26 protein-coding genes and 2 pseudogenes (1 of these 28 running past the window's edge) are annotated in these 57,671 nt (G+C 74.3%); 7 read left to right on the top strand and 21 right to left on the bottom strand.

Annotation, left to right across the window (positions count from 1 at the left end; translation table 11 throughout):
- From EFE23_RS05180 to EFE23_RS05135, 12 genes and pseudogenes are all read right to left on the bottom strand, one after another.
- Positions 1-1,781, bottom strand: partial view of an amino acid adenylation domain-containing protein gene (locus tag EFE23_RS05180; protein WP_158675833.1) — the 5' portion only. Its footprint begins 1,114 nt before the window's first position; 1,781 of the gene's 2,895 nt are visible here — the first part of the coding sequence; it begins with the start codon at positions 1,779-1,781; its stop codon lies off the left edge, out of view.
- Positions 1,782-1,840: 59 nt separating this feature from the next.
- Complete coding sequence (locus EFE23_RS05175; RefSeq protein WP_123239729.1) at positions 1,841-2,662, bottom strand: thioesterase II family protein; 822 nt, start codon at positions 2,660-2,662, stop codon at positions 1,841-1,843.
- Complete coding sequence (locus EFE23_RS05170; RefSeq protein ID WP_158675832.1) at positions 2,616-4,298, bottom strand: cyclic peptide export ABC transporter; 1,683 nt, start codon at positions 4,296-4,298, stop codon at positions 2,616-2,618. Before EFE23_RS05170 ends, EFE23_RS05175 begins: the two co-directional genes overlap by 47 nt.
- Positions 4,295-8,995 carry a condensation domain-containing protein gene (locus EFE23_RS05165; RefSeq protein ID WP_123239727.1) on the bottom strand — a complete coding sequence of 1,567 codons (4,701 nt, stop codon included), beginning with the start codon at positions 8,993-8,995 and terminating at the stop codon, positions 4,295-4,297. The genes EFE23_RS05170 and EFE23_RS05165 overlap by 4 nt, the downstream gene beginning before the upstream one ends.
- Positions 8,988-13,559: a non-ribosomal peptide synthetase gene (locus EFE23_RS05160; protein ID WP_123239726.1), complete on the bottom strand. Its 4,572-nt coding sequence runs from the start codon at positions 13,557-13,559 to the stop codon at positions 8,988-8,990. Before EFE23_RS05160 ends, EFE23_RS05165 begins: the two co-directional genes overlap by 8 nt.
- Before the next feature lie 76 nt (positions 13,560-13,635).
- Positions 13,636-19,290: a type I polyketide synthase gene (locus tag EFE23_RS05155; protein WP_123239725.1), complete on the bottom strand. Its 5,655-nt coding sequence runs from the start codon at positions 19,288-19,290 to the stop codon at positions 13,636-13,638.
- 16 nt (positions 19,291-19,306) lie between these two features.
- Complete coding sequence (locus EFE23_RS29710; protein WP_439650830.1) at positions 19,307-19,639, bottom strand: phosphopantetheine-binding protein; 333 nt, start codon at positions 19,637-19,639, stop codon at positions 19,307-19,309.
- Positions 19,628-21,202, bottom strand: a pseudogene (locus EFE23_RS29705) (amino acid adenylation domain-containing protein); the annotation flags it as partial. The pseudogene EFE23_RS29705 and the gene EFE23_RS29710, both read right to left, overlap by 12 nt.
- 75 nt (positions 21,203-21,277) lie before the next feature.
- Positions 21,278-22,702 (bottom strand): annotated as a pseudogene (locus tag EFE23_RS29700) (condensation domain-containing protein); the annotation flags it as partial.
- Positions 22,699-27,525 (bottom strand): type I polyketide synthase, encoded by a 4,827-nt coding sequence (locus EFE23_RS05145; RefSeq protein ID WP_123239723.1) that lies wholly within the window; start codon positions 27,523-27,525, stop codon positions 22,699-22,701. The gene EFE23_RS05145 and the pseudogene EFE23_RS29700, both read right to left, overlap by 4 nt.
- Positions 27,522-36,530, bottom strand: coding sequence for a type I polyketide synthase (locus tag EFE23_RS05140; RefSeq protein ID WP_123239722.1), 9,009 nt, complete (start codon positions 36,528-36,530; stop codon positions 27,522-27,524). Before EFE23_RS05140 ends, EFE23_RS05145 begins: the two co-directional genes overlap by 4 nt.
- Before the next feature lie 438 nt (positions 36,531-36,968).
- On the bottom strand, positions 36,969-39,764 hold the full coding sequence (locus EFE23_RS05135; RefSeq protein ID WP_233600874.1) for an ATP-binding protein: 2,796 nt from the start codon (positions 39,762-39,764) through the stop codon (positions 36,969-36,971).
- A 130-nt stretch (positions 39,765-39,894) separates the two neighbouring features.
- Here EFE23_RS05135 and EFE23_RS05130 point away from each other — a divergent pair, with 130 nt between their 5' ends.
- Both EFE23_RS05130 and EFE23_RS05125 read left to right on the top strand, forming a co-directional pair.
- A complete protein-coding gene (locus EFE23_RS05130) occupies positions 39,895-41,187 on the top strand; it encodes an MFS transporter (RefSeq protein WP_123239761.1) in 1,293 nt (430 codons plus the stop codon).
- Between the two features lie 65 nt (positions 41,188-41,252).
- Positions 41,253-41,468: a hypothetical protein gene (locus EFE23_RS05125; RefSeq protein WP_123239721.1), complete on the top strand. Its 216-nt coding sequence runs from the start codon at positions 41,253-41,255 to the stop codon at positions 41,466-41,468.
- A gap of 259 nt (positions 41,469-41,727) precedes the next feature.
- Here EFE23_RS05125 and helR read toward each other — a convergent pair whose 3' ends face one another.
- Together helR and abc-f are read right to left on the bottom strand one after the other, a co-directional pair.
- Positions 41,728-43,872: an RNA polymerase recycling motor ATPase HelR gene (helR, locus tag EFE23_RS05120; protein ID WP_199736935.1), complete on the bottom strand. Its 2,145-nt coding sequence runs from the start codon at positions 43,870-43,872 to the stop codon at positions 41,728-41,730.
- A gap of 272 nt (positions 43,873-44,144) precedes the next feature.
- Complete coding sequence (abc-f, locus tag EFE23_RS05115) at positions 44,145-45,782, bottom strand: ribosomal protection-like ABC-F family protein (RefSeq protein WP_123239720.1); 1,638 nt, start codon at positions 45,780-45,782, stop codon at positions 44,145-44,147.
- Positions 45,783-46,034: 252 nt separating this feature from the next.
- Here abc-f and EFE23_RS05110 point away from each other — a divergent pair, with 252 nt between their 5' ends.
- Together EFE23_RS05110 and EFE23_RS05105 are read left to right on the top strand one after the other, a co-directional pair.
- Complete coding sequence (locus tag EFE23_RS05110; RefSeq protein WP_199736934.1) at positions 46,035-46,715, top strand: TMEM175 family protein; 681 nt, start codon at positions 46,035-46,037, stop codon at positions 46,713-46,715.
- 167 nt (positions 46,716-46,882) lie between these two features.
- Positions 46,883-47,617: an SDR family oxidoreductase gene (locus tag EFE23_RS05105; protein WP_123239719.1), complete on the top strand. Its 735-nt coding sequence runs from the start codon at positions 46,883-46,885 to the stop codon at positions 47,615-47,617.
- A 114-nt stretch (positions 47,618-47,731) separates the two neighbouring features.
- On the opposite strand, the gene EFE23_RS05100 is transcribed toward EFE23_RS05105, so the two are convergent.
- Positions 47,732-48,583, bottom strand: coding sequence for an RNA polymerase sigma-70 factor (locus EFE23_RS05100; RefSeq protein ID WP_233600873.1), 852 nt, complete (start codon positions 48,581-48,583; stop codon positions 47,732-47,734).
- A gap of 241 nt (positions 48,584-48,824) precedes the next feature.
- Here EFE23_RS05100 and EFE23_RS05095 point away from each other — a divergent pair, with 241 nt between their 5' ends.
- Together EFE23_RS05095 and EFE23_RS05090 are read left to right on the top strand one after the other, a co-directional pair.
- A complete protein-coding gene (locus tag EFE23_RS05095; RefSeq protein ID WP_123239758.1) occupies positions 48,825-49,439 on the top strand; it encodes a TMEM175 family protein in 615 nt (204 codons plus the stop codon).
- A 19-nt stretch (positions 49,440-49,458) separates the two neighbouring features.
- Positions 49,459-50,658, top strand: a complete 1,200-nt coding sequence (locus EFE23_RS05090) for an MFS transporter (RefSeq protein WP_199736933.1) — start codon at positions 49,459-49,461, stop codon at positions 50,656-50,658.
- Positions 50,659-50,838: 180 nt separating this feature from the next.
- Here EFE23_RS05090 and EFE23_RS05085 read toward each other — a convergent pair whose 3' ends face one another.
- The 3 genes from EFE23_RS05085 to EFE23_RS05075 form a co-directional block, all read right to left on the bottom strand.
- Positions 50,839-52,452 (bottom strand): cellulose-binding domain-containing protein, encoded by a 1,614-nt coding sequence (locus EFE23_RS05085; RefSeq protein ID WP_123239717.1) that lies wholly within the window; start codon positions 52,450-52,452, stop codon positions 50,839-50,841.
- A 257-nt stretch (positions 52,453-52,709) separates the two neighbouring features.
- Positions 52,710-52,952 carry a hypothetical protein gene (locus EFE23_RS05080; protein WP_233600872.1) on the bottom strand — a complete coding sequence of 81 codons (243 nt, stop codon included), beginning with the start codon at positions 52,950-52,952 and terminating at the stop codon, positions 52,710-52,712.
- 3 nt (positions 52,953-52,955) lie between these two features.
- Positions 52,956-53,969, bottom strand: a complete 1,014-nt coding sequence (locus EFE23_RS05075; protein WP_123239716.1) for an SDR family oxidoreductase — start codon at positions 53,967-53,969, stop codon at positions 52,956-52,958.
- 257 nt (positions 53,970-54,226) lie between these two features.
- Here EFE23_RS05075 and EFE23_RS05070 point away from each other — a divergent pair, with 257 nt between their 5' ends.
- Positions 54,227-55,996 (top strand): glycoside hydrolase family 15 protein, encoded by a 1,770-nt coding sequence (locus EFE23_RS05070; protein ID WP_123239715.1) that lies wholly within the window; start codon positions 54,227-54,229, stop codon positions 55,994-55,996.
- A gap of 42 nt (positions 55,997-56,038) precedes the next feature.
- On the opposite strand, the gene EFE23_RS05065 is transcribed toward EFE23_RS05070, so the two are convergent.
- The 3 genes from EFE23_RS05065 to EFE23_RS05055 form a co-directional block, all read right to left on the bottom strand.
- Positions 56,039-56,401 (bottom strand): hypothetical protein, encoded by a 363-nt coding sequence (locus EFE23_RS05065; protein ID WP_123239714.1) that lies wholly within the window; start codon positions 56,399-56,401, stop codon positions 56,039-56,041.
- Position 56,402: 1 nt separating this feature from the next.
- Positions 56,403-57,491: an enolase C-terminal domain-like protein gene (locus EFE23_RS05060; RefSeq protein WP_123239755.1), complete on the bottom strand. Its 1,089-nt coding sequence runs from the start codon at positions 57,489-57,491 to the stop codon at positions 56,403-56,405.
- Positions 57,488-57,671, bottom strand: a 184-nt coding sequence (locus EFE23_RS05055) for a hypothetical protein (protein ID WP_148058412.1), incomplete at its 5' end; no start/stop codon positions are given. The genes EFE23_RS05055 and EFE23_RS05060, both read right to left, overlap by 4 nt.

Here is a 57,671-nt window from a genome sequence, read left to right as displayed (position 1 = left end):
GCGATGGCCGCCGCGTCGGTGTCCACCAGGACCAGCGTGCCGTCGTACAGGCCGGTGAGGGTGGGCTGCTGCGCGGTGGAGGTGACCACCACGGGGGTGTCCGCCGCGTCGAGCATGTGCCGCAGCCGTTCCGGGGGCAGTTCGGGATCCAACGGCAGGTAGCCGGCGCCGGTCTGCCAGGCGGCGAGCAGCGCGGGCACGAGATCCGGGGTCCGGCCGAGGCAAACGCCGACCAGGGTGCCCGGCCCGGCGCCATGGTCGAGCAGGTGGTGGGTGAGCCGGTCGGCCCGCCGGATCAAGTCCCGGTAGGTGAGCCGGACGTCGCCGACGCGCACCGCGACCCGGTCCGGTGTGGACCGCGCCTGGGCCCGGATCAGGTCGACGGCGGTCACCTCGCCCCGGTCCACGGTCCCGGCGACCGCCCAGTCGACCAGCACCGCGCGGCGCTCGCCGGCCGGCAGGTGGGTGCCCTCGGCGTCACCGTCCGGGTCGGCGGCCATCGCCGCCAGCACCTCCCGGTAGTGGGCGGCCAGTCGCCGGGCATGGCTGGCGTTGACGGTCGCCCCGGCGGCGCGCAGCCGCAACCGGTCAGGGCCGGCGGTCACCCGCAGGCCGTACGCCGCCTCGTCGGTGGGCAGGCCGGGGACGGCCGCCACGGGCAAGTCGGCGGCGGTGTCCCAGGCGAAGTGGGCGTGCTGACTCCGGTCGACCGGGCCGGCCGGCGGCCGGTACGCGTGCCGGTGCGTCCAGGCGACCCGCTCCGCCTCCGCGACCCGGGCGACCAGCCCGCGCCAGGTCGCCGCGCCGGTGACCAGGGGCAGCGGCAGGGTGACCCGGTGCAGCAGCCGCTCGCAGCCGGTGCCGGCCAGGTCCGGGCGTCCGTCCGGGGTCAGGGTCGCCTCGGTGTACCCGCCCGGTTCGGCGCCGAGCACGCGGAGCACGGTCTGGTGGGCGGCGAGCAGCACGGTCGCCGGCGACGCCCCCGCCGCGGCGGCGAGCGCGCGCAGCCCGGCGGACAGGTCGGTGAGGTCCACGGTCAGCTCGGTGCTGCCCGGCGCGCCGCCCCAGCCGCCCGGCAGGGCGCAGGAGGTGCCGGTGAGCAGGCCAGTCCAGTGGTCGGCGCCGTCGAAGTCGGCGGCTGCGTCGAGCGCGGCGGCCACGCACGGCGCGTGCCGGGTGCCGGTGGCCACCGCGGCGGATCCGCCGGCCCGGTAGGCGCGGAGCAGTTCGGCGAGGATGCCGGCCGGGTCCGCCACGGACGTCAGGGCCCGGGGCGCGGCGACGAGCAGCGTCCAGGTCTGCTCGGTCTCCAGGATCACGGTCAGCCGCAGCGGCCCCGGGGCGGCCGGGTCGAACGGGGTGACCCGCTCCGCGTCCAGCAGCGCGGCCGACATCGCCTCCCGTTTGGCCTCGTCCACGCTGCGGTGGTCGTGCACGGCCAGCGGGATCGCGGCGTCCGGGTGCACCAGGTGGCACGGCTCGGTGCCGCCGGACGGGTCGACGGAGGTGCGGAGCAGTTCGTGCGTGCGCACCACCGCCCGGACCGCCTCGGCGAACCGTTCCGGCGAGAACGGGGCCGGGTCGGTGACCCGCCGCCCGTCCAGGTCGACCCTCGTGAAGGCGCCGTCCTCCTCGACCAGGTCCGCCTGGACCTCCGGCAGCGGGTAGCCGTCCAGCGCCCCGGCCGGCACGATCCTCCGGTCCCGAGGGCTGAGCAGTGCGAACGGCTCGATGTCGGCCTCGTCCGGCGGCTGGCTGGGCACCGAATCGAGCGTGGTCATGGCTGGCCTCCTGGGAATCCGGTGCGGTCCGTGCTGGGCCGGACCGGGGCGGGCGGTGCTCATCGGGTTCGGTCGGTGGTATGGCGCAGGTAGAGACCGGTGGCGGTGCGGTGGGTCGCTGCGCCGGGCCCGGTGGCGGCCGTGCCGCCCAGGTCCCGTGCCACGGTGGCCAGCACGTCGGCCGCGGTGGGGCCGTGCAGGAAGAAGTGGCCGCCGGGGAAGAGGCACAGCCGGGATCCGGCCGACGTGTGCTGGCGCCAGCCGTCCAGCGCCCGCGGCGGCACGACCCGGTCGGACCGGCCGCCGAGCACGGTCAACGGCGTCGACAGCGGCGGCTCGCTGCGGTGCTCGTACGTCTCCAGCACTGCGAAGTCGGCGCGCAGCACGGGCAGCATCAGTCGCATCAGCTCGACGTCGTCCAGCAGGTCCGGCGGCGTGCCACCCAGCTCCGCCAGGCGCTGCCGGATCTCGTCGTCCGTGCCGCAGTGCAGCAGCGGCGGGGTCGGCGGGGTGCTGGGCGCGGCGGCGGCGGAGAGGAAGACGTGCGCGGGCTGCCGGACCGGGCGGCGGCGCAGCGTCCGGGCCAGTTCGAAGGCGAGCAGCCCGCCCATGCTGTGCCCGAAGAGGGCGTACGGCCGGTCGAAGGCGTCGCACAGCGCGTCGGCCAGCGAGCGGATCAGCGGGGCGAGCCGCCACACCGGCGCCTCGCGCAGCCGGGTGCCCCGGCCGGGCAGTTCCAGCGGCAGCACCTGCATGCCACGCGGCGCCAGCTCCGGCCAGCCCCGGTAGACCGCCGCGCCGCCGCCGGCGTAGGGCAGGCAGAAGAGCCGGAGGTCAGCGCGCGGGTCCAACTCCCGGCCGGCCAGCCATCGCCGGTCCATCGGGGGTCCCCCCTTCGCTGAGCTGGCCGTATTCGAGCCGGACGAGCCGGTCGGCGGCGTGGAAGTACTGGTCGTCGTGGCTGATCACCACCACCGCCTTGTCCCGGTCCCGCAGTTCCGGCAGCAGCTCCCGGTAGAAGAAGTCCTTGAAGACCGGGTCCTGGTCGGCCGCCCACTCGTCGAACAGGTAGCAGTCGCGGTCCTCCAGGTACGCCACGAGCAGGGCCAGCCGCTTGCGCTGCCCGAGCGAGAGCGCGGTGGTGGAGAACCGGTCCCCGGTGATCCGTACCTTGTGGTTCAGTTGCAGGCGGCGCAGGTAGTGCTCGGCCTTCGCGGTCCGGTCGGGCGCCGGCAGCCCGAGCAGGCTGTCGAAGAGGTGGAAGTCGGAGAACACCGCGGAGAAGAGGTTGCGGTAGTCCTCCCGGTTGGCCGCGGTGACCGCCACGCCGTCCACCCGGAGCACGCCCTGCTCGGGCGGGTAGAGGCTGGTCAGCACCTTGGCCAGGGTGGTCTTGCCGCTGCCGTTGGAGCCGACGACGAAGAGGATCTCGCCCCGGCGGACATCGAGGTCCAGCGGCCCGAGCACAAACTCCTCGCCCTTCGGGCCGGGGTAGACGTGGCTAACCCCCCGGAACTCGATGCGGCGCCAGCCGGCGAAGCCGCCGCCGGTGGCCGCCCGGGCGGTGGCGCCCGGGGCCGGTTCGCCGTCCCCGGGCGCCAGCGACGCCAGCCGCTCCTCGATGGTGGTCAGGGCCACCGCGGCCCGGCCCAGGGCGGGGAACCAGACGAGCACGCCCTGGAGGCTGGAGACGGCGAAGAGCAGGATCAGCACGCAGGCCGCGAGGGTGCGGTCGGTGAGCGCGAACCAGGCGGGGAAGGCGAAGAGCAGCAGGCCGATGAAGGTGAAGAAGACCGCCTGCCCGCCGCCGGTGGCGCCCTCGTAGACGGAGAGGCCGACGATGCTGTGCCGGCGGTAGGCGGTGGCGGTGGTCGCCAGGTCCCGCTCGATCAGGGCGTACCGCCGATCCCGGTGCAGTTTGAGTTCCTTGATGCCCTCGGTCACCGAGCGGAAGTGACCGAACAGGACGTCCTGCTCCTCGCGGGCGGCCTTGAGCGCGCCCAGCCCGGCGGCCGACATGAGCAGGTAGAGCAGCACGCCGACGACGACCGTGCCGCCGGTGGCCAGCGCCACCACCGGGGAGACGATCACCAGGTACGCGATGGCCACCAGCACGAACGCGGCACCCGAGCAGATGCCCGGCAGGCCGGGCAGCGCGTCGGCGATGACCACCACGTCATCGGAGAGCGCCGAGTTGAGCCGGGCCGTGCCGACCTTCTCGACGGCCCGCAGCGGGGCGCCGAGGATGCCGTCGACCAGGCGGCGGCGCAGCTGCTGGATGGCCCCCTGGGAAAGCCGGTAGAGCAGGGCCTGGGAGATGAACCGGGTGAACAGGGTGGCCAGGCAGAGCGCCAGGTAGCCCCAGATCAGCCGGGACGCGGGCCGGCCGTCGGCGGCCAGGGCCTGGTTGACCATGGCGATGAAAGCCGCGCCGGTGCCGCCGCTGATGATGCCGGCGGCGATGGCCAGCAGGAACGCGCCCCGGCGGTAGCGCAGCAGGTAGGCGAAGAGGCTCACGGGTTCACCTGCCCCAACCGGGCGCGGAGGGTGTCCAGCGCGGTGGCCGGATCGGCGGCGAGCTGGCCCAGCAGCCACTCCCAGCGCCGCATCATCAGGTCCAGGGACCGGCCGGGGAAGACGTCGGCGGCGTGCAGCCAGGTGCCCAGCAGTCCCGTCCCCTGCTCCCGCATGATGAGGGCGAGGTCGGCCTCCGCCGGCTGGAGGTTGCTGCCCAGCACCTCGGAGAAGACGTAGTCGTCGCCGATCTCCAGGGAGCGCACCCGCAGCCCGGGCAGCGCCAGCTCGGGCACCTCGGCGTTGAGCAGGTTGAACAGCACCCGGGTCGGGTCGGCGGCGGCCCCGCTCCCCGTGGCCAGCCACAGCGGCGCCGCCCGGTGCGCGTACGCGGACAGGGTCCGGTCGCGGACCTGGCCGAGCAGCTCGCGGAACGTCGGGGCGGCGGTCAGGTCCGCCCGGACCACCAGCGGGTTGACGAACCAGCCGATCAGGTCGGCCGTCTCCGGCCGCTCCCGTCCCGCCTCCGGGAAGCCGACCGGGATGTCGTCCCGCCCAGAGAAGGCGGCGAGCAGGAGCTGGTAGGCGGCCAGCAGCACCATGAAGAGGCTGGCCCCCTCCGCCTGCGCGAGCCGGCGCAGCTGCCCGGTGACCGCCGGGTCCACCCGGAAGGCGCGGGTGGGACCGGTGGCGCCCGGGCCGTCGCCGGTCCCGGTGTCCCCGGGCGGCGGCGTCAGGGTCAGCGCCGGGGGCAGGTCGCGCAGGGTGTGCCGCCAGTGCTCCAGGTGGGCGTCCAGCGCCCCGGCGACGAGTTGCCGCCGCTGCCAGGCCGCCACGTCGGGGTACTGCACGTCCAGCACCGGCAGCGCCGGGGCGCGGCCGGTGGTGTGGGCGGTGTAGTACTCGGTCAGGTCGCGGACCAGCACCCCGTACGACCAGTTGTCGGTGACCAGGTGGTGGATGGTGAGCACGAGGGCGTGCTCGTCGTGCGCCAGCCGGGCCAGCAGGCCGCGCACCATCGGCTCGGCGTCGATCCGGAACGGGCGCCGCCCCTGCTCCTCGACCAGGGCACGCAGCCGGTCGGCCGGGTCGCCGCCGCCCAGGTCGACCGTCTCCAGCGGCCAGCCGTCGGGTGCCTCGACGCGCTGTGCCGGCCCGTCAGGGCCGGCAACGATGCGGGTACGCAGCGCCTCGTGCCGGGCCACGATGTCGTCCAGGCTCCGGCGCAGCGCCGGCCCGTCCAACGGCCCGGTCAGCCGCACGGCGGTCACCACGTTGTGGATCGGGTCCAGCGGTCCGCGCGGGTGATGCCGGATCAGGTGTTCCTGGGCGAACGAGAGCGGCAGGAACGGGCCCCGGTCGACCGGGGTGATCGGGGCGGCCGCGGCGGCCGGGCCGGTTCCCGCCTGCCGGACCAGTTCGGCCAGCGCGCCGACGGTCGGGTTGTCGAAGAGGTGGCGCAACGGCACCCGGACGCCGAACCGGTCCTCGATCCGCGCCGCGAGCCGGGTGGCGAGCAGGGAGTGCCCGCCCAGGGCGAAGAAGTTGTCGGCCAGCCCGACGGTGGCGACCCCGAGCAGTTCCGCCCAGAGGTCGGCGATCGCCCGCTCAATCTCGTCCCGGGGGGCCAGCTCCCCGGTCGGCCGCGCACCGCCGTCCGGCTCGGGCTCCGGCTCGGGCAGGGCGGTCCGGTCGATCGCGCCGGCCGACGTCCGGGGCAGCCGCGGCAGCTCGACCCAGGCCGCCGGGACCAGGTAGTCCGGCAGCCGCTCCTTCAGGAACGTGGTCAGCTCCGTGGCGGCCGGGACCGGGTCCCCGGCGAGGTACGCCACGAGCCGGTCGGCACCGGCCTCGCCCCGGATCGCCACGGCGGCCCCGGTGATGCCGGGGTGCCCGGCCAGAGTGGCCTCGACCATGTCCAGGTCGACCGGGAAGCCGCGCAGCCGTACCCACCGGTCCCGGTGCCCGAGATGCTCGATCACCCCGTCGGGCCGCACCCGGCCCCGCTCCCCGGTACGCAGCAGCCGGGCGTCCGGCCGGTCGTCGAACGGGTCGGGCACCAGGTCCGTCACGGGCACGCCGGCCGGCACCGGCGCCACGTACAGCTCCCCGGCCACGCCGACCGGGACGGGCTGGCCGGCCCGGTCCAGCACGTGCACCCGGGTCCCGGCGACCGGCCGGCCCACCGGCACCGGCGGCTGGTACCTCATGCCGCCGCCGACCGCGGCGCCCGTCTGCTCGGCGGACGCGGCCGACTCGGCGTTCTCCGCGGCGGTGGGATCGGCGGCGGCGCAGCGGTGGGCGGTGACCGGCGCGGCGACGTCCGCCGGCACGAGCAGGTGGTGCAGGGTGGCCGGCGAGCGCCCGGCGAACCGGGCCACCAGCTCCGGCCGCAGCGGCGCCCCGGCGCAGAACACGTGCCGCAGCGCAGTGCAGCGCTCGACCCCGCGCTGGTCGAGCAGCTCGGCCAGCTGGTCGGGCCGGAAGCAGGCCACGCTCACCCGCTCCGCCCGGATCAGGCTCACCAGGTGCCGGGCGTCGGGGTGCCCGCCGGGTCGAGCCAGCACCACGGCCGCGCCGGCCAGCAGCGGGGCGCACAGCTCCCAGACGGCCGCGGGCGCCGCGGCGGGGGCGTGCTGGAGCACCCGGTCCTCGGCGGTGAGCCCGGCTTTGTCCCGCAGCCAGTGCAGCCGGTCGCGCAGCGCCGCGTGGCTGTGCACGCTGGCTCGGGGCCGGTCGGTCGGCTCCGGCGGGCAGCTGACATAGGCCGGGTCGGCACCGGCCGGGGCCACGGGTGGGGCGTCGGTGGCGGCGGGCACGCCCTCGGGGTCGGCGGCCGGGTCGTCCACCAGGCAGGTCGGCCCGGCCCAGGGCAGGCCGCCGATCTCCGGGCGCCGGGTGAGCAGGATCGCCACGTCGGTCGCGGTCAACAGCGCGGTGGCCTGGTCGGCCGGCAGGGCCGGGTCGACGGGGACGAGCACTCCGCCGGCCCGCCAGACCGCCAGCGGCGCGGCCACCAGCTCGACGCTGCGCTCCAGGTGGACGGCGACCCGGGCGCCCGGGCGCACGCCGGCCGCCCGGAGCCGCCCGGCCAGGGCGTCGACCAGGGCGTTCAGCTCGCCGTAGCTGACCGTACGCGAGCCGAACCGGACCGCCGGGGCGGTCGGGTCGCGGCGAACGGCCGCGGCGAAGGCGTCGACGACGAGGGGCCGCTCCGCTGCGGCCGGGCCGGTGGCCAGGGCCAGCAGTTCGTCCCGTTCCACCGGGCCGACCAGCGGCAGCGCGCTGATCGGGGTGTCCGGACGGGCGAGCAGTCCGCGCAGCAGCCGGTGGAGCATCCGCACGTTGCGCTCGGCGGTCGCCTGGTCGTAGAGGTCGGTGCTGTACTCCAGCCGCCCCCAGATCGTGTCGCCGTCCTCGAAGAGGTCCAGCAGCAGGTCGAACTCGGCCTTCCGGGCGTCCAGCGAGACCGGCTCGACCCGGACCGGCCCGTCGCGCCAGGCCGGGAAGGGCACGTTCTGGTACGAGAAGAGCACCTGGAACACCGGGGTGCTGGCCACCGACCGTTCCGGCTGCAACTGCTCGACCAGCCGCTCGAACGGGATGCCCTGGTGGTCATAGGCGGCCAGGCAGACCGCGCCGACCCGGCGCAGCAGCTCCCGGAAAGACGGGTCGCCGCGCAGGTCGGTGCGGAGCGCCACGGTGTTCATGAACAGCCCGATCAGCGGTTCCAGCTCGACCAGCCGCCGGTTGGCCACCGGCGAGCCGACCACGATCTCCTCGTCGCCGGTGAGCCGGTGCAGCAGCGTCGCGAACGCTGCCTCCAGCAGCATGAACAGGGTGACGTTCTCCTGCCGGCACAGCTCGCGCAGCGGGGCCACCAAGGCGGGCGGGATCTCCACCGGCACCGAGTCGCCCCGGTAGCTCTTCTCCCGCGGCCGGGGCCGGTCGCCGACCAGGGCGAGTTCGGCCGGGGCCCCGCCGAGTTGCTCGGTCCAGTACGCCAGGTCCGCCGCCCACGCCTGCCGGGCGGCCGGCTGCTGCTGCCAGTAGGCGAAGTCGGCGTACTGCACGGGCAGCTCGGGCAGGTCGCCGGGCAGCCCGGTGAGCAGGGACCGGTAACCGGCGATCAGCTCGCGCAGCAGCACCCCCATCGACCAGCGGTCGGAGACGATGTGGTGCAGGTTGAGCAGCACCCCGGTCAACTGTGGACCGAAGCGCAGCAGCCGGACCCGCAGCAGCGGCCCGGTGGCCAGGTCGAAGGGCTGGTTGATCAGCTCCTCCTCGCGGCGACGCAGCTCGGCGTCGACCGCCTCGGGCGCCACGCCCGGCACGTCCTCGGTCCGGACCTCCGGCGGCAGGTCGGCGCGGACCTGCTGGTGCGGGCGGCCGTCCAGCTCGAGGAAGACGGTGCGCAGCGACTCGTGCCGGCGGACCACCTCGGCGCAGGCCCGCGCGAACAGGTCGGTACGGAAGTCGCCGTGCACCCGCATCGCGGTGGAGATCACGTACGCGGAGGTGTGCGCGGCGAACCGGTCGAGGAACCAGATCCGGCTCTGCGAGAAGGTCAGCGGAACCGGGGCGTCACCGTCCGGGCGGGGCGGCACGGTGCGCGCCGGGGCCCGGTCGATACCCTCCTCCTTGAGCAGATTGCTCAGCAGCGCCAGCCGCTGCGCGGAGAGGGCGAACTGCCTACTCATGCGGGTTCCTCCCGTCGCCGGCGTCGAGCGCCTGCTGTACCTCGTCGTCGGAGAGGCCGCTGAGCCGGATCAGCAGCTCGGCGGTCTTGTCGATGACCGCCCGCTGGGCCGGGTCGGCGGTCAGGGCGCGGGCGAGCCCGGCCACCGTCGGGTCGCTGAAGATCCGGTGCAGCGGCACGTCTACCCCGAACGCCTCCCGGACCCGGGCCACCATCCGGGTGCTGAGCAGCGAGTGCCCGCCGAGGGCGAAGAAGTCGTCGAGCACACCCACGCGGTCGACGCCGAGGGTCTCCGCCCAGATGCCGGCGATCACCTCCTCCACCGGGTTGCGCGGCGGCACGTACGCGGACCGCACCTGGCGGCGGCCGCCCTCCGGCGCGGGCAGGGCCTTCCGGTCGACCTTGTTGTTAGGGGTGAGCGGCAACGCGTCCAGGAACACGTAGGTCGCCGGCACCATGTAGTCGGGCAGGTGCTCGCCGAGGGCGGCCTGGAGCCGGGGCAGCAGCCGCCGGGTCCGCCGGCCGAGCGGGTCGTTGACGTAGTGGTCCCAGCGCGGCTCCTCGCCGGGTGGTTCGACCAGCGGGGGCAGGGGCCGTTCCGGCTGTCCGTCGGCGGCCAGCCGGCGCAGGAGCACGGCCAGTTCGCCAGCCGGCCCGTGCCCGGACCAGTCCAGGTCGATCCGGTAGCCGGTCTCGTCGGCGAGCCGGCGCAGCTGCTCCGGTTCGACGGCGGTCGGGGCCGCTCCGACGTCCGGTTCGGCCCGCAGTTCGTCGGCCGTGCCGCCGGCCGCGGCCAGCGCCGTGGCGGCGCGTGCCCAGCGGTCGGTCCGGGCGTTGGGTACGCCCCGGAGGGCGAGCAGCGCCGGACGCTGCGCGGACAGCCGGTCCCGGAGCCCGGCCAGCGAGAGCCCCTCGTCGGTCCAGTCGCACCAGTCGACGTCGGCGGGCCGCCCACCGACCGTCGACGCGCCCGCCACGGTGAGCCGCACATCGTAGCGGAACCGGGTCAGCTCGTTGCTCACCTCGCCGAGCTTCGGCATCACCCGCACCTGGGCGAGCTGCGGGAAGCGGGCCGGCAGCGCGGTGAAGAAGCCCGGGTCGAAGACCAGTTCCTGGTCGTCGGCGAGGGCCCGGCGGACCCGCTCGCGCAGCTGCTCGGCGGTGGCCTCCGGCTCGGCCCGGGACAGCTGCACGGAGACGTGGAAGGGCTCCAGCAGCGGCAGGCTGCGGATGTCGCCGAGAAAGAGCGAACCGCCCGGCGCCAGGCGCGGCAGCGCACCCTCGATCACCCGCAGCAGATAGCGCTCGTCGGGGAAGTACTGCGCCACCGAGTTGAGCACGATCACGTCGAAGAGCTGGTCGGGCAGGGTGTCCAGCTCGTCGGCCGCGCAGCCGAACAGCTGCACCCCGGGCAGCCCGCGGGCCGGTGCGGTGGCGTCGGCGCGCAGCCGGGCCAGGGCGACCGCCGAGATGTCGGTGGCCCAGTAGTGCGGCACCCGCGGGGCGACCCGGTAGAGGATCAGCCCGGTGCCGCAGCCGATCTCCAACACCGAGCGGGGCGCGGTCTCCAGGATCCGCTCGGCGGTGGCCTCGGCCCAGCCCCGCATCTCGTAGATCGGGATCGGCCCGCCGGTGTAGCTGCTGTTCCAGCCCCGGGTGTCGAGCGTCGGGTCGACCTCGCCGGGCTCCTCGACGTCGTACGCGGCGTCCCAGACGTCACGCCACTGGTCCAGCTCGTGCGGCCGGTCGGCGGCCGGCTCGCCGTCCGCGGCGGGGTCCGCCACCACGTACGCCACCAGCCGCTGGTCGCCGGGAGTGTCCTCGCGTACGGTCACCACCGCCTGGCTGACCTGCGGTTGCCGCTCCAACACCGACTCGATCTCGCCCAGCTCGATCCGGAAGCCGCGCAGCTTCACCTGGTGGTCCAGCCGGCCGAGGAACTCGATGCTCCCGTCGGCGCTGCGGCGGACCAGGTCGCCGGTGCGGTAGAGCCGGTCACCCAGCCCGATCGGGGACGGATGCCGGACGAACCGCTCGGCGGTCAGCTCGGGCCGGTCCAGGTAGCCACGCGCCAGGCCGGCGCCGCCGATGTGCAGCTCGCCGGGGACGCCGAGCGGCACCGGCGCGCCGCTGCCGTCGAGCACGTGCAGCTCGGTGTTGGCGATCGGCTCGCCCAGGCGGATCGGCCCGTGGTCGACCTTCGCCACCGCCGACCAGATGGTCGTCTCGGTTGGGCCGTACATGTTCCACACCTCGGCGCAGCGGGGCAGCAGCCGCTGGGCCAGCTCGGCCGGCAGCGCCTCCCCGCCGGCCAGCGCCCGCAACCCAGGGCTTCCGGCCCAGCCGGCGTCCAACAGCATCCGCCAGGTGGAGGGGGTCGCCTGCATCACGGTGGCGGCGGCACGGTCCAGCGCGGCGGCCAGCCGCTCGCCGTCGGCGGCGACCTGCCGGCCGACCACGACCACGCTGGCCCCCTCCACCAGCGGCAGGAGCAGTTCCAGCCCGGCGATGTCGAAGGAGAGGGTGGTGACCGCCAGCAGCACGTCGCGGGGGGCGATGCCGGGACGCTCGGCCATGGCGAGCAGGAAGTTCCCCAGCGCGCCGTGCGTGACCTGCACGCCCTTGGGCCGGCCCGTGGAGCCGGAGGTGTAGATGACGTACGCCAGGTCGTCCGGGTCGACGTCGAGGGGCAGCGCCTCGACCGGCTCGTCGGCCAATTCGTCGGCGAGCAGGTCCAGGCAGAGCGGCTCGGCCTGGACCCCACCCAGGCCGGCCAGCACGTCGCTGCTGGTGAGCAGCACGGACAGGCCGGAGTCGGCCAGCATGAAGGCGATCCGTTCCGGCGGGAAGCCCGGGTCCAGCGGCACGTAGGCGCCGCCGCTCTTGAGCACCGCGAGCATCGCCACGACCATGTCGGCGGAGCGGTCCAGGCAGATGCCGACCAACGCCTCCCGCGCCACCCCGAGCCGGCGCAGCCGCCGGGCCAGCCGGGTCGAGCGCCGGTCCAGTTCGGCGTAGGTCAGGCTCTCCCGGTCGGTCCGCAGCGCGAGGGCGTCCGGGGTGGCGGCGGCCCGATCGGCGAAGCGCTGCGGCACGGTCACCGGCGCCGGCCAGTCCCGGCGGGTGTCGTTCCAGCGCAGCCGCAGCTCCCGCTCCTCGTCCGCGTCGAGCATCGACACCTGGTCGATCCGCCGGTCCGGCTCGGCGAGCAGGTTCGCCACCAGCCGGGCCAGGTGTGCCGACATCCGCTCGACGGTGGCCGGATCGAAGAGGTCCCTGTTGTACTCGAACCAGCCGGTCAGCCCGTCCGGCCGGTCGAAGACCTGCAGCTCCAGGTCGAACCGGGCGGTCACGCTCTCCACGCCGACCGGTTCCAGCCGGAGCCCGGCCACGTCGAACTCGGGCATCGGGATGTTCTGGAAGATGAAGTGCACCTGGAAGATGGGCGAGCGGGACAGGTCCCGGCGGGGGGCCAGTTCCTCGACCAGCCGCTCGAACGGCAGCTCCTGGTGGGCGAACGCGCCCAGGCAGGTCTGCCGGACCCGGCCGACCAGTTCCCGGAAGCTCGGCGCGCCGGACAGGTCGGTACGCAGCGCCAGAGTGTTGACGAAGTAGCCGACCAGCCGTTCGATCTCGGGGCGGTTCCGGTTGGCCACCGGCACGCCGACCACGATGTCGTCCTCGCGGGTGTAGCGGTGCAGCAGCACCTGGAAGGCCGCCAGCAGGGTCATGAAAGGGGTGGCGCCCTCCCGCTGGCTCAGCTCGCGCAGCCGGGTCATCACCGGCTCGGGCAGGGCGAAGGGGCGGGAGCCGCCCCGGGTGCTCTGCACCGCCGGGCGCGGCCGGTCGGTGGGCAGTTCCAGCGCGGCGGGCGCGCCGGCCAGCCTCTCCCGCCAGTACGCCAGGTCGGCGTCGAGGGCGTCGCCGGCCAGCCGCCGCCGCTGCCAGACGGTGTAGTCGACGTACTGGATCGGCAGCTCCGGCAGGGTCGACGCCCGGCCGGCCGCGAAGGCCCCGTAGAGCTCCACCAGCTCGGCGATGGCCACCGACATCGACCAGAGGTCGGCCGCGATGTGGTGCATGGTCAACAGGAGCACGTGCTCCTCCGGGCCGAGCCGGAGGAACTTGACCCGCAGCAGCGGCCCGTTGGCCAGGTCGAACGGGCGGGCGAACTCCTCGCGGGCCAGGCCCTGGATGCCCGTCTCACCCGCAGGGCCGCTCAGGTGGGCGCAGTCGACCACGGTGAACTCCGGCTCGCCGGTCGGGTTGATCACCTGCCGGGGCTCACCGTCGACCTCGGTGAAGGTGGTCCGCAGCGCCTCGTGCCGCCGGGTGATCTCGACGCAGCTGCGTCGCCACACCGCGAGGTCCAGCGGGCCGTGGATGCGGACCGCCCCGGGGATGTTGTACGCGGCGCTGCCCGGTGCCAGCTGTTCCAGGAACCAGAGCCGCTGCTGGGAGAAGGAGGCGGGGAACTCCCGCCGCTGCTTGCGCTGCCGCAGCCGTTCGGCGAGCAGCGCGCGCTTCTGCGCCGCGGACAGGCTGCCCAGATCGGTGGTGGTCACAGGCGATCATCCTCGGTTCGCTGGTCGGTCGCTGCGGTGGTACGGGCCGGGCCACGCCCGGCTCCCCGGAGCCGGGTCACGCCCCACCTCCCTCTTCCTCGGCGAGCAGGGCGCGCAGCTGCGACTCGATCTCCTCGTCGGAGAGGTCGTCGAGGCCAGCCGCCTCGTCGTCCGCCAGGTCCCGGCCCACCGCCTCGATCCGGTCGTCGGCCCTCAGCTCGCCGGGGTCGGCCAGCACGGCGACCGTGTGCGCCACGGTGGGGCTGTCGAAGAAGCCCCGCAGGTTCAGCTCCACCCCGAACCGGCTGCGGATCTTCGCGCCGATCTGCACCGCGGCCAGCGAGTGCCCGCCGAGGGCGAAGAAATCGTCGTGGACGCCGACCCGGTCCAGCCCGAGGACGTCCTGCCAGATCGCGGCCACGGCCCGTTCGACGTCGGTGGCCGGCGCCACGTACGGGGTGTCCAGGTCGGGCCGCGGGTGGGTGCCCCGGGGCGGGGCGAGCTGTTCGACCTCACCGGCGAGCAGCGCCGGGGTGATCGAGGCGGCCAGCCGGCGCAGCCGGGCGAGGTCCCGGCCGGTCACCACCACCTGCTCGGGCAGCACCGGCGCGGTGAGTAGCCGGTCGAAGGCGGCCGTCGCCTCGGCGGCGGTCATCCCCTCGCTGAGCCGGTGCAGGGTGCCGGCGGTGGCCTCCGCCGGGTCCGGTCCGGCGGCGGCGACGGCGCCCCGGTCGACCTGTTCCAGCAGGCCGTCGATGTCGTTGATCCGCTTGATGGTGAAGTCGACGACGCGGACCAGCAGCTCCCCCTCGGGGGAGAGCAGCTCCATGCTGACGGTCAGGGTCTCCCCCGAGTCGCCGGCCTCGGCGACCTCGACATGGCAGTGGATCACCCGGGTCAGCGGGGCGAAGACCCGCAGGCTGCGGTAGGTGAACGGCAGGTAGAAGACGTCCCGGGCGCGGATGCGGGCGGAGGCGCCGGCCACGTCGAGCAGCGCCGGGTGCAGCGGGTAGCGCGCCAGGTCGTCGGCGAACTCCTCGGCCAGTTCGAGGGTGACCATCAGCCGCCGGAGGCCGACCTCGATCCGGCGCAGGCAGCGCCAGCGCGGGCCGAACGAGAACCGCAGCCGGCCGCCCTGCTCGACCAGGTCGAGCTTGAGCCGGCGCTTCAGCTCGTCCTCGGTCTCGATCACCTCGGTCACCGCGCAGCCGCGGCGCAGCTCCGCCAGGTCGCGGGTGGGCTCGGGGGTCCGCTCGTGGAAGGACACCGTGCCGCTGGCGTGCTCCTGCCAGCGGGCCGCGTCCCCGTCGCCCCTGCTCTGCACGCTGAACCGCAGCTGCCCGTCCCGCTCCTCGACGGTGGTGTACAGCTCGCGGGTCACGCCATCGGGCACGATCACCGGCAGCGTGAAGAGCACGTCGTGCAGCTCGACCACCCGGCTGGCGGCCTGCTCGGCCACCGCCGCGGTGACCAGCTCGAGGTACGTCGTACCGGGGACCAGGCCGTGCCCCATGATCCGGTGTTCGTCGACGATCCAGCTGTCGGCGGTGCTCAGCGTGGTGGCGTACGTCCGGGACCGGTCGGTCGTGGTGGCCAGCCGGTGCAGCAGCGGGTGCCCGGTCAGCGGGGTGCCGCCGTGCAGCCGCTCGACCAGGCCGGCGGCCATGCCGGTGTGGCGCCAGGTGTCCCAGGCGACCGCGGTCACCGGCGCTCCCGTGCTGGCGCGCCGCCACTGGGCGAAGACGTCCAGGAAGGCGTTGGCCGCGCAGTAGTCGCTCTGCCCGGGGCCGCCCAGCAGCCCGGTCAACGAGGAGCAGAGCAGCAGGAAGTCCAGCTGATCGCTGTCGCAGACCGCGTCGAGGTGGAGAGTGCCGACGGTCTTGGCGGCGAGCACGTCGGCGACGTCCTGTGCGGACTTGACCGCGATCAGGCCCCGGGACGGCAGCCCGGCCGCGTGGATCACGCCGTGCAGGCCGCCGCCGCCGGCCGCGCGCAGCCGGTCGACCGCGCCGGCCAGAGCGTCCCGGTCGGTGACGTCGGCAGTCAGCACGATCACCCGGGCGCCCCGCTCGCGGAGCCGCGCCAGGCGGCGGATCCGTCGGCTGGTCTCGTCGTGCTCCCCGTGCCCGGCCAGCCAGTCCGTCCAGTCCTGCTCGGCCGGGAAGGCGGTGCGGCTGAGCAGCCCGAGCACCGGGGCGTGGACCGCGCCGGCGATCTGCTCGGCCAGGGCCAGGCCGACCCCGCCGAGTCCACCGGTGATCAGGTAGACGCCGCCGGGGCGCAGCCGGCTGCCCTCCCCCGCCGGCCGGATCGCCTCGAAGTCGCGTACCCACCAGTGCCGGCCGCGCAGGGCCAGCTCCCGTTCCGGGGCCGGCGCGGCCAGCCGGGCCAGGACCGTCGCGACGGCGCCGGGCCGGGCGGAGGCCGCGCCCGAGGCGGCGAGGTCGGCGCCGGTCAGGTCCAGCACCCGGCAGGTGACGTCCGGAACCTCCTGGGGGATGACTGTGGTGGCGCCGAGCAGGGGGGCGTTCTCCGGCTGCAGTTCCTCGTCGCCGGTCACGCCGAACAGGCCCCGGGTGAGCACGTCGATCTCCACCGGGCCCGCCGGCTGCACGTCCCCGATCGCCTGCGCCAGGGCCAGCAGGCTGTCGAGGCCCACCCGGCGGGCCCGCTCGATGCGGGCGGTGTCCAGGTCCGCGCCCGGCTCCGCGGCGAGGCTCCACAGGTGCACCAGCCGGATCGTGCGGGGGCCGTCCGCCTCCAGCGACTTGAGCAGGCCCGCGTACTGGTCGCGGCTGGTCGGTTCCAGCGACCAGGACCGCTCGCCGGTCTCCCGCAGCTCGTCGCCGGCGTCGACGCGCAGCACATCGGCGCCGGCCAGCCGCCCGGCCAGCGCCGCCCCGAACGGCAGCTCGGTGCCGAGCAGCACCCAGCGGGGTTCGCGCGGCGCCGTCGCGTCGGCGGCGGCGAGCGGCGGGCCGAGCCGCCGCCAGCCGGGTACGTGCAACCACGGTGCGTCCGCCCCGGCGGCCGGGGCTGGCCGGGCGGAGCGGGCCGGGCCGGTCTCCGGGTGGATCCAGTAGCGCCGCCGCTGGAAGGCGTACGTGGGCAGGCGCACCGGCCGGCGTGGCGCGTCACCCTCGTAGGCCGCCCAGTCCACCGGCACGCCGGCGGCCCACAGCTCACCCAGCCCGGCCAGCAGGTACTCCTGGTCGTCGCGCCGCTCGTCCGGGTGCCGGACCGAGCCAACCACGGTTCGCCGCTCGTGCCAGGCCCGGTGCTGGCGCACGAAGTTCCGCAGCGTCTGGCCTGGCCCCACCTCCAGCAGCACCAGTTCCTCGTCGGCGAGCAGCACGTCCAGGGCGTCGGCGAAGCGGACCGGCGCCCGCAGGTGCCGGCCCCAGTACGCCGGGTCGGTGGCCTGCTCGTCGGTGATCCAGGCGCCGGTGACGTTGGAGAGGAACGGGATCGCCGGCGGCCGCAGCGCGACCTGCCGCACCACCTCGACGAAGGGCGCCACGGCGGCGTCCATGCCGGGCGAGTGGAACGCGTGCGAGGTGCGCAGCCGGCGGTGCGCCACCCCGGCCGCCGCCAACCGCCGCGCCAGCCCGTCCACGGCGGGCGTCGGACCGGCCAGCACGCACAGGCCGGTAGAGTTCACCGCGGCCAGGCACAGCTGGTCGGTCAGCCAGCCGGTCACCTCGGCCTCGGGCAGGAACACCGCCAGCATCGACCCGGACGGCATCGACTGCACCAGCCGGCCCCGGGCCGCCACCAGCGCCACCGCGTCCTCAAGCGAGAACACCCCGGCCAGGCAGGCGGCCACGTACTCGCCGACGCTGTGCCCGACCATCGCCGCGGGGCGGACACCCCAGGACAGCCACAGCCGGGCCAGCGCGTACTCGACCAGGAACAGCACCGGTTGGGTGACCGCGGTCCGGGCCAGGGCGCGCGCCGCCTCGCCGGTGTCGTCGTCGGCCGCGAACAACGCCGTCCGGAGGTCCTCCCCGAGGTGCGCGGCGAACAGCTCGGCACACCGGTCCAGCTCGACGGCGAACACCGGCTCCGAGCGGTAGAGGTCTCGGGCCATGCCGACGTACTGCGCGCCCTGGCCGGGAAAGAGGAACGCCACCGGGGCGTCCCGTCCGGCCAGCGTGCCGCCGCCCGCGTCGGCGGCCCGGCGGAGCGCGCCGACCAGTTCGGCGGCGTCCCGGCCGACCACCGCCGTACGGTGCTCGAACGCCCGGCGCCGGCGGGCCAGGGTGTACGCGACGTCGTCGAGATCCAGCTCAGGCCGGGCGGCCAGGTGCTCGGCGAGCCGCCCGGCCGCCTCGGCCAGCGCCGGCGCGGAGCGGGCCGACAGCGGCAGCACCCGGGGCGCGGCCGGGCCGGTGGCCTGCCGGGGGGTGGCCGGCGGGGCTGGCGCCTCCTCCAGGATCACGTGCACGTTGCTGCCGCCGATGCCGAAGGAGCTGACCCCCGCCCGCCGCGGCGCCGCCTGCCGGGGCCAGGGCCGCAGCTCGGTGTTGACGTAGAACGGGCTGGCCGGCAGGGCCAGCTCCGGGTTGGCCCGGGTGTGGTGCAGGGTCGCCGGGATCAGTCCGTGCTTGACCGCCAGCACCGCCTTGATCAGGCTGGTGACACCCGCCGCCGCATCCAGGTGGCCGACGTTGCTCTTGACCGAGCCCAGCGCGCAGTAGCCGACCCGGTCGGTGTGCTTGCGGTACGCCCGCGTCAACGCGGTGACCTCGATGGGGTCACCGAGCGCGGTGCCGGTACCGTGGGCCTCCACGTAGCCGATGCTGTCCGGTTCCACCTCGGCCACCGCGAGCGCCTCGGCGATCACCTGGGCCTGGCCGTCCACGCTGGGCGCGGTGTAGCCGACCTTCGTCGACCCGTCGTTGTTGACCGCGGTGCCGCGGATCACCGCGTCCACCGGATCCCCGGCCGCCCGGGCGTCGGCCATCCGGCGCAGCACCACCACCCCGGCACCGTTGCCCGGCACGGTCCCCCGCGCCTCGGCGTCGAAGGCCCGGCAGCGCCCGTCCGGGGAGAGGATCCCGCCCTGCTCGTGCAGGTAGCCCTCGCGCAGCGGCACGCTGACCGAGACCCCGCCGGCAAGCGCGAGGTCGCACTCGCCGTTGAGCAGGCTCTGCACCGCCAGGTGCACCGCGGTCAGCGAGGTGGAGCAGGCGGTCTGCACGGTCATGCTGGGCCCGGTCAGGTTGAGCTTGTAGGAGACCCGGGTGGCCAGGAAGTCCTTGTCGCTGGAGATCAGCGTCTGGTAGCTGCCGGCCGCGTCGACGGCCCGCTGGTTGCCGAGCAGGTTGAACAGCAGGTACGAGTTTAGGCTCGCGCCGGCGAAGACACCGATCCGCCCGGCGAAGGTCTGCGGGTCGTACCCGGCCGACTCCAGCGCGGTCCAGACGCACTCCAGGAAGACCCGGTGCTGCGGGTCGAGCACCTCGGCCTCCCGGGGGTGGAAGCCGAAGAAGCCCGCGTCGAAGAGGTCAGCGTCGTCGAGGACCCCCTTGGCCCTCACGTAGTTGTCCCGCGCGATCAGCTCGGGGTCGATCCCGCCGCCCACCAGCTCCTCGTCGGAGAGGTGGACGATCCCCTCCCGACCGGCGACCAGGTTGGCCCAGAACGCCTCCACATCGGCGGCACCGGGGAAACGCCCGGCCATGCCGATGACGGCGACCTGGTTCGGGTCCTCGGCTGCGTCTGACACGTGCCTCACCTACCGTTCAGGCCCGCGACCGGCGGGCGGCGGCCTGTTGACGTCGATTCAGGGACTGCCGGCGGTGCCCCGCGCGGTCCTCGGCACCGGCCAGCAGGTCGGCGGTGGCGCCAGGCCGGTCGAGGTAGCCGGCCAGCGCACCGACGGTGGGGAACTGGAAGAGTTCGACCAGGGTCACGTCCCGGCCGGCCGCCTCGGCCAGCCGGGCCCGCGCCTCGGCCATCAGCAGCGAGTGGCCGCCCAGTTCGAAGAAGTTGTCGTCCACCCCGATCTGGTCCACCCCGAGCAGTTCCCGCCAGATGCCGGCGATGGTGCGCTCCAACTGGTTGCGCGGGGCCACGTACGGGCTGCCAGGCTGCGGGCGGGCCAGGTCCGGCTCGGGCAGCGCCCGGCGGTCCACCTTGCCGTTGGGGGTGAGCGGCAAGGTCGACAACGTGGTGAAGGCCGACGGCACCATGTACTCCGGCAGCCGCTCCCGCAGCCGCGCGACCAACTCGCCGGTGTCCGGAACGGCCGGCCCGACCAGGTACGCCACCAGCCGGACGTCTCCGGCGTGCGTCCAGGGCACCACGACCGCCTCGCCGACCCCGTCGCAGGCGGTCAACGCCGCCTCGATCTCGCCGAGTTCGATCCGGAAGCCACGCAGCTTCACCTGGTGGTCGAGGCGGCCCAGGTATTCGATCGCCCCGTCGATACGGATCCGGCCCAGGTCGCCGGTGCGGTACAGCCGGGCCGGTGGCCGGTCGGCGTCCCGGTCCTCCGCCGGGCCGTCGGTGGAGGCGGCTCCGGCCGCCGGACCGGTCGAGGGCCAGTCGGCGGCGAAGGGGTCGGGCACGAACCGCTCGGCGGTGAGTTCGGGGCGGTTCAGGTAGCCGAGCGCCACGTTGACCCCGCCGATGTGCAGCTCACCGGGAACCCCGGGCGGGACGGGCGCCAGGAACCGGTCCAGCACGTACACCTGGGTGTTGGCGATCGGGCGGCCGATCGGAACCGGGCCGGGGTCCTCGCGACGGCAGGCCCAGGCGGTGACGTCGATGGCCGCCTCGGTGGGGCCGTACAGGTTGTGCAGCTCGGCGCCGGAGCGGGCGAAGAAGCGGTCCCGCAGCTCCGGGGAGAGCGCCTCGCCGCTGCAGATCACCCGGCGCAGGCTGGTGCAGTCCGCCACGTCCGGCTCGCGCAGGAACGCCTGGAGCATGGACGGGACGAAATGCACGGTGGTGACCTGCTCGGCCCGGATCGTCTCGACCAGGTAGCGGCCGTCGCGGTGACCGCCGGGCCGTGCCACCACCAGGGTCGCGCCGGTCATCAGCGGCCAGAAGAACTCCCACACCGAGACGTCGAACGAGTACGGCGTCTTCTGCAGCACCCGGTCGTCGGGGCCGAGACGGTAGGTGTCCTGCATCCACAGCAGCCGGTTACGGATCCCGGCGAAGGTATTCGGCACGCCCTTGGGCTGGCCGGTTGAGCCGGAGGTGTAGATGACGTACGCGACGTCGGCGCCCCGGACCGGGGTGGCCGGCCCGTCGTCGACGGGGTCGGTGGGCTGGTCGAGCAGCTCGTCGGCGTACCAGAGCGGCCCGTCCCAGGAAAGTCTGCCGGCCAGCGCCCGCTGAGTGAGGACCACCGCCGGGTCGGCGTCGCCGAGCATGAGCGCCACCCTTCTGGCCGGCAGCTCCGGGTCGATCGGGACGTACGCGCCACCGGCCTGCCAGATCGCCAGCAGGCTGACCACCAGCTCGACCGAGCGCTCCAGCACCAGGCCGACCAGCACGCCGGGGCCGACCCCGGCGCCGCGCAGTCGCCGGGCCAGCCCGTTGGCCCGGCTCAGCAGCTCGCCGTAGCTCACCGTCCGGTCGGCGAAGCGCAGCGCGGGCAGCGCCGGCGTACGGCGGGCCTGGGCCACGATCTGCTCGTGCACCCAGCCGGTGCCGGGCCACCACCGGTCCTCGCCGCGGGACAGGGCCAGCACCTGGCGCCGCTCGTCGGCGTCCAACAGCGCCAGTTCGTCGATCGGGGTGTCGGGACGATCGATCACCAGCTCGACCAGCCGCCGGAAGTGCTCGGCCAACCGGGCGATGGTGCTGTCCTCGAAGAGGTCCCGGTCGTACTCGAACCAGCCACTCAGGCCGCCGCCCCGATTGAAGAACTGCAGCTCCAGGTCGAAGCGGGCGCCCTCGGCGCGCAGCGGCAACCGTTCGAACTCCACGCCGGCCAGGGCAAGCGTGGGCAGCGGGTCGCTCTGGTAGGAGAGCCCCACCTGGAACACCGGCGGGCGGCTCAGGTCCCGGGCCGGCTTGAGCGCCTCGACCACCTTCTCGAACGGCACCCGCTGGTGGGCGTAGCCGCCCAGGCAGGCGTCCCGGACCCGGTGCAGCAGCTCGGCGAAGCCCGGGTCGCCGGTGAGGTCCACCCGGACCGGCAGGGTGTTGACGAAGAAGCCGATCAGGGGCTCCACCTCGGCCCGGTCCCGGTTAGCCATCGGCACGCCGATCACCACGTCGTCCTGGCCGCTGTAGCGGCGCAACAGCACACCGAAGACGGCCAGCAGCGCCATGTAGGTGGTGGCGCCGTGCCGCTTGCCCAACCCGCCGAGCGCACTGAGCACCGGCTCGGCCAGCTCGAACGGGTGGGCGGCGCCGCGGAAGCCCTGCACGGCCGGGCGGGGCCGGTCGGTGGGCAGGTCGAGCACGGCCGGCGCCCCGGCCAGGTGCCGCCGCCACCAGACGAGGTCGGCCGCGAGGTCCTCCCGGCTCAGCCAGTCCCGCTGCCACACGGCGTAGTCGCCATACTGGACGCGCAGCTCGGGCAGGTCGGGCCGCTCGCCGGCGACCAGGGCGGCGTACCGGGTGGAAAGTTCACCCAGCAACACCCCGACCGACCAGCCGTCGGAGACGAGATGGTGCATCGCGACGCCGAGCACGCAGTCGTCGGCGCCCAGCCGGAGCAGGACCAGCCGCAGCAGCGGGCCGGTGGTGAGCTCGAACGGCTCGCGCAGCGCGGCGGCAACGCGATCGGCCAGCTCGTCGCCGTCGAATGCGGTGCCGCCCAGGTCCACCTCGGGCAGGGCGATCTCCAGCGCGGGGCGGACGACCTGCACCGGCCGTCCGTCCCGCAGCTCGAACGTGGTCCGCAGCGACTCGTGCCGCGCGACGATGCCGTTGACCGCCTGCCGCAGCAGCGCGGTGTCCAGCGGGCCACGGATGCGGACCGCGGCCGGGATCAGGTAGGCCGGGTTGCCGGGCCGCAGCTGTTCCAGGAACCAGATGCCCTGCTGCATCACGGAGATCGGGAAGACCTGTTCCCCCCGGTCGGGCGGCGCCTGTCCCCGCTCCCGCAACAGCTTGGCGAAGAGCGCCCGCTTCTCCGGGGACAGGGCGGCGAGCCGCGCGTCGAGATCCGTCATCGCCCCTCCTCATCCAGCACGGCCCGGGCCTGCTCGTCGGAGAGGCCCTCCAGCTCGGCGAGGAGTTCCGCCGCCACGTCGGCGAAACGCTCGACCCGCCCGATCCCGGCGTCCGTCGGGTCGTCGTCGCCGCTGGCCGGCAGCCGGCTGATGATCTGGTCGGTGAGGGTGCGCAGGGTGGCGCCCTCCAGGAAGACCGCGATGGACAGGGAGACCCCGAGCTGGCGCTCGATCTCGTTCTTCAGCTCCACCGCCATGAGCGAGTCCAGGCCCAGGTCGAACAGCGCCTGGTCCAGCCCGACCGCCGCGGATCCGGCGCCAAGGGTGGCCGCGACGCTGCGCACCAGCTGCTCGGTGAGGACGTCGGCCCGCTGGTCGGCCGGAAGGGCCAGCAGCTGCGCCCGGGTGGACAGCAGGCTGGCCCGGGGGCCGCGGCGGGCCGGGCGGACCGGTCCGTCGCCGCGCAGCAGCGGGGCGAGCAGCGCCGAGCCGGAGACCTCCGCGTAACGGCGGCCCCACTCGGCCCAGTCGACCGGGACCACCGCGACCTGCGCCTCGTCATGGTGCAGCAGCCGGTGGAAGACGCGCAGCGCCTGGCCGGGACGGAGCACGCCCATGCCCTTGCTGAGCCCGGGGGTGGCTTCCGCGCCCCGGGCGGCCAGGCCGACCCCGTCCCAGATGCCCCAGTTGATGCTGAGGCCGGGCAGGCCGGCGGCGCGGCGCTGGTCGGCCAGGTTGTCGAGGACGGCGTTGGCGGCCGCGTACCCGGCGACGAACGGGGAGCTGAGCACGGCGCTGGTCGAGGAGAACAGGACGAAGAAGTCCAGTTCCCGGTCGGCGAAGAGCCGGTGCAGCACCCACGCGCCGACCGCCTTGGGCAGCAGGGGACGTTCCAGGTCGGCCTGGTCCAGCTCCAGCAGCGGCGCGACCTCCCCGGTGCCGGCCGCGTGCACGACGCCCCGGATCGCCGGCCAGCCCTGGCGGTCGTACCGGGTCAGGAAGGCTCGCATGGCCGCCTCGTCGGCGACGTCGGCGGACTCCAGGTGCACGCTGGCGCCGAGTGCCTGCAGTTCCCGGACGGCGGCGAGCCGCGGCGCGACCGGGTCGTCGGCGGGCAGGTCGGCCCACCGATCACGCGGCGGGAGCGCGGTCCGGCCGAGCAGCACCAGCCGGCGGGCACCGGCCCGCACCATCGACCGGGCCACCGCCAGGCCCAGACCGCCGAGGCCGCCCGTGATCAGGTAGCTGGCGTCCGGACGCCACGGCCCGTCGGCCGCCCCCACCTCCGGCAACGCCTCGCGGACCAGCCGGGCCACGAACCGTTGGTCGCCGTGCAACGCCACCTGGTCCTCGGCGTCGCCGCCGATCAGCTCGCCGGCCAGCCGGTCGGCCAGCAGCGCCGGCGGGGCCTGCGGGTCGAGGTCGATCAGGCCGCCCCAGAGGGCGGAGTGCTCCTGCTGCAACGACCGCCCCAGACCCCAGAGCGCCGAAGCGGCGAGCGGACCCGGCTCCGGGGCGGTGGCGGTTCCGGCGGTCGTACGCACCGCGCCCCGGGTGACCAGCCAGAGCCGGACCGACTCCGGGCCCTGCGCCCGGGCCAGCGCCTGCGCGGCGTAGACGGCGCTGAGGCTGCCCCGCTCGTGCCCCCGCAGCAGCGCCGCCGCGCCGCCGTCGTCGGCCGTCCCGGCGTCGCCGTCGAGGCTCCACAGGTGCAGCACCCGGACGTCGCCGCCGTCGAGCTTCAGCTCGTCGACGAGCCGGCTCAGGTCCGCCGGCCCGTCGATGCGGACCTCGGCCGCGGTGCCGCCGTCGAAGCGGTACGCCGGGCCGGGCACCACCCGGACGGCCCGGTCCCCGCGCGCGGCCAGCGCGTCGGCGACACCGGTGCCGACGCCACCGCGGTCGGCCAGCACCAGCCAGGTCCGGGCCGCCGCCGGCTCGTCCTCAGCCGGGGCGGGAGCCTCCGCCGGCTGCCAGTCGAGGCGGTAGAGCAGGTCGTCGTCGGCGTACTCGTCGGGGGTGTCGTCGGCACCGGTGGCCTCACTACCGGCGTCCGGGGCGCGGTACGACCGGCCGGCGCGGCGCGGCTCCGGCCAGCAGTGGGTCGGCTCGAACGGGTACGTCGGCAGCGGCACCCGGTTACGCCGGTAGTCCCGGTCGAAGCCCCGCCAGTCCAGGTTCACCCCGGCGGCGTAGAGCCGGGCGACCGTGCCGAGCAGCACCGTCCAGTCGTCGTGCTTGGGGCGCAGGCTCGGCGCCAGCAGAGTCTCCCCGGCCGGCAGGTTGTCGCTGATCATGCCGAGCAGGGTGGGTGCCGGTCCCATCTCGACGAAGGTGCGGTAGCCCAGTTCGCGCAGGGTGTCGACGCTGGCGGCGAAGCGCACCGGCTGGCGGGCGTGCCGGCACCAGTAGTCGGCGTCCGGAGCCGTGTCCCACGGCCACAGCTCGCCGGTCAGGTTGGCCACCAGGGGGATGCGCGGCGAGCTGAAGGTCACCGCCTCGGCCGCCTTCCGCAGGCCGGGCAGGATCGGCTCGATCAGCGGCGAGTGCGACGAGGTGGTGATGTGCAGTTGCTTCGTCTTCACCGCGCGCCGGTCGAACTCGGCGCAGATCTCGGCCAGCGCCGCCCGTTCGCCCGATATGGAGGTGGTGCCGGGGCCGTTCACCGCCGCGACGGAGACCCGCTCGGCGTACGGGGCGATGACCTCGGTGACCTCGGCCTCGGGGGCGAAGACAGCCACCATCGCGCCGTTCCCGGCCAGCTCCCACATCAGCCGGCCCCGCTCGACGACCAACCGCAGCCCGTCCTCCAGGCTCATCATGCCGGCCACGCAGGCCGCCACGTACTCACCGAAGCTGTGCCCGAGCACCGCGACCGGTTCCACCCCCCAGGAGCGCCAGAGCTGGGCCATGGCGTACTGCACGGCGAAGAGGGCTGGCTGGGAGTAGGTGGTGCGGTAGATCAGGTCGGAGGCGGGGTCGGCCGGGTAGAGCACGTCCAGCAGCGGCACGTCCAGCAGCGGTCGCAGGATCTCGTCGCAGTGGTCGATCACCTGCCGGAAGGTGGGCTGGGTGTCGTACAGGGTACGGGCCATGCCGACCCGTTGCGGGCCCTGGCCGGTGAAGAGGAACACCACCTCGTCGCGGCCGGCCTCGCCGACCACCGGCAGGTCGCCGGGGAGCCCGTCGACGAAGTCGGCGAGTTGGTCGGCGATCTCCTGGCGGGTGCCGCCGACGGCGGCCAGCCGGTGGGTAAAGTGGGCCCGGCCGGTGCCGGCCGAGTGGCAGATGTCCGCCACCGGGGTGACGGCGTCCTCGGTCAGCCGCCGCTGGTAGCGCTTGGCCAGCTCCAGCAGACTGCCCGGAGTCTTGGCGGACAGCGGCAGCACGGAGCGCGGCCGCTGCGGCGTGGGCTCAGCGGCGGTGGCCGGCGGCTCCGGCGCGGCCTGCAGAATCAGGTGCGCGTTGGTGCCGCTGAAGCCGAAGCTGCTCACCCCGGCGATCGGCCGTTCGGCCACCGCCGGCCACTCGGTGAGCGCGGTCGGCACGGCGAACGTGGTGCCGGCGAAGGAGAGGTGCGGGTTCAGCTCGGTGAAGTGCACGTTCGGCGGGATCGCCCCGCGGTGCAGGGCCAGCACCACCTTGATCAGCCCGGCGATGCCGGAGGCGGCCTCAGCGTGCCCGATGTTGGTCTTGCCGGAGCCGAGGTAGAACGGCGTGCCCTGCTCGCGGCCGTAGACCTCGGCCAGCGCCTCGACCTCGATCGGGTCGCCGAGGGTGGTGCCGGTGCCGTGGGCCTCCACGTAGGAGACCTGCCCGGCGTCAACCCCGCTGGCCGCCAGTGCCCGGCGCAGCACGTCCCGCTGGGCCACCCCGTTCGGGGCGGTCACCCCGGAACTGCGGCCGTCCTGGTTCACCGCGCCGCCCCGGACCACCGCGAGCACCCGGTCGCCGTCGCGGACCGCGTCGGAGAGGCGCTTGAGCACGACGATGCCGCAGCCCTCGCTGCGCACGTAGCCGTTGGCCCGGACGTCGAAGGTCTTGCACCGGCCGTCCGGCGCGACCATGCCGGGGAACTGGGAGAAGGCCACGCTGGGCAGCGGGGACAGCACCACGTTGACCCCGCCGCCGAGCGCCAGATCGCACTCGCCGGCGCGCAGGCTCTGCACCGCCATATGCACCGACACCAGCGATGACGAGCAGGCGGTGTCCACCGCCACGCTCGGGCCGCGGAAGTCGAAGACGTACGAGATCCGGCCGGTCACCACGCTGTGCGCGGTGCCCGTGCTGGCATACGCGGTGATGTCGGCCAGGCCGGGGAAGTTCTCGGTGGCGAAGTCGTTGCTGCACACCCCGAGGAACACCCCGGTGCGGCTGCCGGCGAGGGCGGGCGGTGCCTGCCCGGAGTCCTCCAGTGCCTCCCAGGAGACCTCCAGCGCCAGGCGCTGCTGCGGGTCCATGGCCAGCGCCTCGCGGCGGGAGATGCCGAAGAACTCGTGGTCGAACCGGTCGACCCGGTCCAGGAAGCCGCCCCAGCGGGTTCGCATCTTTCCGGGCTGCTGCGGTTCGGGGTCATAGAACTCGTCGACCGGCCAGCGGTCGGCCGGGATCTCGCCGACCGCGTCCACCCCGTCGCGCAGGATCCGCCAGAAGCTCTCCGCGTCGACCGCGCCGCCCGGGAACCGCAGCCCCATGCCGACGATCGCGACCGGCTCGGTCCGACTGCGCTCGTGCTCCGCGAGCTGGCGCTGCATCCGCTCCAGCTGGAGGTAGGCGCGCTTGAGGGTGGAGGTGGCTGCCTGCGCCTGCTGCCCGGTGGTCATCCCTGCGGCCCTTCGTCGATCTGGGTGAGCTTGGCCAGCAGGAGCGCCTCGACGTCGTCGTCGGAGAGCTGCTCCAGCTCGGTGGCCAGTTCGTCGTCCGCCGTGGTCGGTGGTTCGTCGTCGCCGCCGGCGGTGGCCGCCTCGACGGTGGCGGGGGTGGATCCGTCGGCCGCCAGCGGGATGTCCATCCGTTCGGCGAGGAAGGGGACCAGCGAATCGATGGTGGGGTACTGCCACGCGAGGGTGGCGGAGAGCTCCACGTCCAGCGAGACCTCCAGCCGCTTGCGCAGTTCGAGGGACATCAGCGAGTCGAAGCCGAGGTCGGCCAGCGGCGCGGTCACGTCGACCCGGGCCGGGTCGACCTTGAGCACTCGCGCCACCTCCGCGCAGACGTGCCGGGTGAGCAGGGTGCGCCGGCGGCGGCCCGGTTCGACGGCGAGCAGTCCCCGACGTACCTCGCCGGATCGGTGCCGGTCCCCGCCCGCGCCGGCGTCCCCCGCGACCAGCGTGGCCAGCAGCGCCGGGACCAGCCCGGCGGCGGCCGCAGCGCGGAGCCGGTCGTGCTCCAGGGGCAGCACGCCGGCCTGGGCGGTGGGGGTACGCACCAGTCGGTCCAGCGCCTCGATGCCGTCGCGGGGGTGGATGCTGGCGATGCCCTGCCCGGCGAACTGGCCGCCCCGGTCGGGGCGGGCGGCCAGACCGGCTTCCGACCACGGTCCCCAGTTGATGCTCAGCGCGACCCGGCCCTGCGCCCGGCGGTGGTGTGCCAGGGCGTCGAGGAACGCGTTGGCGGTGGCGTAGTTGGCCTGGCCCGGGGAGCCCAGCAGCGCGGCGGCCGAGGAGAAGAGGACGAAGAAGTCCAGTTCCCGGTCGAGGGTGGCCCGGTGCAGGTGCCAGGCACCGTCCACCTTGGGCGCGGCGACGGCGCGGAACCGGGCCCGGTCGAGCTGACGCATCAGCCCGTCGTCGAGGACGCCGGCGGCGTGTACGACCCCGGCCAGTGGCGGCAGGTCCCGGTCGATCGCGGCCAGCACGGCGGCGACCTCGTCGTAGCGGGCGATGTCGGCCTGCCGGATCTGGACGTCGACCCCGCGTCCGATCAGCTCCGCGAGGACCCGCTCGGCCGCCGCCGAGGGCCGGCTGCGCCCGACCAGCACCAGGTGCCGGGCGCCCCGGTCGGCCAGCCAGCGGGCGGTCTCCAGGCCGAGGGCGCCGAGGCCACCGGTGATCAGGTACGTGGCGGCCGGCCGGACCGGGACCTGCCCCGGCGGCAGGGCGGCGACCTCCCGCGAGTCCGGCCGCAGCACGATCTTGCCGGTGTGCCGGGCCTGCGCCATCAGGCCGAACGCCTCCGCCGCCCGGCCGTACTCGATCGGGGTGACCGGCAGGGCGGTGAACTCGCCGCTGTCGAAGCCGCGGAGCACCTCGGCGAAGAGGCGGGCGATCAGCTTCGGCCGCTCGGCGAAGACGCGTTCCAGGTCGACGGCGAGGAACGACCGGTTGTGCCGCAGCGCCTGCAGGCCGAGGTGACGGTCGGCGTAGATGTCCTGCTTGCCGATCTCGACGAACCGCCCGTTCGGGGCGAGCAGGCCAAGGCTGCGGGTTAGCGCCGCACCGGTGAGCGAGTTGAGCACGACGTCCACGCCCCGGCCGTCGGTCAGCGCGGCCACCTCGTCGGCGAAGCGCAGCGACCGGGAGTCCATCACGTGCTTGACCCCGAGCCGGCGCAACAGGTCACGCTTCTCCTCGCTGCCCGCGGTGGCCAGTACCTCCGCCCCGTTGCGGCGGGCCACCTGGAGGGCGGCCAGCCCGACGCCGCCGGTCGCCGAGTGGATCAGCACGGTGTCGCCCGCGCCGAGGTGACCCAGGTACTCCAGGCCGTAGACCACGGTGAGGAAGGCGATCGGCACGGCGGCCGCCTGCTCGTCGGTAAGCCCGTCGGGGATGCGGGCGACCAGCTCGGCCAAGGTGGTGGTGTAGGCGGCCATGCTCGACGGGGCGACCGCCATCACCCGGTCGCCGACCCGCAGGCCGGTAACCCCCTCGCCGAGGGCGGTGATCCGGCCGGCGCACTCGCCGCCCAGCGGGGCGATGCCCTTGGGTACGCCGGGGCAGATCTCCATCGCCTTGAGGACGTCGTTGAAGTTGAGCCCGGCGGCGGTGACCTCGATCTGCACCTGACCGGGGCCGGGCGGGGTGCGTTCCCAGAGCACCGGGGTCAGGCTGCCCAGGTGTCCCTGGACGGAAAGGATCCGGTAGTTGCCGTCGGCGGCCCGGTCGAACGGGTGCAGCCGCCGGTCGGCGTCGGTCGGGGCGGGCGGCTGCCAGGGACCCAGCCGGGGGGTGTAGCGGCGGCCGTCCCGCAGGGCCACCTGCTCCCCGCCGCGCCGGTGCAGCAGCTCGTCGACAAGGCCGGCGAGGTTGTGCCCCCCGTCGACCGGATCGAGGTCGACGAGGGTGGGGCGCAGCTCGCCGTGTTCCAGGGCGGCCACCCGGCCCAGCCCCCAGAGGCCGGCCTGGGCCGGGTCCGGCCCGCCGGTGCCGGCGGCCGGCAGCTGTGCTCCGCGGGTGACCAGCACCAACCGCGGCGGCTGGCCGGCGGCCCGGTCGAGGGCCTGGACCAGGTGCAGGGCGGCAACCGGGCCGAGCAGCTCGACCCGGTCGAGCTGGGGGTCCCGCCCGCCGGCCGGGGCGGCCGTGCCGGTGTCGTCCGGCGGGCCGGGAACCGGGTCGGCAGGCCGCTCGGTGAGGACCGCGTCGAGGCTCCACGCGTGCACCACCCCGGCGCACGGCTCGGGCCGGGCCGCCCGCAGCTCGGTCAGGAGCGCGGCGAAGTCGGCGGGGCGGGCCGGATCGATCTCGTACCGGTCCGGGGCCACCTGCCGGTAGGCGTCGCCGGGTGCGACGGTCACCGCGGCCACTCCCCGGCCGGCCAGCTCGGCCCGCAGGCCCGCGCCGACCGGGTCGGCGCCGGCCAGCAGCAGCCACCAGCCGGTGGCGGCGTCGGTCTCCGCCGCCGGGCCGGACGCCTCCTGCCAGCGCAGGTCCAGCAGGGACCCGGCGACCGGGTCGGCCGCGCCGGAGCCGGCCAGCAGCCGCAGTCCGATGCCGGCGATCTCCCCCACCGGCTTGCCGGTTGCGTCGTGGAGCAGCACCCGGGCCCCGGTGATGTCCGGCGCTCCGATCTCCGCGCCGTCGACCGTCGCGTGCGCCCAGCGGGGTACGACCGGCCCGGCGGCGAGGCGGAAGCGGGCCACCCCGACGGGCAGGTACGTCCCGGTCGCGTCGCCGCCGTTCAGGGCTGCGGCGAGCACCTGCAGGCAGCTGTCCAGCAGGGCGGGGTGGACCAGGTACGGGTCCCGGTCCCCGGTCAGCTCGACCGGGTCGCGCAGCTCGGCGACCGCCTCGTGCCCGGCCCGCCAGAGCGCGGCGATGCCTCGGAAGGCGGGGCCGTAGCGCAGCCCGGCGCGGTCCAGCCGGGCGTAGTACGCGGCGGTGTCGACCGGCTCGGCGCAGCGGGTGCGTACCGCGTCCAGCGGCTCGGCGGTCGGGCCGCCGATCGGTTCGTCGCCGGCGGTGCCGTACCGGCCGCGGGCCACCTCGCTCCAGCTCGCGTCCGGCCCGGCCGGGCGGCTGTAGACGCGCAGCGTGCCGCCGGCACCGGTCTCCGGCAGCAGGACGAGCTGGAGGGTGTCCCCCTCGGCCAGTTCACCGACCACGGTGACCCTGGTGAGCGCGAGCCGTTCCACCACCGCCGTCGGGTCGTCCAGCAGCCGCCGGGTGGCCGACAGGGCGGCGTCAAGCAGCAGGCTGGCCGGCAGGACCGGGGTGTCCTCGACGACGTGGTCGCGCAGCCAGCCAAAGCCCGCGAGGTCGATCCGGGCGGTGAAGTGGTGGCCGCCCGGCTCGGCGGCGGAGGGCACGTACGTCTCCAGCACGGGGTGCCCCCGCCGGCCGGTGCGGCGCGAGCGCGGGAACTCGTCGGTGATCCAGTGCCGCTCCCGCTGCCAGGCGTACGCCGGCAGCGGCACCATTGGGACGGTCGGGCCGTGCATCCGGCGCCAGTCGACGGGGTGGCCAGCGGTATAGAGGCGGCCCAGTTCGCCGAGCATGCTGGCGTGGCCGGCCTCGTCGCGGCGCAGTGAGGCGACGACGACGGCGTCGCGTTGCTGGCGGGCGATCCGTTCGGTGACCGGCTCGCCGAGCACGGGGTGCGGTGAGATCTCCACGAAGACGTCGTGCCCGGCGTCCAGCAGGCCGGTGACCGCCTCGTCGAAGAGGACGGGTTCCCGCAGGTTGGTGGCCCAGTACCCGGCGTCCAGGGCGGTGCCGTCGATGGGTCGGGCGGTGACCGTGGAGACGATCGGCACGGTGGCTGGCGTGGGCTTGAGCCCCTCCAGCAGGGCACGCAGTTCGGCGCGCAGCGGCTCCATCTGGACGCTGTGCGAGGCGTAGTCGACCGATTCGAGCAGCCGGCAGAAGATCCCGTCGGCCTGGAGCGTCTCGGCGAGGGCGGCCAGTGCCGAACCATCGCCGGAGAGCACGGTGGACTCCGGTCCGTTGCTGGCGGCCACCGAGACGGCGTCGCCGCCGTGCGTGCCGAGCAGCCGTCGGGTGCGGTCCAGCGGAAGCCCGACCACGGCCATCCGACCGTTGCCGATGGCTGCCCGGATGACCCGGCCGCGCTGCCGGGCAACCCGCATCGCGTCGCGGATGCCGAGCACGCCGGCCACCTGGGCCGCGGCCACTTCGCCGACGCTGTGCCCCACCACGGCGTCCGGCTCGATCCCCCAGGAGCGCCAGAGCGCGGCGAGGGCGATCTGCACGGCGGTCAGCGCCGGCTGCGCCACCGCTGGGTCGCTCAGCACCTGCTCGTCGGTCCGGTCGGTGACCAGGTCGAGCAGGGACCAGTCGACGTACTGCCGCAGCGCCCGGTCGCACTGCGCCAGACTGTCCCGGAAGGCTGGTACGGCGAGCAGGTCGGCGCTGAGCGGCCACCATCGCGGGCCCTGCCCGGAGAACATGAAGACGGTCCTTGGGCGGCGGCCGACCCGCCGGCCGCCCCAGGACAGGCCGGCCCGCTCCTCGCCCGCCGCGTACGCCGCGAGCGCGTCGCGCAGCTGCCCGGGTGAGCCGCCGACGCAGGCCAGCCGCTGCTCGTGGTGGCTGCGGCGGACGGCGGCGGCGGCGCAGACGGCGGCCAGGTCGGCGGCGGCGTCCGGCGCGGCCAGCCGGGCCGCGTAGCGGGCCGCCAGCTCACGCAGCGACTCCGGGGTACGGGCCGAGACGGTGAGCAGGTGGGGTGCGGCCGGCGCGGAACCACCGGCGGGGGTCCCGGCGACGGCCGGTTCGCCGTCGATGGGGCGGTGACCGTCGGCACCGGTGAAGCCGTTGGCTAGCGGCGTGGCCGCTGCCGGATCCCGCCGGGTGTCCCGGGGCGCCTCGCCGAGGACCAGGTGCGCGTTGGTCCCGCCGAAGCCGAAGGAGCTGACTCCCGCCACCGCCGGCGTTTCGCCGGTAGGCCACGGCTGGCGGGTGTCGACCACCCGCAGGCCGAGTTGCCCGAACGGGATGTGCGGGTTCGGCTGCCGGTAGTGCAGGCTCGGCGGGATCTCCCGGTGGCGCAGGATCAGCGCCGTCTTGATCAGGCCGGCGATGCCGGCGGCGGACTCGAGGTGTCCGAGGTTGGACTTGACCGAGCCGATGAGCAGGGGCCGTCGCGGGTCCCGGCCGGCGCAGGCCACGGCGGCCAGGGCCCGGGCCTCGATCGGGTCGCCGAGCAGGGTGCCGGTGCCGTGCGCCTCGACGTAGCCGACCTGCGCCGGCGGCACGCCGGCCCGCTCGTACGCGCGGCGCAGCACCTCCTGCTGGGCGTGCGGGTTCGGCGCCATCAGCCCGTTGGTCCGGCCGTCCTGGTTGACCGCTCCGCCCAGGATCACCGCGTAAATCGGGTCGGCGTCGGCAACCGCGGCGGACAGCGGCTTGAGGACGACCACGCCGGCGCCCTCGGCCCGGACGTAGCCGTCGGCCCGGGCGTCGAAGGCCTTGCAGCGCCCGTCGGCGGCCATCGCGCCGGCCTTGCTGAAGTTGATCGCCAGGGCGGGCGAGAGGACGACGTTGACGCCGCCGGCGACGGCCAGCGTGCAGTCGCCCCGGGCGAGGCTGGCCACCGCCTGGTGGACCGCCACCAGCGAGGCGGAGCAGGCGGTGTCGACCGCGATGCTCGGACCTCGCAGGTCGAACAGATAGGACAGGCGGTTCGCTGCGATGCTGAAGGCGTTGCCGGTGCCGGTGTACGCGTCGACCCGGTCCAGGTCCGCCAGGGTCAACTGCCCGTAGTCGTTGGTGGCGATGCCGATGAAGACGCCGGTGGCGGAGCTGGCCAGGTCCTCGGCGACGATGCCGGCGTCCTCCAGCGCCTCCCAGGTCACCTCGGCGAGGAGTCGCTGCTGCGGATCCATCCGGGCGGCCTCCCGGGCGGATATGCCGAAGAAGTGCGGGTCGAACCGGTCGATCCGATCCAGGAAGCCACCCCAGCGGGTGGTGGTCCGCCCCGGAACGTCCGGGTCGTCGGTGTGCAACTCCTCGACGTCCCACCGGTCGGCGGGCACCTCGCGGATCGCATCCCGGCCCTCGGTCAGCAGCTGCCAGAAGCTCTCTGGGCCGTCCACCCCGCCGGGCAGGCGGCAGCCGATGCCGATGACGGCGACCGGTTCGGCCCGCCCCGCCGGCTCGCTCGCGGTCCCTGCTGCCCGGCCGGCGGGGCCGGGCAGCCGCTGCGCGGCGGCAGCCCGCGGGGCGGTGGTCGGGACCGGGCCGGCGGGGTCGGCGTCGGGGGCGGCCGGGCCGGTGGGAGCCGCACCGGACGGCGGGGCGCCGAGGAACCCGACGAGCGCGTCGATCGTGGGGTACTCCCAGATCAGCGTCGCGGGAAGTTCCCGGCCGAGCCAGCGTTCCACCTCGCCGACCATCCCGACCATGTCCACCGACTGCAGGCCGTACGTGGCGATGGGCCGGGTCGGGTCCACCGCCGACGGGTCGACCTTCAGCCGTGCGGCCAGCTCCTCGATCAGGCGCCGTTCGATCTCTGCCCGCCCGGCGGTTCCGGGCGGGGCGGTGCTGGTCGCGCTCGCCGGGCCGGACTTCTCCGCGACCGCCCGTGCGCCGGTGGCGATCCGCTCCGGGTCGGCCGCGCTCCAGTTGGCCAACGTCTCCAGTCCGCCGTCGAGGAACGCCTGCCGGGCGGCGCGCCGTTGCAGCTTGCCGCTGGAGGTCTTCGGGACGCCGCCCTGCTTGATCAGGACCACGTCGTGCACCTGGAGCCCGTGCTCCTGGGCGACGGCGCCCCGGATGGCGGCAATGACCTGCTCCGGGTCGAACCGGGACCGGTTGCCGCCAACCTCGTGGATCACGACGAGCCGCTCCTCGCCGTCGACCTCCACCGAGCAGGCCACCCCGCAACCGGGCCGCAGGTGCGGGTCGCTGCGCTCGACGGTGAACTCGATATCGCTGGGGTAGTGGTTCCGGCCGGCGATGATGATCAGGTCCTTGTGCCGACCGGTCACGAAGAGTTCCCCGTGTTCGTCGACGAACCCGAGGTCTCCGGTGCGCAGGAACGGCCCGGCGCCCGTGCCGGCGATCCGCGCCCGGAAGGTCTGCTCGCTCTCCTGCGGACGCTGCCAGTAGCCCTGGGCCACGCTGGCCCCACTGAACCAGATCTCCCCGACGTGCCCGGCCGGCAGCCGCTCGCCGGTCTCCGGGTCCACGATGGCCAGGTCGTGGTCCGCGGCGACCGACCCGCAACTCACCAGGGTCCGGCTCTCCTCGTCGGGGCCGGCCTCGACGGCCCGGCGGTGGGTGAGGTCGGCCGCGCGCAACCGCCGGATGTCGGGCTCGATCCCCGCCAGGCCGCCGGAGACGAAGAGGGTCGCCTCGGCGAGGCCGTAGCAGGGATAGAAGGCGCTGCGCCGGAACCCGCTGGGCGCGAACGCCTCGGCGAACCGGTCGATGGTCTCGGCCCGCACCGGCTCGGCTCCGCTGAACGCCAGCCGCCAGCTGCTCAGGTCTAGTGCCGCGCGCTCCTCCGGCGTCGTCTTGGCCACGCAGAGCTCGTAGCCGAAGTTGGGGCTGCCGCTGAGCGTGCCCCGGTACGTCGAGATGGCCTGCAGCCACCGCAGGGGTCGCTTGAGGAACGCCGTCGGCGACATGAACGTCGCGGAGAAGCCTGCGTAGAGGGGCTGCAGCATGGCACCGATCAGCCCCATGTCGTGGTATGGCGGGAGCCAGCTGACCAGCCTGGTGTCCTCGACGTCGGTCACGAAGCGCTGGTTGGTCACCGCCAGGTTGGCCAGCAGGTTGCCGTGGCTGAGCACCACCCCTTTCGGTCGGCCGGTGGAGCCGGAGGTGTACTGCAGGAAGGCGATGTCGTCGCCGCCGAGGTCGGGTTCGCGCCACCGGTCGGCGGCGGCCTGGTCGACCCGGTCCACGGCCTGCCAGACCAGCGTGCCCAGTACGGGGGCGAGCGCGGTGATCTGACCGGCCATCGCGGTGATCTCCGCCGGGGCCAGCACGATGGCTGGTTGCGCGTCCTCGATCACGCCGATCAGCCGCGGCAGGGTCCGCTTGAGCAGCACCGGGTTCGGCGGATACACCGGCACCGCGATCACCCGGGCGTAGAGGCAGCCGAGGAACGCGGCGAGATAGTCCAGCCCCGGGGGGCAGACGATGAGCGCCCGGTCACCTTCGCCCACCCGATCCCGCAGGGTGGCCGCGATGGCCCGTGCCCGTCGATCCATGTCGGCGTTGGAAATGACGAGTTCGGCGTCCTCGCCGTCAATCAGGAATCGGTATGTGAACGCATCCGGATCGGCCAGGAGAACGGTACGGAACCGGTCGACGAGCGTCGCCGCTTTGGGCGACCGGGCAACCAGCCCGGCCGGCACCCGCACCGATCCCGTTGGGCCGGCCGCTCCCTTGAGTGCATTGTCTCGCCCTGGCACCGACATGCTAACCACCTGGTTCGCTCCGACGTTGTCCACGGGATCAGCAGGGTCCGAAGCGACGAAGAACTGGCGCCGCATTCACACCGTGGGAGGACGCACGGAACCCGCCCCCAATGCCACGAAGTGGACTACATCAACTCCCGCAGATGACGGTACCGGCGGCAGCGCTTGGCGGAACACCCCTATCCATTGCTCAACACACCCCTATGGAATGGCGACCGCTAAACGACACCTGTCGCACTTCTTCCATGCGGAAGCGGCCTCGCGGTCACTCACGTAATCGGCCGGCGGGCCGAAGGAGGCCGAATTCCAGATTCCCGGTTCACCGGACAGGAATTGCAAGTGTCAACCGGACTTCCCGGCCACCACGCAATCGCCGGTGCCCCGGGGGCGACGCCGGTCGCCGCCGGCCGTCCCCGGCGGTGGCTCGGGCACCGCCGATCAGTGCCGGGGCGGGGCCATCGGGGCGAGGCCGAGACCGGCGAGCGCGGCAGCACCCCGGGCGCCGTCCTCGCCGCCCGCGAGCACCCTGGTCCGCGCCGCCTGGTAGCGGCAACCGGCGGCCTCGAACGCGTCCGCCGTGGCGAGCAGCCGCTCCGGGTCGTCGTCGAGCAACGCCTCGGCCCGCGCCACGATCGCGCCGGCGACGGGGTTGCCGGCCACGATGGACCGCGCCTCGGCCACGCGCTCCCGGGCGTCGGCGCTCCCGGCGAGCACGCCGGCTTCGGCGCGCAGCGCCACGTACCAGTGGAGCCAGATCCAGGTGACCCACTTCCACACCTCGCCGGGCTCGGGCGCCAGCCGGGCCAACGCCTCCCCCGCCCGCCCCTGGTGGAGCAGGAGCATCGCGTCGAAGACCGCACCGTAGCCGTAGGTGCGCTCCGGCGGGGTGCCGAGCCGGTCCAGGATCGCACTCCACTCGCGGCGGCCGTCGTGGTCGCCGCGAAGGCCGTGGATCATCGCCACACCGGCCACCGCCGGAGCGAGGGCCCACCTGACGGGGCTGCCGGCCCGGCGCCAGTCCTCGAGGAACCCGGCGCTGGCCGTGAGCACCTCGTCGACGTTGCCGACCAACGCGTCGGTCACCAGCAGCCAGCTCGTGGCGCGATGGCCGACCTCCGCCAGCAACGGGTGGTCCGCGAGCTGCCGCGCCCACCGGCGGGCGCCGATCAGGTCACCGGCCCCGAGGCTCGCCTCGGTGGCGTTGCCGAGGGCGTCGAGCAACTCGTGGGTTCTGGCCGGACCGTCCGGCGCGGAGGACAGCAGGGCGATCCGGCGCCGCGCCGTGGCCGCGGCGGCGAAGGTGTCGCCGGCCCAGCTCTGGGCACCGGTGAGCGCATCGAGGGCGGCCGACTCGGCGAGCGGGTCGCCGGTGCGGTGCGCGAGGTCGACCGCCCGTTGGGCACGCGCCATCGTCTGCGGTACGGCGTTGTCGGGCGGGCCCAGTTCGGACCCGAACGCGTCGGTGAGCACCGCGGCCTCGGCCAGCGCCACCCCGGCCTGGGCGGCCGGATCGTCGCCGGCCAGCTCCCGCGCCTCGGTGACGAGCGCGAGCACCTCCCGCGGTGACGGCATCCGTTCGAACTTGCTCCAGAACCGGTACGCGTTGGTGGCGGCGGCCGCCAGGTCACCGGCGGCGGAGGCGTCCCCGGACCGGCGGGCGGCGGCCGCGGCCGCGCGCTGTAAGCGGTACATGTCGTCGCCCCGCATCCGGCATCCGGCCACGGCCGCCGCGTGGCGGAACATCGACGCGGTGGCGGCCGGGTCGTCCGCGAGCGCGGCCGCCTGCTCGTACCGCTGCTGGGACTCGCCGATCAGACACCGGGTGAAGGTCAGGTCGGCCAGCCGCCGGGCCAGCCGGTACGCGTCCGCGCGCTGCTCCGGCCGGTCCGCCGCCCAGGCCAGCGCGGCGCGCAGGTCGTCGGCCACCAGGTCGAACCGGGCCCGCCAGTCCGCCCGTACCGCGGCCAGGTCGGCGGCCGTGGCCAGGCACCAGCGCAGGTGCCGGGAGCGGACGTCGACCAGCTCACCGGCCTCGGCGAGCCGCTCGGTCCCGTACTGGCGGATGGTCTCCAGCGCGCGGTACTCGGTCCTGCTCCCGGCCGCCGTCACCACCAGCAGGCTCTGTTCGGCGAGCCGGGCCAGTCCGTCGGCGACCGCGCCGGTCCCGGCCCCGGTCACCGCTGCCGCCGCCGCGACGGTGAACGGCGCCACGAACACCGACACCTGGCGCAGCAGCGCCCGGTCGGCCGGCTCCAGCAGGGCGTGGCTCCAGTCCAGCGCGGCCCGCACCGAGCGGTGCCGATCATCGGCCCGGGAGCCGCCGGCGAGCATCCGGAGCTGGTCGGACAGGCCGGCGGTGAGGCCGTCCAGGCCGAGCGTGGGCCACCGCGCGGCGGCCAGCTCGATCGCCAGCGCCACCCCGTCCAGCCGGGCACAGACCGAGGCGACGTGCTCGCGCAGCGACGGATCCGGCGGCCGGCCCGCCGCCCCGGCCCGGTCGAGGAACAACGCGACCGCGTCCGACTCGCCGTCGCCGGCCAGCGACAGCGGCGGGACCGGATAGACCCGTTCGAACGGCACCATCAGCCGGGCCCGGCTGGTCGCCAGCACCGCCACCCGGGGGCACGCCGCGAGCAGCCGCTCGACGAAGACCGCCACCCCGTCGCGTACCTGCTCGCAGTTGTCGAGGACCAGCAGCACGTGGCGGTCGGCCAGCGCGGCGACGACCGACTCGGTGATACCCCGGCCCGGCTGCTCGCCGAGGCCGAGCGCGCCGGCGACCGCGGCGGCCACCACGCCGGCGTCCGGATCGGTGATCGGCACCAGGTCGACGAACCACACCCCGTCGGCGTACTCGCCGGCCGCCGCGGCGGCCACCGTCAACGCCAGCCGGGTCTTGCCCACGCCGCCCGGGCCGACCGCGGTGACCTGCCGGTGCGTCTTGATCACCCCGGTCAGCTCGGCCCGCTCCCCCGCCCGCCCGACGAACGAGGTCAGCGGCGTCGGCAGGCCCGGCGCCGGGCGGGACCGGCCGGCGCGAGCCAGCTCGGACGCGTGCTGGGCGAGCGCCCGCCGGTCCGGCACCGCCAGCTTGCGCAGCAGGGAGGAGACGTGGCTCTCCACGGTACGCACGGAGATGAACAGCCGGGCCGCGATCTCGGCGTTGCTGAGATGCTCCCCCACCAGCGCCAGCACCTCGGCCTCCCGGGCCGAGATCTCCACCGTCGTCGCCACCGCGCCATTCTCGCCCACCTCCGTGCCGTGGATCCGAGGTGGTTTCCGTGGTCGGCACCGATGTCCGCGCACGCACCGCCGGGCGAGGCTCGAGCCGTACCCGAATCGGTGAGGAAACGGAGCACGCGGGATGAACGAGCTACGGTCCTGGGTCGGATCCGTCAGCCGGTTGCTGAGCCACCCGGAGCTCCGCTGGTTCCTGCCCGGCGCGTTGGTCTCCGCCCTCGGCGACGGCATGAGCATGGTCGCGGTGGCCTGGCTCGCGGTCCAGATCGCGCCGCCGGATCAGGCCGGCGTCTGGACGGGACTGGCGGTGGCGGCGTACGCGCTGCCGGCCCCGATCGGCGCGGCCGTGCTCGCCCGGCTGATGCGCCGGCTGCCCGCGTCCCGGCTGGTGGCGGCGGACGCCTCGGTGCGCGCGCTGTCGCTGGGCGCGGTCGCGGCGCTGGCGGTGGCGGGGCTGCTGGGCCCGGTCGGGTACGTGGCGCTGCTGGCGACGTCCTCGTTGCTGCACGCGTGGGGGAACGCCGGGGCGTACACGCTGGTCGCGGAGCTGCTGCCGGACGAGGACCGGATCACCGGCAACGCGCTGCTGTCGACGTTCAGCCAGGCGGCGTTCGTGGTCGGCCCGGCCCTGGCGGGTGGGCTGACCGCGCTGACCGGTCCGGGCTGGGTGATCGGGGTGGACGCGGCGAGCTTCGCCGTCCTGGCCGCGGTGAGCCGGAAGGTCCCCGCCCGGCCGGCTGCCGCCGTCGCCGGGACGTCGGCCACGCCGGCGACCGGCGGCTGGCGCACCATTCTCGACCGGCCGCGCCTGCTCGGGCTGATCGCGGTCACCTGCGCGTTCTTCTTCCTCTACGGCCCGGTCGAGGTGGCCCTGCCGGTCCACGTCGCCCACGACCTGCAGGGCTCACCCGGCCTGCTGGGCCTGTACTGGAGCGTGTTCGGCATCGGGGCGACGGTCGGGGCCCTGGGTGCGGCGCTGCTGCGGCATCGCGCGCCCTGGCCGGTGGTGGTGAGCATCATCGTCGGCTGGGGCGCCGCCCTGCTCCCCCTCGGGCTCACCGACGCCGTCGCGCCCGGCCTGGTCGGGCTCGCGGCCGGCGGGCTGATCTACGGCCCGTTCACCGCCATCTCCACGGCGCTCTTCCAGCGGGAAACCCCGCCGCAGGCGCTGAGTCGCGTGCTCGCCGCCCGTACCGCGCTGACCACTCCCGCCACCGGGCTGGGCACCCTGGTGGGCGGTCCGGTCGTCGCCGCGGTCGGTGCTCGGCCCACCCTGCTGGCCTCCGCGCTGCTCACGATCGCGTTGGGCGGCTCCGTGGCGGCCGCCCTCCGGCTCAGCGCGCTCCGTACCCGGTTCCGTGGGCGGGTCCGTGGCGGCCACGGATGTGCCGCGGCCCGGCCCGAAGAAATGCTGTGACCACATCCCGTTCGACGCGCACCACGACGCCAGGAGTGAGTTGCGCATCCACATTGGAGAGTCCCGTGAACTGGAACAAGCTGATTCGGCAGCTCCACCGTTGGCTGGCCATCGCCTTCACCGTGACCGTCATCGTCACCTTCGTCGCCCTCGCGCAGGAGGATCCGATGATCTGGGTCTCCTACGTGCCGCTGCTCCCGCTGGCGCTGCTGCTGTTCAGCGGGCTGTACCTGTTCCTGCTGCCGTACCTGCCGAGGTGGCGCGCCGCGCGCCGGAAGTGACCCGGGAGCGCGCGCACCGCGCTCGCCGGGCCATCCCCGGCCGCCGTCCTTCTCGGTCCCGGCCCGTGCGGTGGGTGGCACGCCGTGGGCCTTTCCCGGGCCCCGGTTACCGCCATGGCATGCCACCCACCGCCCACCCGGGCCACGAACCGGCACGACCCGCCCGCCGCGCGCCGGGCCGGGGGGCGTCATCGCCGGCCCGACCCGGGGCGCGTCGCGCCACTCGATCCGCCGCGACCTACGGGACAAGCCGGTGATGTCAGGAGCTGGTGAGGATGACGAGCTGCCGGGTCGCCCGGGTCATCGCGACGTAACGGTCGACCGCGCCCTCGACGCCGTCGCCGAAGGCCTCCGGGTCGACGAGTACCACCAGGTCGAACTCGAGCCCCTTCGCCAGCTCCGGGGTCAACGACCGGACGCGGGCCGTCTCCCGGTACGTGGGAGCGCCGATGACGCAGGCGACCCCGTCGGCGTGCGCGGCGAGCCAGGTGTCGAGGATCGATCCGAGCTCCGCGGCGGATCCGTGTACGACGGGGACGCCGCCGCTGCGGATGGAGGTCGGCACATTCGCGTCCGGGAGCACGGCCCGGATGACCGGCTCCGCTTCCGCCATGACCTCCGTCGGCGTGCGGTAGTTGACGGTGAGCGAGGCCAGGTTGATCCGGTCGAGCCCGACCCGCTCGAGCCGTTCCTGCCACGACTCGGCGAACCCGTGCCGGGCCTGGGCGCGGTCCCCGACGATGGTGAAGCTGCGGGACGGGCAGCGGAGCAGCAGCATCTGCCACTCCGCGTCGGTCAGTTCCTGAGCCTCGTCCACGACGATGTGCGCGAACGGGCCGGCGAGCGGGTCCCGGTCGGCGTCGGGCAGTCCGGTCTCGTCGACCAGGACGTCCCGCAGGTCCTGCTGGTGCAGCATCGTCATCAGGCCTTCGCCGTCGTCGTACGCGGCGGATGCGATCAGGTCGTCGACGACCCTGGCCATGTGCTCGCGCTGGCCGGCGACGGCGGCGTCACGCTGACGCCGGCGTCGTGACGCCGCCGGGTCGCCGAGCCGCTGCCGGGCCGCGTCCAGCAGCGGCAGGTCGGACATCGTCCAGGCCCGGGCGTCGCCACGTTGCAGCTTGCGGACCTCCTCGGTGCTGAGCCAGGGGGCGCATTTCCGCAGGTAGGCGGGGACCGACCAGAGGTCCCCGACGAGGTCGGCCGGGTCGAGCAGCGGCCAGGAGCGGTTGAAGGTGGTGGCCAGCTCCCGGTTGCGCAGCAGGGACCCGCGGACCAGGTCGTCCGGCTCGTCTCCGTCGTACTTGTCCAGCAGGATCGTGAGCAGTTCCGCCCAGACCTCGTCACGCGCCTCGTTGTGCGGGGTGCCCGGCCCGGGCGTCTCGAACGCCTCGGCCCAGTCGTCGGCGCTCAGCCGGACGTCGGACTCGCCGATGGTGACGGTCATGCCCTTGGCCGGCGGCTCCTCGTAGAACCTGACGGCCGCCTCGATCGCCGTCACCAGGTCGGCGGAGGACTTCAGGCGGGCGACGTCCGGGTCGGCCTCGATGGTCGCCGTGGCGCCCTCGGGGACGAGGTCCCGCAGGGTGCAGGTCTGCACGTCCTCCTCACCGAGGTTGGGCAGGACGTCGGCGACGTAGGCGAGGTAGGGCTGGTGCGGGCCGACGAACAGCACGCCGCCCCGGCGTTGGCCGAGGCGCGGGTCGGCGTAGCGGAGGTAGGCGGTGCGGTGCAGGGCGACGACGGTCTTCCCGGTGCCCGGACCTCCGTCGACGACGAGCGCACCGCGCGACCCCGCGCGGATGATGGCGTCCTGGTCGGCCTGGATGGTGGCGAGCACGTCCCGCATCCGGTTCGACCGGGCGGCGCCCAGGCTGGCGATGAAGGCGGACTGGTCGTCGAGCGCGGCGTGCCCGTCGATCCCGTCCGGGGTGAACACCTCGTCCCAGTAGTCGCTGATCCGGCCGCGGGTCCAGCGGTACCGGCGGCGGCTCACCAGACCCGCCGGGTGGGCGTGGGTCGCCGCGAAGAACGGCTCGGCCGCGGGGGAACGCCAGTCGAGCAGCAGCCGGCGCCCGTCGCTGTCCGTGAGGCCACGTCGCCCGATGTACACGGGCTCGGCGGTGTCCGCGCCGACCATGCGGCCGATGCACAGGTCCAGGCCGAAGCGATCCAGGGCGCGCAGGCGGGTGGTCAGCCGGCGGATCTCCTGGTCCCGGTCCGACGCCCGGCGGCCCATGCCGCCGGGCGCCTTGCGCGCGGTGTCGAGGCGGTCGGAAAGATCGGTGTACGCCTGCGCGAGGCTCTCCGCGATGGCCGCGAAGTGCTGCTCGTCCCCGGCGATGAGCGCCGGATCGGCCTTGGCGGCGAGACGGTCGGGAAGGTCGAAGACGCTACTTCTCAAAATTCGTCCGTTCCGATCTGCGGTTGCGGTCAACCGGTATGCGGAAAGGCATCGCGCCGTGGTGTGGCGCACTTGCGTTTCCGCAGGTCTTGGCTTCGGCCAGCGATTCTGCGCCACGACCCCGGTCTTGCCGCAAGCCCCCCGATGCGCTATATGTTTATAGTGGCGGGGAGCATTGCTCCCCTTTTTCTTTGCGAAAACCTTCCGCGGACGCCGGCATTCTCACGCCGCTGACGCCACCTCGGTGACCAGCGCGGCGCGCACCGCTTCCGTCAGCCGATGGCGGGCGCGCCGGTCTCGGTCAACCGGCCGTCGGCCAGCCGCAGCCAGCGGCCCACGCCGACCGCGTCCAGGAACCGCTCGTCGTGGCTCACCACGAGCAGCGCGCCCTGGTACGCGGCCAGCGCGCTCTCCAGTTGCGCGACGCTGTCCAGGTCGAGGTTGTTGGTGGGCTCGTCGAGCAGCAGCAACTGCGGCGCCGGTTCCGCGGACAGGACGCAGGCGAGGGTGGCCCGGAGGCGCTCGCCGCCGGACAGCACCCGCACCGGCAGGTGGGCACGGGGGCCGCGGAACAGGAACCGGGCCAGCAGGTTCATCCGCTCGGCGTCGGCGAGGGCCGGGGCGAAGGTGGCGAGGTTCTCCGCGACGGTGCGCTCGGGGTCGAGCAGGTCGAGCCGCTGGGACAGGTACGCCACCCGCCCCTCGGCCCGGGTCGTCGTCCCGGACACCGGCTGCTGGTCGCCGCTGATCAGCCGGAGCAGGGTGGACTTGCCGGCGCCGTTCGGTCCGGTGAGGGCGACCCGTTCCGGTCCCCGGATGGTCAGTTCGACGCCGTCGCCGGCGAACACCGGGCGCCCGTCGTAGCCGGCCTGCAGGTGCTCGCCGTGAAAGACGGTGCGCCCGGCCGGCACGGTGGTGTCGGGCAGGTCCACCATGATCCGATCGTCCTGGCGGGCGGCCCGGCTGGCCTGATCCAGGCGGGCCTGGGCGTCGCCGACCCGGTTGGCGTGGGTCTCGTTGGCCCGGGCCGCCGACACCTGCGCGTCCCGCTTCAGCCCGCCGGCCACGATCCGGGCCAGGCCGGCGTTGTTGAGGTTGCGGGCGGCCGTCGAGGCGCGGCGGGCGGCGCGTTCCCGGGCCTGCTGCATCTCCCGCCGCTGCCGTTTGAGGTCCTGCTCGGCGGTGCGGACCTGCCGCTCGGCGACCTCGCGCTCGGCGCGTACGGCCTGTTCGTAGTCGGTGTAGGTGCCGCCGTACCAGCGGATCCCACCGTGGTCGAGGGCGGCGATGCGGTCCATCTCGTCCAGCAGCGCCCGGTCGTGGCTGACCAGCAGCAGGCAGCCGCTCCAGCCGCGGACGACCGCCGTCAGCCGGTCCCGGGCGTCCCGGTCGAGGTTGTTCGTCGGCTCGTCCAGCAGCAGCACGTCCGGACGCCTGAGCAGTTGCGCGGCCAGCCCGAGGGAGACCACCTGGCCGCCGCTGAGGGTGCCCAGCCGCCGGTCCAGGGCGAGGTCACCGAGCCCCAGCCGGTCCAGCTCGGCACGGGTGCGTTCCTCCACGTCCCAGTCGTTGCCGATCGTGGTGAAGTGCTCCTCGGCGGCGTCGCCCGCCTCGATGGCGTGCAGCGCGGCGATGATCCGGTCGACGCCGAGGACCTGCGCCACCGTCCGGTCACCGGCGAAGGGCAGGTGCTGCGGCAGATAACCGAGCACGCCCCGCACCGTGACGGTGCCGCCGGTAGGGCGCAGTTCACCGGCGATCAGCCGCAGCAGCGTGGTCTTGCCGCTGCCGTTGGGTGCCACCAGACCCGTCCGGCCGGCGGGCACGGAGAAGGACAGCTCGTCGAAGACCGGAGTCTCGTCCGGCCAGGAGAAGGACAGAGAGGTACAGACGATGTAACCGTCGGACATGACAGACCTCGGAGGAAGATCCGGACGCGCAGCCGGGCGCCCGGCGGAGAACAGGGGACGACAAAGGAAGCCGCGACGACGGCGGCGCTCACGCGCCCGTCGGCGGCCGGTCCGGGCTGTCACCCGGAGATGTCGTCGTCACCTGCCACGATCGCTCCGATCCTCGGGACTCGGCCAACGATAGCTCATCCCTGGCGCTCGGGAGGGGCATGCCGGCACCCGCCGAGCGGCTCGACGTGTTCTACTTCCGCCATGCGGGTGGAGGACGACATGGTCATCCCGGCGGGTTCACGGGCGGGCGAAGCGACGCCGAGCGGCCGCGCGGAGGAATCCGAGCCGGAGTGGGTCGACCCCGAGCGGCTGGTGTTCTTCTCGGACGCGGTGGTCGCCATCGCGATCACGTTGCTGGCGTTGGAGCTGCCCGTACCGGCGGGCGAAACGAACACCGCGCTGTGGCACGAGCTGGCTCGCCACGTCGACGAGTACGTGGCCTTCCTGATCAGCTTCGCGGTGATCGGGGGCCACTGGTTCCTGCACCACCGGACGTTCGGTCATGTGGCCAGGCTGAGCGGCCGGCTGGTGCGCTGGAACATGCTGTGGCTGCTCATGATCGTGCTGACGCCGTTCGTCACCAAGGTGATCGTCGGGGACGGGGCTTTCGCCGCACGGTTCACCCTCTACGCGGCGGTCCAGGCGCTCGCCTCCCTCGCCTTCCTGCTGGCCGTCGTCGAGATGGACCGGCACGGGCTGGCCCGGGCGGGCACCCCGCGCTCGCTGTTCAGCAACGGCTACCGGATGCTGTCGATCGCGGCCGGCGCGTTCGCGGTGTCCATCCCGCTGGCCTTCGTCACGCACTGGGCGTACGCGTGCTGGGCGGCCGTCCCGGTCGCCGCGCGGGTACGGCGGCTCGCCGACGCGGCACGGCGTCGGTAGCTCACCCGGCCCGGGTTGTCACCCTTTCGGGTCGCTGACCGGCGTTTCCCGGATCACCACCATCCGCTGGCGAAATCGAGCAGGGGCGGACTGTCACAGCCCGGACGCCTGTCCGGTCGTACCGGAGGAGAGGGCATCCCTCAGCCGGAACCAGAGAGGTCACGAACATGAAGATCGCCGTCATCGGTGGCACCGGGCGCATCGGATCGCAGGTCGTCAGGATCCTGAACGAGAGCGGGCACGAGGCCGTGCCGCACTCCCCCTCGACCGGGGTCGACCTGCTCAGCGGAAAGGGCCTGGCCGAGGCGCTCAAGGGCGCGGACGTGGTCGTCAACCTGACGAACTCGCCGACCTTCGACGAGGCCTCACCCGCGTACTTCCAGACCACGATGGACAACCTGCTCGCGGCCGCCGAGGCCGCCGGCGTGGGCCACGCCGTCGTCCTGTCGATCGTGGGCGCGGACGAGGTGCCGGACCTGGTCTACTACCGCGCGAAGGTGCTCCAGGAGGACATCCTGAAGGCCGGCCCGGTGCCGTACTCGATCGTCCGCTCCACGCAGTTCTTCGAGTTCATGGACGCGGTGCTGACCTGGACCGCCGACAAGAAGACGGTCCGCCTGCCCGCCACGCCCATCCAGCCGATCGCCGCGGCCGACGTCGCCCAGGCCGTGGCCGACGTCAGCGCCGGCGCCCCGCTGCAGGGCACCCGCGAGATCGCCGGACCGGAGGTCTTCGCGCTCGACGAGCTGGGCAGGATCACTCTCGCCGCGCACGGCGACCAGCGCACCGTCGTCACCGACGACAGCGCCGGCATGTTCGCCGCCGCGTCGGGCGACGCCCTCGTCGCCAACGACGGCGCCGTGATCTTCAAGACCTCCTACCGGGACTGGCTGGCGCGCTGACCCGGTCGGGCCCGCACGGCCTCCGTCGTGCGGGCCCGCGTTTCGGCGATGCCAGGCGCGGAAACCGGCCACCCGGCGGTGAGCCGGCGGGGTCCCATGCTGCGACCAGGCGGGTCAGGCCGGGACGGAGATCGCGCCGATCTTGTCCGGGTTCACCATCCACAACACCTGCTCGATACCCTCGGCCGAGGCGCTTACCGTGATCAACCCGTACACCTTGCCGTCGCGCCGGAGCACGGCGGACGTCTGGCCGTTCGTGTCCGCCCAGCCGACGTCCACCCCGTCCCAGAACCAGCTGGAGATCGCGGTCAGGAACCTCGCCACCCGCGTTCCTCCCACCACCGGCTGGCGCGCGACCCGGTACGCGCCGTTGCCGTCGGACAGGCTGGCCACGTCGGCCGTGAGGAGCCGCTCCAACGCGGTGAGGTCGCCGGAGCGGGCGGCCACGATGAACGTGGTCAGCAACTCCCGCTGGGCGGCCGCGCTCACCGGCGTACGCCGCTCGCCGGCCATGTGTCGGCGCGCCCTGCTCACCAACTGGCGCACGGCGGGCTCGGTCGACCGCAGGATGTCGGCGATCTGCGCGTACGGGTAGTCGAAGGCCTCCCGCAGGACGTAGGCGGCACGTTCGTTGGGCGTGAGCTTCTCCATCAGCAGCAGGGCGGCGAACTCCAGGGCTTCACCGCGCTCGGCCCCGAGGTACGGGTCCGCGCCGGTGTCGACGGGTTCGGGCAGCCACGGCCCGACGTACGTCTCGCGCCGCACCCGCGCCGACTGGAGCGTGTTGATGGCCAGCCTGGTCGTCGTCGTCGCGAGGAACGCGGCCGGGTTGACCACCGCGCCCCGGTCGGTGGCCTGCCACCGCAGCCACACCTCCTGCACCAGGTCCTCGGCCTCGCTGGCGCTGCTCAGCATGCGGTACGCGATGCCGAACAGGCGTGGCCGAATGCCGGTGAAGACGGCCACGGCCTCCTCGAGGTCATCCGCACCGACCGGTTTCCGGCCCGCTCCGGAGTCCACCACCGCCCGCCCCCGTCCGATCATGTCCCGGCCGCCTGCCACGACGCCCATCGTCGGTCGCACCGCCCGCGATTGCCAACGTCCGGGCCGTGGCAGTGACGCAGCCGACCGCGGTGTCACGGATTCCGCGGCTGCCCGGTCTGGGCTGGATGCACGATGCAGGTATCGAAGCGAGAAGGGCGGCGTGGTGACGACCAGTCGACTGGAGGCGTTCAGTGACGGGGTGCTTGCCATCATCATCACGATCATGGTGCTCGAACTGCGGGTGCCGGAGGGGCACGACCTCGCCGACCTCGTCCACACGACCGGCGTCGGGCTGCTGACCTATCTCCTCACCTTCGTCTACGTCGGCATCTACTGGAACAACCACCACCACATGTTCCACCTGGTGGAGCGGGTCGGGGGCGGGGTGCTGTGGGCGAACCTGGCACTGCTGTTCTGCCTGTCGCTGTTTCCGTTCACGACGGCCTGGGTGGACGATTCGAGGTTCGCGCGGACCCCGGTCGTCCTCTACGGCGTGAACCTGCTCGCCGCCGCCGTCGCGTACTACGTGCTGCAGCAGGTGATCATCCGGCGGCAGGGTGCGGGGTCGCCGCTGCGCCGGGCCATCGGCGCCGACATCAAGGGCAAGGCCTCCCCGGCGTTGCTCGTCATCGGGATTCTCAGCGCCCTGACGATCGACCGGCGTGGGCAGGTCGGGGTCGGGATCGCCCTGGCCTGCTTCGTCGTCGTCGCGATCATGTGGGTCGTCCCCGACCGCCGCATCGACCGGGTGGTCCGCGAGCACGAGACCGCGGCGTGAGAACGGGACGGATCGTCGGGTGACGAGCGCTACCGGACCGTCAGCGGGGTCGGTGGCGTTCCGGTTCGTCCTGCTCATGGGGTTCGTCGACCTGTTCGGTGACACCGTCTACTCCGGTGGCGCGAGCATGAACGGCTTGTTCCTCGCGTCGGTCGGCGCGGGCGCCGCCGTGATCAGCGTCGTCGGCGGGCTCAGCGAGTTCCTGAACTATCTCACCCGTGGGGTGTCCGGGTATCTCGGCGACCGGATACGCCGGCGCTGGCCCCTGGTCTTCGCGGGCTACGCCGTCAACCTGCTCGCCGTGCCGGCGCTCGCCCTCGCCGGGCACTGGCCGGTCGCCGCCGGGCTGATCATGGTGCAGGGCATCGGGCGTGGGGTCCGCAAGCCGCTCGTGCAGACCATGCTGTCCTACACGACCCGCCGCTACGGCAAGGGGCGGGTGTACGGGGTGAACACGGCGCTGGATCACACGGGACGCACGCTCGGGCCGCTGGTCGTCGCCGGAGTGCTCCTCCTCACGGGTGCCTTCCGGACGTCGTACGCGCTGCTCGCCGTCCCGGCCGTGCTGGCGTTGATCACGTTGACGGTCGCGCGGATCCGGTTTCCCGCCCCCGCCGCGCTGGAACAGCACCGCCCGACAGCGACGACCGAGGGCTTCACCCGTGCCTACTGGCTCTACCTGACGGCGGGGGCGTGCTTCGCGGCCGGCCTGATGAACTTCGAGCTGATCTCGTTCCACCTGGCCAGGGGCGGTGCGACACGCGGCAACGTGCCGCTCTTCCTCGCGCTGGCCACGGGCGTCGGCGCGCTGGCCAGTCTCGGCCTCGGCAGGCTGTTCGACCGCATCGGCCTGCCGGTGGTCGTCACGGCCGTGCTCGCCACCGCCGCGTTCTCACCGTTCGTGTTCCTCCTGCCCGTTCAGTTCGCGCTCGCCGGGATGGCGCTCTGGGGCATCGGGCAGGCGACCCAGGACAGCCTGCTCACCGCCCTCGTCGCCGGCGTCCTGCCGCGCGGGCGGCGCAACCTGGCGTTCGGCCTCTACTACGCCGGGTACGGCGGGGGCTGGGTGGTCGGCGCCGTGACGGCGGGTCTGCTCTACGAGCGTTCCCGTGTCGCGCTCGTGGCGTTCGCAGCCGGCGTGCAACTGGCGTCCGTGCCGATCTTCCTGGCTGCCCGGCGACGACCGGACCACCGGTCAGCCGGACGATCGACCGCATGACGGTGCCGACACGGTCGCTGTCGCACCGTCGGTACGCCCGACGCGGCGCCCCGCTGGATCCGCGGTCCGGGCGTGGGCACCGCCGGCCGCCCCGGCAGTCCCGAACGGCTCGGCTGCCGGGACGGCTCGGCGGCGGCGCGCGACGGCGGCCGAGCCGCACGCCGCGCGACGACGGACGGATCAGGGCGTCACCACTCGGCCGCCGAAGGTCACGACCAGGCGGCCGTCGGAGGCGAAGGACCAGCCCAGGGCGCCGGAGTAGGTGGCGCACCGGGAGCCGTTGGAGCCCATCCAGAACTGGTTCGAGCTGTCGGCGTTGCCCACGATCTTGTCGTTCGACCCGCTGCCGCTGCGGCACGAGACGTTGTTGCGGAACACCGAGGTGCCGGCGTCGAACGAGAAGTTGCGCTCGGTGTTGTCGATGCTCACGTTGTTCGAGATCGACATCGTGCCGGGGTTGCGGTTGTAGGTGAAGCCGTGCTTGCCGTTCCGGTAGGCGATGTTGCGCTGGATGATGTGGTTGACCGGGATGTCCTCGCCGCCGAGCTTGTAGCCGTTGCGGTCCCCGTTGCCGTTCTGGGTGCCGTTGCTGAGCGTGCCGTTGTTGTAGGAGAGGGAGTCCTCGATGGTGACCGGCCCGATCGCGCCCGTGTCGCTCTTCGTGTAGAGGTCCCAGCCGTCGTCGATGTTGTTGTGGGACACCGCGTAGCGGAAGACGTTGCCGCTGCCGACGGTGAGCTTGGCGGCGAAACCGTCGGCGTCCTCGCCGTCGGAGTCGGCGTTGTCGTGCGATTCGACGCTGACCATGAGGTTGTTGGCGGGCCACTGGTCACGGGGCGTGCTGGAGGATATCCGCCCCAACTGCAGGCCGGTGTCGCGGTTGAACCGGGTCACCGTCCGCTCGATGATGTTGTTGCTGCCGCCGACGAAGATGCCGTTGTCACCGGCCCGCTCGACGACGAGCCCGGAGACGTGCCAGTACGAGCCGTTCAGGGCGAGGCCCCGGTTGGCCGCGTCCTCGGTCATCGCCGAGAAGTTCAGGATCGGCGTCTCACCCGGGTACGCGAACAGATTCTTGCGGGCGCTCGCGGTGCCGTTGTTGCCCTGCGCGATGGTGACCGTCTGCGCCAGGTTGTAGGTCCCGCCTCGCAGGTAGACGGTCCCGCCCGCGCCGACCCGGGTGATCGCCGAGGCCAGTGTGGTCGGGTTCGACTGGGTTCCGGCCGCGCTCGCGCTGCCGTTCGGCGAGGCGTACACCGCGCCGCTGGTCGGCGGCGGGGTGGTCGGCGGCGGAGTGGTCGGCGGCGGCGTGGTCGGCGGCGGCGTGGTGGGCGGTGCGCTGGTCGGCGGCGTGCCGGTGGTGGGGGTGACCCCGCCGGTGCAGGGGACGCCGTTGACCGCGAAGCTGGTCGGGGTCGGGTTGCTGCTGTTGTTCCAGGTGCCGTTGAAGCCGAACGAGACCGTCGCGTTGGTGGCGAGGTTGCCGTTGTAGCTGACGTTCGCCGCCCGTACCGCGCTGCCGCTCTGCGTGAAGTCGGCGTTCCAGCCCTGGCTGACGGTCTGACCGGCGCCGAAGGACCAGGTGACCGCCCAGGAGCTGAGCGGGTCGCCGAGGTTGGTGAGGTTGACGTTCGCGGTGAAGCCACCGGACCACTGGGTGGACACGGTGTAGTCGACGCGGCAGCCGACGGCCGCCTGGGCCGCCGTCGCGGTGAGCACCACGCCCGTCGCGGCGAGCGACGCCGCCGCGAGCGTGGCGAGCCACGACGCCGTACGGCGCTGTCGATAGATCATGGTCTTACTCCTGCGGGTCGGTGTGGCAGAGCCCCCGCCAGGGGACCGACACCGGTGCCCGGCCGATGTCGAGGCGGGCCTTCCTACCCGGACGTCCATCGTCGATGGACCCTTCGCGCCGGACCGGCTCACTGGCCTGGCACGCCGTACGGCTTCGGAGGCGAGTGGAACGCCGCCGGACCGAACGGTCGGTGCCGCAGAGGTGGGTAAGCGCTTTCCGGGCAGCGTACTGACATATCTCTATGCGGTCAATCGGGTCACGCCCAGCTGATCCGCTGGCGCAGCAGCGACTGCTCGGCCGGGTTCGCGGTCAGCGCCAGCGCCCGCGCGTCGGCCGCCCGGGCCGCGTCGGCGCGGCCAAGTTCGCGCAGCAGCTCGGCCCGGGTGGCGTGCCAGAGGTGGTAACCGGACAGCGGTTCGGCGAGGTCCTCGACCGCGGCCAGTGCCGCCCGCGGCCCGGCCACGCCGCGCAGCGCCACGGCGCGGTGCAGCTTCGTCACGGGTCAGTGCCGGCGCCAGGCGGTCACGCCCGCCGCGGTGGCGGCCAGCCCAGCGGCGGCGACCAGGCGGTGCCGGGACAGCCAGGCCTGCGGGCTGTGGCTGTGCGAGCGGCCGGTGAACTCGCCCCGCGCGCCGTAGTCGTGCCCGCCCGGCCCGTCCAGCGGGTGCCAGAGGTTGTTCGGCCGGTCGTGGTCGGCCGGCCGGGCGGTCTGCTGCGACTTGTAGCCCGTCCGGGCCAGGTAGCGGTCGAGCAGCCCCGGCACCACGCGGTTGGCGAGGATGGTCAGCACGGTGGACGCGCCGACCCAGTACTCCCGGCGGCGGGGCCGGTCGGCGGCGCCGACGATCGCCCGGGCGGCGACCTCCGGCTCGTAGATCGGCGGCACCGGTTCGGCGTGCCGGGGCAGCCGGGAGAGCAGCCAGTCGAACTGCGGGGTGTTCACCGCCGGCAGGTGCACCATCGTGACCTGCACCTGGCTGCCCTCGTGCAGCAGCTCGCAGCGCAGCGACTCGGTGAAGCCGACGATCGCGTGCTTCGCGCCGCAGTAGGCCGCCTGCAGCGGGATGCCGCGGTAGGCCAACGCCGATCCGACCTGCACGATCGTCCCCCGGTTGCGGGACGTCATGTACGACAGCGCCACCCGGGTGCCGTGCACGTACCCCAGATAGGTGACCTCCATGGCGCGGCGGAACTCCTCCGGCCGGGTCTCCTGGAACGGCGCGAAGACGGAGCTGAACGCGTCGTTGATCCACAGGTCGGTCGGTCCGAGTTCCGCCTCGATCCGCCGGCCGGCGGCGACCACCTGGTCGTAGTCGGCCATGTCGACCTCGATCGGCAGCGGCCGGCTGCCGGCGGCCCGCACCTCCTCGGCCGCCGCGTCCAAGCCGACCCGTCCCCGGGCCAGCAGCGCGATGGCGATCCCGCGCCGGGCGAGCAGCCGGGCGGTCGCCCGGCCGACCCCCGCGCTCGCCCCGGTCACCACCGCCACCCGGATGTTCCGTCCATGCCCGGCCATCTCGCCTCCCGTCTCGTGCTCTCCATCGGGCACTACCCACCTGCGGCCCACCCAGTCACCGGACGGGGCCGGATGTGCCGGTACGTCCGTCTCGACGGGTTCGGCCAGGCGCGACCGGTGACCGCGGGCGGTCGGGAAGGCAGCGGCCGGAACGTGTCAGGCGGAGGCAGACGGGTATCCGCGGCGACACGGATGCCGACGAGCCGAGAGGCACCTGAGATGCCGAACCCCGTCCCGCACACCCCCTGAGCCGCGGCATGCCGGGCGAGGACGTCAACCCGAACACCGGCGCCAGGCCGGCCGTGCTGCGCGACTACGCGCTGCTCGCCGACGGACACCGGGGTGCGCTGATCGGGCCGGCCGGGGACGTGGCGTGGCTGTGCGCCCCGGGCTGGTCCGACCCGGCGGTGTTCAGCGCGTTGCTCGGCGGGGCCGGCCGATACCTGGTCACCCCGACGACGGGACGCTTCGTCTGGGGCGGGCACTACGAGCCGGGGTCGCTGATCTGGCGCAGCAGGTGGGTCACCGGGGACGGCATCATCGAGTCCCGGGAGGCCCTGGTCTTCCCCGGCGAGGCGGAGAAGCTGGTGCTGCTGCGCCAGGTCCGCGCCCTGGACCGGCCGGCCCGGGTGCGGGTGGTGCTGGATCCGCGGGCCGACTTCGGCCGGCAGCCGGTCCGCGACGTGACCCGCGACGGCGACCGGTGGCTGGCCCGCACCGGCGGGCTCCACCTGCGGTTCCACGGCGGGGCGGGGCTGCGCCGGGACCGGCACGGCTTCCTCACCGGTGAGCTGACCGTGCCGGCCGGCGGTCGGCACGACCTGGTGCTGGAACTGGCCGCCGTCAGGCTGGAGCAACCGTGCCAGCCGGCCGGGGAGCTGTGGCGGATCACCCAGCACCACTGGGCGTCGGTGGTCCCGTCGCTGGCCGGACCGGTCCGGCGCGACGCCGTCCTGGCCTACGCGGTGCTGCGCGGGATGACCCGCCCGGGCGGCGGCATGGTGGCCGCCGCCACCACCGCCCTGCCGGAGCGGGCGATGGCCGGGCGCAACTACGACTACCGGTACGCGTGGATCCGCGACCAGTCCTACGCCGGCCAGGCCTCGGCCCTGGTCGGCCGCTTCGACCTGCTCGACGACGCGGTCGCGTTCCTCACCGAGCGGGTGCTGGCCGACGGCGACCGCCTCGCCCCGGCGTACACGGTCGACGGCGATCCGGTGCCGCACGAGGAGCGGCTGGCCGAGCTGCCCGGCTATCCGGGCGCACACGCGCGGACCGGCAACTGGGTGAGTGGTCAGTTCCAGCTGGACGCCTATGGCGAGGTGCTCATGGTGCTGGCCGCCGCGCAGCGGCACGACCGGCTGGACAGCGACGCCCGGCACGCCATGGAGACGGCCGCCGCCGCGATCGGCCGGCGCTGGTCGCAGCCGGACTCGGGCATCTGGGAGCTGCCGCCGCGGCAGTGGACCCATTCGAAGCTGACCTGCGTGGCGGGGCTACGGGCCGCGGCCGGGGTCGCCACGCCGAGGCTGGCAGCGGGCTGGTCGGCGCTGGCCGACCGGATCCTCGCCGACGTCTCCGCCCACGGCCTCTCGCCCGACGGCCGCTGGCAGCGGGCCTACGACGACGACCGGGTGGACGCGGCGCTGCTGCTGCCCGGCATCCGGGGCGCGCTCCCGCCGCAGGATCCGCGCACCGAGCGGACCCGCCGGGCGGTCCTCGCGGAGCTGGCCCAGGACGGCTACCTGTACCGGTTCCGCCCGGACCGGCGCCCGCTCGGCGATGCCGAGGGCGCGTTCCTGCTCTGCGGGTTCGCCGCCGCCCTGGCCGCCTGGCAGGCGGGGGACCCGGTGGCGGCCAACCGGTGGTTCGAACGCAACCGGGCGGCGTGCGGGCCGCCCGGCCTCTACACCGAGGAGTACGACGTACGCCAGCGGCAACTGCGCGGCAACGTACCCCAGGGTTTCGTGCACGCGTTGATGCTGGAGACGGCCGCGACGCTCCGCCAGGTCGACCCCTGCTACTGACCGTGCCAACCACCGGCCGGAACCTGCGATCGGGGCGAGGCTTCACGACGCTCCCCCTCGGCCGGCGACGAGGGCGCCCAGAAGCGCCCAACCGGCGGCGACGGCCGCGTTCGCCAGGGCGGCGGACCGCTGGCGACGGTCGACGGCGGCGAGGGCGAGCGCCGTGAGGGAGTGCAGGCCGTCCACGGCCGCGCCGGCGGCGAACACTCCCGGCGTGGGCCGGCGGACGGTCACCGCGGCCTGCACCAGATGCCGGGCCCCGAGCACCCGCAGCGTCACCACCGCCGTGGTGGTGGCCGGGCCGACCGGCCGCAGCAGCGCACGGGGCGCGAGCAGCAGCAGGGCGCCCCAGGCCGACCGGGCCGCGACCGTCACGCCGCGCAGCGGCTCGGCCCGGTCCGCCATCTCAGGCCACCCGGTACTGCTGCGCCTGGTCGGCCCGGAAGTCCAGGCCGTTGCCGGGCCGGTCCAGCGGCACGGGCGCGGCGCCACCGGTGGCCGGCGCGGCGCCGTCGAAGAGCATCGACTCGATGCGTACGTGGTCGTGGAACCACTCGATGTGGCGCAGGTTGGGGGTGGCGGCGGCGACCGGCAGGTGCTGGTGCGGGGCGCAGTGCGCGGACACCTCCAGGCCGGCCGCCGCGGCCACCGCGGCCGCCCGCAGGAACTCGCTGATCCCGCCGCACCGCGTGACGTCGATCTGCAGGCAGTCCACGTACGGGGCCATCCGGTGGAAGTAGACCAGGTCGAAGCCGTACTCGCCGGCCGCCACGTCCGGCGCGACGTGGTCGCGGATCAGGCCGAGGCCGGGCAGGTCGTCGGAGCTGACCGGTTCCTCGTACCAGCGCACGTCCAGGTCCGCCGCGGCGTGTGCGACCCGGATCGCCTGCTTGCGCTGGTAGGCGCCGTTGGCGTCGACGTACAGCTCGGCGTCCTCGCCGATGGTGCGCCGGGCCGCGGCCATCCGGGCCAGGTCGCGGGGCACCTCCGTGCCGCACGACCCGCCGATCTTGATCTTCACCCGGGGGATGCCCTGCTCGTGCACCCAGCCGGCGAGTTGCCGGTGCTGCCGCGCCTCGTCGTAGGTGGTGAAGCCGCCGCTGCCGTACACCGGCACCTGCCGGCGGACGGTGCCGAGCAGCCGGGCGAGGGACAGGCCGTGCCGGCGGGCCTTGAGGTCCCAGATCGCGCAGTCGGCGGCCGACAGGGCGAGCCCGGCAACCCCCGGCCGGCCGGCGTTGCGCAGCCGGCGCCGCATGGCCGTCCAGGCCGCCGGCACGTCGTCCGGATCGAGGTCGGTCACCACCGGGGCGAACAGGTCCGCCACCACCGGCACGACCGCCGGTGGCCCGTAGGTCCAGCCCAGGCCGGTGTGCCCGTCGGCCTCGGCCCGGACCAGCACCAGCGTGGTGCTGCTCCAGGCCAGGGTGCCGTCGCCCTCCGGGGCGTCGGTGGGGATCCGGTAGGCCTCGGCGGCGAGCCGCAGCCCGGTCATCGCGACCACCGGCGGACGAGCGCGGCCACGGGGGCCAGCGCGGCGGCCGCGACCAGACCCGCCGCCGTCCAGCGGGCGACCGCCGAAGGTGGTTGCGGCCGCTCGCCCCAGCTCTGTTCCGGGCGGCGGGGCACCGCCTCGCCGTGCAGGCCGGCGCGGAGCAGTTCGGCCAGGTGGATG

Source organism: Micromonospora solifontis (genome assembly GCF_003725545.1).
Taxonomy (GTDB): domain Bacteria; phylum Actinomycetota; class Actinomycetes; order Mycobacteriales; family Micromonosporaceae; genus Micromonospora; species Micromonospora solifontis.
Note: the sequence above shows the minus strand (reverse complement) of the source record. Positions and strands in the feature narration are given on the sequence as shown.

Coding starts and splice junctions, on each gene's coding strand:
- EFE23_RS05065 (WP_123239714.1), bottom strand. CDS start 56,401: ATGGCGGACCGGGCCGAGCCGCTGCGCGGCGTGACGGTCGCGGCCCGG.
- EFE23_RS05175 (WP_123239729.1), bottom strand. CDS start 2,662: ATGGACCGGCGATGGCTGGCCGGCCGGGAGTTGGACCCGCGCGCTGAC.
- EFE23_RS05070 (WP_123239715.1), top strand. CDS start 54,227: ATGCCGGGCGAGGACGTCAACCCGAACACCGGCGCCAGGCCGGCCGTG.
- EFE23_RS05105 (WP_123239719.1), top strand. CDS start 46,883: ATGAAGATCGCCGTCATCGGTGGCACCGGGCGCATCGGATCGCAGGTC.
- EFE23_RS05130 (WP_123239761.1), top strand. CDS start 39,895: ATGAACGAGCTACGGTCCTGGGTCGGATCCGTCAGCCGGTTGCTGAGC.
- EFE23_RS05110 (WP_199736934.1), top strand. CDS start 46,035: ATGCGGGTGGAGGACGACATGGTCATCCCGGCGGGTTCACGGGCGGGC.
- EFE23_RS05075 (WP_123239716.1), bottom strand. CDS start 53,969: ATGGCCGGGCATGGACGGAACATCCGGGTGGCGGTGGTGACCGGGGCG.
- abc-f (WP_123239720.1), bottom strand. CDS start 45,782: ATGTCCGACGGTTACATCGTCTGTACCTCTCTGTCCTTCTCCTGGCCG.
- EFE23_RS05140 (WP_123239722.1), bottom strand. CDS start 36,530: ATGTCGGTGCCAGGGCGAGACAATGCACTCAAGGGAGCGGCCGGCCCA.
- EFE23_RS05060 (WP_123239755.1), bottom strand. CDS start 57,491: ATGACCGGGCTGCGGCTCGCCGCCGAGGCCTACCGGATCCCCACCGAC.
- EFE23_RS05085 (WP_123239717.1), bottom strand. CDS start 52,452: ATGATCTATCGACAGCGCCGTACGGCGTCGTGGCTCGCCACGCTCGCG.
- EFE23_RS05145 (WP_123239723.1), bottom strand. CDS start 27,525: ATGACCACCGGGCAGCAGGCGCAGGCAGCCACCTCCACCCTCAAGCGC.
- EFE23_RS05165 (WP_123239727.1), bottom strand. CDS start 8,995: ATGAGTAGGCAGTTCGCCCTCTCCGCGCAGCGGCTGGCGCTGCTGAGC.